The 56,127-nt window shown below is 67.7% G+C and carries 53 protein-coding genes, 1 tRNA gene, 1 pseudogene and 1 riboswitch (1 of these 56 only partly in view); of the genes and pseudogenes, 33 read left to right on the top strand and 22 right to left on the bottom strand.

All coding sequences use genetic code 11. From position 1 onward, the window contains the following. Together AC1DB1_RS00275 and AC1DB1_RS00270 are read left to right on the top strand one after the other, a co-directional pair. A protein-coding gene (locus tag AC1DB1_RS00275) for a P63C domain-containing protein (RefSeq protein WP_477199355.1) crosses the window boundary here: on the top strand, positions 1-989 show its 3' portion. The gene continues 28 nt to the left of window position 1, outside the view; the window shows 989 of its 1,017 coding nt (coding positions 29-1,017); its start codon lies off the left edge, out of view; its stop codon occupies positions 987-989. Positions 990-2,222: 1,233 nt separating this feature from the next. Then, positions 2,223-2,636 carry a hypothetical protein gene (locus AC1DB1_RS00270; protein WP_477199354.1) on the top strand — a complete coding sequence of 138 codons (414 nt, stop codon included), beginning with the start codon at positions 2,223-2,225 and terminating at the stop codon, positions 2,634-2,636. Between the two features lie 172 nt (positions 2,637-2,808). Here AC1DB1_RS00270 and AC1DB1_RS00265 read toward each other — a convergent pair whose 3' ends face one another. The 4 genes from AC1DB1_RS00265 to AC1DB1_RS00250 all read right to left on the bottom strand — a co-directional run bounded on the left by AC1DB1_RS00265 (position 2,809) and on the right by AC1DB1_RS00250 (position 6,433). After that, the gene (locus AC1DB1_RS00265) at positions 2,809-3,645 is read right to left on the bottom strand and encodes an HNH endonuclease (protein ID WP_477199353.1); all 837 of its coding nucleotides are present in this window, start codon (positions 3,643-3,645) and stop codon (positions 2,809-2,811) included. A gap of 550 nt (positions 3,646-4,195) precedes the next feature. Further along, positions 4,196-4,579 (bottom strand): hypothetical protein, encoded by a 384-nt coding sequence (locus AC1DB1_RS00260; protein ID WP_477199352.1) that lies wholly within the window; start codon positions 4,577-4,579, stop codon positions 4,196-4,198. A 52-nt stretch (positions 4,580-4,631) separates the two neighbouring features. Beyond that, on the bottom strand, positions 4,632-5,408 hold the full coding sequence (locus AC1DB1_RS00255) for an excisionase family DNA-binding protein (RefSeq protein WP_477199351.1): 777 nt from the start codon (positions 5,406-5,408) through the stop codon (positions 4,632-4,634). Further along, the gene (locus AC1DB1_RS00250) at positions 5,405-6,433 is read right to left on the bottom strand and encodes a hypothetical protein (protein WP_477199350.1); all 1,029 of its coding nucleotides are present in this window, start codon (positions 6,431-6,433) and stop codon (positions 5,405-5,407) included. Before AC1DB1_RS00250 ends, AC1DB1_RS00255 begins: the two co-directional genes overlap by 4 nt. Here AC1DB1_RS00250 and AC1DB1_RS00245 point away from each other — a divergent pair. Beyond that, positions 6,432-6,749, top strand: a complete 318-nt coding sequence (locus AC1DB1_RS00245) for a helix-turn-helix transcriptional regulator (RefSeq protein WP_477199349.1) — start codon at positions 6,432-6,434, stop codon at positions 6,747-6,749. The two genes, AC1DB1_RS00250 and AC1DB1_RS00245, sit on opposite strands and share 2 nt — an antisense overlap. A gap of 274 nt (positions 6,750-7,023) precedes the next feature. Here the strand turns inward: AC1DB1_RS00245 and AC1DB1_RS00240 are convergent, their stop codons facing one another. The 3 genes from AC1DB1_RS00240 to AC1DB1_RS00230 all read right to left on the bottom strand — a co-directional run bounded on the left by AC1DB1_RS00240 (position 7,024) and on the right by AC1DB1_RS00230 (position 10,971). After that, entirely contained in the window at positions 7,024-7,620 is a 597-nt protein-coding gene (locus AC1DB1_RS00240; protein WP_477199348.1) for a DUF6262 family protein, read from the bottom strand. Further along, positions 7,610-9,619, bottom strand: coding sequence for a tyrosine-type recombinase/integrase (locus AC1DB1_RS00235; protein WP_477199347.1), 2,010 nt, complete (start codon positions 9,617-9,619; stop codon positions 7,610-7,612). The genes AC1DB1_RS00240 and AC1DB1_RS00235 overlap by 11 nt, the downstream gene beginning before the upstream one ends. Positions 9,620-10,197: 578 nt before the next feature. Beyond that, complete coding sequence (locus AC1DB1_RS00230; RefSeq protein ID WP_477200060.1) at positions 10,198-10,971, bottom strand: tyrosine-type recombinase/integrase; 774 nt, start codon at positions 10,969-10,971, stop codon at positions 10,198-10,200. A gap of 476 nt (positions 10,972-11,447) precedes the next feature. Here AC1DB1_RS00230 and AC1DB1_RS00225 point away from each other — a divergent pair. From AC1DB1_RS00225 to AC1DB1_RS00205, 5 genes and pseudogenes are all read left to right on the top strand, one after another. After that, a pseudogene (locus tag AC1DB1_RS00225) lies at positions 11,448-11,867 on the top strand (ATPase, T2SS/T4P/T4SS family); the annotation flags it as partial. Then, positions 11,857-12,885 (top strand): hypothetical protein, encoded by a 1,029-nt coding sequence (locus AC1DB1_RS00220; protein ID WP_477199346.1) that lies wholly within the window; start codon positions 11,857-11,859, stop codon positions 12,883-12,885. The pseudogene AC1DB1_RS00225 and the gene AC1DB1_RS00220, both read left to right, overlap by 11 nt. A 105-nt stretch (positions 12,886-12,990) precedes the next feature. After that, a complete protein-coding gene (locus AC1DB1_RS00215; protein WP_477199345.1) occupies positions 12,991-13,242 on the top strand; it encodes a DUF4244 domain-containing protein in 252 nt (83 codons plus the stop codon). A gap of 40 nt (positions 13,243-13,282) precedes the next feature. Then, the gene (locus tag AC1DB1_RS00210; protein WP_477199344.1) at positions 13,283-13,573 is read left to right on the top strand and encodes a hypothetical protein; all 291 of its coding nucleotides are present in this window, start codon (positions 13,283-13,285) and stop codon (positions 13,571-13,573) included. Continuing rightward, positions 13,570-14,004, top strand: coding sequence for an Rv3654c family TadE-like protein (locus AC1DB1_RS00205; protein ID WP_477199343.1), 435 nt, complete (start codon positions 13,570-13,572; stop codon positions 14,002-14,004). Before AC1DB1_RS00210 ends, AC1DB1_RS00205 begins: the two co-directional genes overlap by 4 nt. A 66-nt stretch (positions 14,005-14,070) precedes the next feature. Here the strand turns inward: AC1DB1_RS00205 and AC1DB1_RS00200 are convergent, their stop codons facing one another. Next, positions 14,071-14,316, bottom strand: coding sequence for a hypothetical protein (locus tag AC1DB1_RS00200; protein ID WP_271177423.1), 246 nt, complete (start codon positions 14,314-14,316; stop codon positions 14,071-14,073). A 211-nt stretch (positions 14,317-14,527) separates the two neighbouring features. Between AC1DB1_RS00200 and topA the strand changes: the two genes are divergently transcribed. The 6 genes from topA (at position 14,528) to AC1DB1_RS00170 (ending at position 21,806) form a co-directional block, all read left to right on the top strand. Then, entirely contained in the window at positions 14,528-17,440 is a 2,913-nt protein-coding gene (gene topA / locus AC1DB1_RS00195; protein WP_477199342.1) for a type I DNA topoisomerase, read from the top strand. After that, positions 17,437-18,120 carry a dTMP kinase gene (gene tmk, locus AC1DB1_RS00190; protein WP_477199341.1) on the top strand — a complete coding sequence of 228 codons (684 nt, stop codon included), beginning with the start codon at positions 17,437-17,439 and terminating at the stop codon, positions 18,118-18,120. The genes topA and tmk overlap by 4 nt, the downstream gene beginning before the upstream one ends. 38 nt (positions 18,121-18,158) lie before the next feature. Beyond that, positions 18,159-19,352 carry a DNA polymerase III subunit delta' gene (locus AC1DB1_RS00185; protein WP_477199340.1) on the top strand — a complete coding sequence of 398 codons (1,194 nt, stop codon included), beginning with the start codon at positions 18,159-18,161 and terminating at the stop codon, positions 19,350-19,352. Continuing rightward, positions 19,349-20,908 (top strand): alpha/beta hydrolase, encoded by a 1,560-nt coding sequence (locus tag AC1DB1_RS00180; RefSeq protein ID WP_477199339.1) that lies wholly within the window; start codon positions 19,349-19,351, stop codon positions 20,906-20,908. Before AC1DB1_RS00185 ends, AC1DB1_RS00180 begins: the two co-directional genes overlap by 4 nt. Positions 20,909-20,991: 83 nt before the next feature. Next, a complete protein-coding gene (locus AC1DB1_RS00175; protein ID WP_271177418.1) occupies positions 20,992-21,666 on the top strand; it encodes a TetR family transcriptional regulator in 675 nt (224 codons plus the stop codon). Positions 21,667-21,733: 67 nt separating this feature from the next. Continuing rightward, positions 21,734-21,806 (top strand) — tRNA-Thr (locus tag AC1DB1_RS00170). 84 nt (positions 21,807-21,890) lie between these two features. Here the strand turns inward: AC1DB1_RS00170 and AC1DB1_RS00165 are convergent. Continuing rightward, positions 21,891-22,358 carry an iron chaperone gene (locus AC1DB1_RS00165; protein WP_477199338.1) on the bottom strand — a complete coding sequence of 156 codons (468 nt, stop codon included), beginning with the start codon at positions 22,356-22,358 and terminating at the stop codon, positions 21,891-21,893. Positions 22,359-22,412: 54 nt separating this feature from the next. After that, a complete protein-coding gene (locus AC1DB1_RS00160) occupies positions 22,413-22,808 on the bottom strand; it encodes a hypothetical protein (RefSeq protein ID WP_477199337.1) in 396 nt (131 codons plus the stop codon). A 430-nt stretch (positions 22,809-23,238) separates the two neighbouring features. Here AC1DB1_RS00160 and AC1DB1_RS00155 point away from each other — a divergent pair, with 430 nt between their 5' ends. From AC1DB1_RS00155 to AC1DB1_RS00100, 12 genes are all read left to right on the top strand, one after another. Further along, positions 23,239-25,785: a PKD domain-containing protein gene (locus AC1DB1_RS00155; RefSeq protein ID WP_477199336.1), complete on the top strand. Its 2,547-nt coding sequence runs from the start codon at positions 23,239-23,241 to the stop codon at positions 25,783-25,785. Positions 25,786-25,854: 69 nt separating this feature from the next. Then, positions 25,855-27,426 carry a D-alanyl-D-alanine carboxypeptidase/D-alanyl-D-alanine-endopeptidase gene (locus tag AC1DB1_RS00150; RefSeq protein ID WP_477199335.1) on the top strand — a complete coding sequence of 524 codons (1,572 nt, stop codon included), beginning with the start codon at positions 25,855-25,857 and terminating at the stop codon, positions 27,424-27,426. 11 nt (positions 27,427-27,437) lie between these two features. Further along, positions 27,438-28,022, top strand: coding sequence for an isochorismatase family protein (locus tag AC1DB1_RS00145; protein WP_477199334.1), 585 nt, complete (start codon positions 27,438-27,440; stop codon positions 28,020-28,022). A gap of 86 nt (positions 28,023-28,108) precedes the next feature. Beyond that, positions 28,109-30,310: an MMPL family transporter gene (locus AC1DB1_RS00140; protein WP_477199333.1), complete on the top strand. Its 2,202-nt coding sequence runs from the start codon at positions 28,109-28,111 to the stop codon at positions 30,308-30,310. 67 nt (positions 30,311-30,377) lie between these two features. After that, positions 30,378-31,412, top strand: coding sequence for a thiamine pyrophosphate-dependent enzyme (locus tag AC1DB1_RS00135; protein ID WP_477199332.1), 1,035 nt, complete (start codon positions 30,378-30,380; stop codon positions 31,410-31,412). A gap of 4 nt (positions 31,413-31,416) precedes the next feature. Then, on the top strand, positions 31,417-32,397 hold the full coding sequence (locus tag AC1DB1_RS00130; protein ID WP_477200059.1) for an alpha-ketoacid dehydrogenase subunit beta: 981 nt from the start codon (positions 31,417-31,419) through the stop codon (positions 32,395-32,397). Further along, the gene (locus AC1DB1_RS00125) at positions 32,390-32,713 is read left to right on the top strand and encodes a biotin/lipoyl-containing protein (protein ID WP_271177410.1); all 324 of its coding nucleotides are present in this window, start codon (positions 32,390-32,392) and stop codon (positions 32,711-32,713) included. Before AC1DB1_RS00130 ends, AC1DB1_RS00125 begins: the two co-directional genes overlap by 8 nt. A gap of 3 nt (positions 32,714-32,716) precedes the next feature. Continuing rightward, a complete protein-coding gene (locus AC1DB1_RS00120) occupies positions 32,717-33,469 on the top strand; it encodes an alpha/beta fold hydrolase (RefSeq protein WP_477199331.1) in 753 nt (250 codons plus the stop codon). Between the two features lie 49 nt (positions 33,470-33,518). Next, positions 33,519-33,989, top strand: a complete 471-nt coding sequence (locus AC1DB1_RS00115; RefSeq protein WP_271177408.1) for an Lrp/AsnC family transcriptional regulator — start codon at positions 33,519-33,521, stop codon at positions 33,987-33,989. 102 nt (positions 33,990-34,091) lie between these two features. Next, the gene (locus AC1DB1_RS00110) at positions 34,092-35,555 is read left to right on the top strand and encodes an NAD-dependent succinate-semialdehyde dehydrogenase (RefSeq protein ID WP_477199330.1); all 1,464 of its coding nucleotides are present in this window, start codon (positions 34,092-34,094) and stop codon (positions 35,553-35,555) included. An 11-nt stretch (positions 35,556-35,566) separates the two neighbouring features. Further along, entirely contained in the window at positions 35,567-36,781 is a 1,215-nt protein-coding gene (locus AC1DB1_RS00105; protein ID WP_477199329.1) for a thiolase family protein, read from the top strand. A gap of 51 nt (positions 36,782-36,832) precedes the next feature. Further along, the gene (locus AC1DB1_RS00100; protein WP_477199328.1) at positions 36,833-37,594 is read left to right on the top strand and encodes a 3-hydroxyacyl-CoA dehydrogenase; all 762 of its coding nucleotides are present in this window, start codon (positions 36,833-36,835) and stop codon (positions 37,592-37,594) included. A 24-nt stretch (positions 37,595-37,618) separates the two neighbouring features. Here AC1DB1_RS00100 and AC1DB1_RS00095 read toward each other — a convergent pair whose 3' ends face one another. Beyond that, the gene (locus AC1DB1_RS00095; RefSeq protein ID WP_477199327.1) at positions 37,619-39,061 is read right to left on the bottom strand and encodes a helix-turn-helix domain-containing protein; all 1,443 of its coding nucleotides are present in this window, start codon (positions 39,059-39,061) and stop codon (positions 37,619-37,621) included. Positions 39,062-39,174: 113 nt separating this feature from the next. On the opposite strand from AC1DB1_RS00095, the gene AC1DB1_RS00090 reads away from it, so the two are divergent. Next, on the top strand, positions 39,175-41,043 hold the full coding sequence (locus AC1DB1_RS00090; RefSeq protein ID WP_477199326.1) for a phosphoenolpyruvate carboxykinase (GTP): 1,869 nt from the start codon (positions 39,175-39,177) through the stop codon (positions 41,041-41,043). An 80-nt stretch (positions 41,044-41,123) separates the two neighbouring features. Here AC1DB1_RS00090 and AC1DB1_RS00085 read toward each other — a convergent pair whose 3' ends face one another. Both AC1DB1_RS00085 and AC1DB1_RS00080 read right to left on the bottom strand, forming a co-directional pair. Then, the gene (locus AC1DB1_RS00085; RefSeq protein ID WP_477199325.1) at positions 41,124-43,088 is read right to left on the bottom strand and encodes an ABC transporter ATP-binding protein; all 1,965 of its coding nucleotides are present in this window, start codon (positions 43,086-43,088) and stop codon (positions 41,124-41,126) included. Between the two features lie 62 nt (positions 43,089-43,150). Further along, a complete protein-coding gene (locus AC1DB1_RS00080; RefSeq protein ID WP_477199324.1) occupies positions 43,151-43,366 on the bottom strand; it encodes a hypothetical protein in 216 nt (71 codons plus the stop codon). A gap of 158 nt (positions 43,367-43,524) precedes the next feature. Here AC1DB1_RS00080 and AC1DB1_RS00075 point away from each other — a divergent pair, with 158 nt between their 5' ends. The 4 genes from AC1DB1_RS00075 to AC1DB1_RS00060 are packed head-to-tail and all read left to right on the top strand — an operon-like array spanning position 43,525 to position 46,841. Further along, complete coding sequence (locus tag AC1DB1_RS00075) at positions 43,525-44,196, top strand: GAP family protein (protein WP_271177400.1); 672 nt, start codon at positions 43,525-43,527, stop codon at positions 44,194-44,196. A 49-nt stretch (positions 44,197-44,245) separates the two neighbouring features. Next, on the top strand, positions 44,246-45,172 hold the full coding sequence (locus AC1DB1_RS00070; protein ID WP_477199323.1) for an ABC transporter ATP-binding protein: 927 nt from the start codon (positions 44,246-44,248) through the stop codon (positions 45,170-45,172). Next, positions 45,169-46,014, top strand: a complete 846-nt coding sequence (locus tag AC1DB1_RS00065; protein WP_477199322.1) for an ABC transporter permease — start codon at positions 45,169-45,171, stop codon at positions 46,012-46,014. Before AC1DB1_RS00070 ends, AC1DB1_RS00065 begins: the two co-directional genes overlap by 4 nt. After that, positions 46,011-46,841: an ABC transporter permease gene (locus tag AC1DB1_RS00060; RefSeq protein ID WP_477199321.1), complete on the top strand. Its 831-nt coding sequence runs from the start codon at positions 46,011-46,013 to the stop codon at positions 46,839-46,841. The genes AC1DB1_RS00065 and AC1DB1_RS00060 overlap by 4 nt, the downstream gene beginning before the upstream one ends. A 40-nt stretch (positions 46,842-46,881) precedes the next feature. Here AC1DB1_RS00060 and AC1DB1_RS00055 read toward each other — a convergent pair whose 3' ends face one another. From AC1DB1_RS00055 to AC1DB1_RS00040, 4 genes are all read right to left on the bottom strand, one after another. Next, positions 46,882-47,148, bottom strand: coding sequence for an antibiotic biosynthesis monooxygenase family protein (locus tag AC1DB1_RS00055; protein WP_271177396.1), 267 nt, complete (start codon positions 47,146-47,148; stop codon positions 46,882-46,884). A gap of 11 nt (positions 47,149-47,159) precedes the next feature. After that, positions 47,160-47,660, bottom strand: coding sequence for an SRPBCC domain-containing protein (locus AC1DB1_RS00050; RefSeq protein ID WP_477199320.1), 501 nt, complete (start codon positions 47,658-47,660; stop codon positions 47,160-47,162). 70 nt (positions 47,661-47,730) lie between these two features. After that, entirely contained in the window at positions 47,731-48,087 is a 357-nt protein-coding gene (locus tag AC1DB1_RS00045; protein WP_477199319.1) for an ArsR/SmtB family transcription factor, read from the bottom strand. Between the two features lie 133 nt (positions 48,088-48,220). Then, positions 48,221-49,558: an MFS transporter gene (locus AC1DB1_RS00040; RefSeq protein ID WP_477199318.1), complete on the bottom strand. Its 1,338-nt coding sequence runs from the start codon at positions 49,556-49,558 to the stop codon at positions 48,221-48,223. A 214-nt stretch (positions 49,559-49,772) separates the two neighbouring features. Between AC1DB1_RS00040 and AC1DB1_RS00035 the strand changes: the two genes are divergently transcribed. Beyond that, positions 49,773-50,273: a DUF2269 family protein gene (locus AC1DB1_RS00035; protein ID WP_477199317.1), complete on the top strand. Its 501-nt coding sequence runs from the start codon at positions 49,773-49,775 to the stop codon at positions 50,271-50,273. Positions 50,274-50,300: 27 nt separating this feature from the next. Here AC1DB1_RS00035 and ribH read toward each other — a convergent pair whose 3' ends face one another. The 5 genes from ribH to AC1DB1_RS00010 form a co-directional block, all read right to left on the bottom strand. Then, a complete protein-coding gene (gene ribH, locus AC1DB1_RS00030) occupies positions 50,301-50,771 on the bottom strand; it encodes a 6,7-dimethyl-8-ribityllumazine synthase (RefSeq protein ID WP_477199316.1) in 471 nt (156 codons plus the stop codon). Next, complete coding sequence (ribA, locus tag AC1DB1_RS00025) at positions 50,768-52,036, bottom strand: GTP cyclohydrolase II (protein ID WP_271177390.1); 1,269 nt, start codon at positions 52,034-52,036, stop codon at positions 50,768-50,770. Before ribA ends, ribH begins: the two co-directional genes overlap by 4 nt. After that, positions 52,033-52,695, bottom strand: a complete 663-nt coding sequence (locus AC1DB1_RS00020; protein WP_271177389.1) for a riboflavin synthase — start codon at positions 52,693-52,695, stop codon at positions 52,033-52,035. Before AC1DB1_RS00020 ends, ribA begins: the two co-directional genes overlap by 4 nt. 2 nt (positions 52,696-52,697) lie before the next feature. Next, positions 52,698-53,777 carry a bifunctional diaminohydroxyphosphoribosylaminopyrimidine deaminase/5-amino-6-(5-phosphoribosylamino)uracil reductase RibD gene (gene ribD / locus AC1DB1_RS00015; RefSeq protein WP_477199315.1) on the bottom strand — a complete coding sequence of 360 codons (1,080 nt, stop codon included), beginning with the start codon at positions 53,775-53,777 and terminating at the stop codon, positions 52,698-52,700. 84 nt (positions 53,778-53,861) lie between these two features. Continuing rightward, a riboswitch (FMN riboswitch) is annotated at positions 53,862-54,022 on the bottom strand. 97 nt (positions 54,023-54,119) lie between these two features. Beyond that, complete coding sequence (locus AC1DB1_RS00010) at positions 54,120-55,025, bottom strand: SDR family NAD(P)-dependent oxidoreductase (protein ID WP_477199314.1); 906 nt, start codon at positions 55,023-55,025, stop codon at positions 54,120-54,122. Positions 55,026-55,214: 189 nt separating this feature from the next. Here AC1DB1_RS00010 and AC1DB1_RS00005 point away from each other — a divergent pair. Continuing rightward, a partial coding sequence (locus tag AC1DB1_RS00005; RefSeq protein WP_477199313.1) for a DUF222 domain-containing protein occupies positions 55,215-56,127 on the top strand: 913 nt, incomplete at its 3' end.

Genomic DNA, 56,127 nt, shown 5'->3' with positions numbered 1-56,127 from the left:
GGAACGCCCGCGCCGAGAAATTGGACCCTGAAGCTCGCAAAGCCATCGCCAAAAAGGCGGCAGCTGCACGATGGAACGCTCCTACGCCGGTGGAAGTTCTATGCGGTTCGTCGGATAGGCCACTGGTGATTGGTGACATCGAGATCGAGTGTTACGTGCTCGCCGGCGACATCCGTGTGATCACCCAGGCGAGCCTTTTGGAAGCAATGGGGCGCCACCGCAAGGCAAACGTGCGCCGCGAGGACGGCGACGAGGGGCTTCCTCCGATCTTGCAAGGAAAAGCAATTCGCCCATTCATTCCCGCCTCGGTGATCGAGCAGGCGAAGCCGATCACCTTTTTCCTCCCAAATGGCTCGAAGGCTAGTGGCTACCGGGCTGAGATTTTGCCCGTCCTGTGCGAGATCTATCTCGCAGCAAGAGCGGAAGGCGTGTTGCCGCCGAATCAAAAGCACGTAGCCGTGCAAGCCGAGATTTTGGTTCGGGCCCTGGCGCACGTTGGGATCATTGCCCTCGTCGATGAGGCCACTGGTTATCAGGAGGTGCGTGCAAAGGATGCGCTTGCAGTCATTCTGGAGGCCTTTGTGGAGAAGGAGTTGCAGCCGTGGATCAAGACATTTCCGCCCGACTACTATCGGGAGATGTTCCGCCTGAGGGGTCTTAACTTCAAGACCGACACCGTTCAGCGACCTCAGTACTTTGGGCACCTAACGAACGACGTGGTGTACAAGCGCCTTGCGCCTGGCGTCCTCGAAGAGCTCAAGTCTGTCCAACAGGCGGACTCGACGAAAGCAAAGGGACGTCTCTTCCAGCATTTGACTACTAATGTCGGCTATCCAAAACTGCGCGAGCACCTTGGCTCCGTCGTCACCTTGATGAAGCTGAGCTCGAGCTGGCCAGAGTTCAAGTCCAAGCTCGACATGATTCACCCGCAACTCGGGAAGCAGCCGCTGGTTCCCCTTTGGACGGACGAGGACGAGATGGGTCTTTAGGTGACTCATGTTGTTCGGCGATCAGTCAATACGTCCCTGTTGTTCCCGGCGTGCTTGAAGGGGTGATTCCAAACTTTAGTCAGGGCGCTTGGGATGGTTCGGGGGTGGAGCTTCCCGAGCGTCTCGGGGACCAGATGGGGGTACAGCGACGCACTGTCTGTGGAGCCCGATAGCATCCTCGCAGGAGGCGCGATGGTGAAGTTGTTCGACCCGGCGGAGGCCGCGCGGATAATGCGTGCCGCCGGCGGGATCCCTCTCACCCCGTTTCCTGGCGTCGCCAAGCCGTGGCCGACGATTCACGAAGCGTGTGGACGTCAGGTGCAGCCAAACCTGAACACAGTCCGCAAGCACGGCTCCTGCTGCACCTACTGCTCGGCCGTCGCCCGAGGCGCCGCTCGCCGTGCCGGCCTTGAGGATGCGGCGGTCGCGACAATGCGCTCAGCCGGCTTCGAACCGCTCGAGCAATATCCCGGAGCGGACAAGCCGTGGCGGAGCACCCATCAGCAATGCGGTGAGGAAAGATCGCCGTCGTTGAATTCCGTCCGCGGCAGCCGGACCGGTACGGGTGGTTGTCAGTCGTGCTCGATGCGCGCTCTCGGATACCGAGTGTGGACGACAGAGTCCGCCCATGCACTGATAGCGGAAAAAGGGCTGGAGCCGCTCATTCCATACCCAGGCTCGTCGACTGTCCCTTGGCTAGCCCGTCACACAGCTTGCGGACGCGAGGTCAGCCCCAGATTGGGGAACCTTGCGGAGGGGCAGGGCGCATGTGTTCATTGCGGGCACGAGGCTACCCGCAACGCCTTGCGAAAAGATCATGATGTTGCCGCTCAGCTAGTGCGCGCTGCTGGCCTCGAACCTCTCGAACCGTTCCCGGGGGTGGACACGCCGTGGGCATGCATGCATGTGTCGTGCGGCAGAACCGTGTCCCCAACCTGGACGAACGTGAAGCGCGGACAGGGCGGTTGCAACCCGTGCGCATGGGAGGAAGCCAGCCGGCGCCTGATCATGCCGGAACCTCAAGCGCGGGCCGTCATGCTGGCCCAAGACCTGACGCCGTTGGACCCATACCCGGGAAGTGCAAGGCCGTGGCGATCGCGGCACAAGTGCGGACGAGAGGTCTCCCCAACCCTGTCGAACGCCCGGGTCGGCAAAGGTATCTGCCGTTACTGCTACTCGTCCTTCCCGTTCGCTGGGCCTGCGACTCTCTACCTAGTGGCTGATGTTCGCGCCGTGAAGATCGGAATCGCGGATCGCTCCGGTAAGCGGCTCGATGACCACCGCCGGTACGGATGGGAGACGGCATGGCGCATCGACGTGCCAACCGGAGACGATGCGTATTCGCTAGAGCAGTCAGTTCTTGCGTGGTGGAGAGACGAGCTCAAGCTTCCTACCGTGTACACGAAAGCAGAGATGCCCAAGTGGGGATCCACCGAGACCGCACCGCGCGCTCAGATGTCGCCCGAATCGGCCTTGGCCCGTGCTCTGCACCTGCTCAATGAGATGGGCATCGCCGACTGTGAGGTGACAGTCTCGCTGCCCGAAGATCAAGAGCCGACCTCTGAGGCGACACCCGTTGGCCCCCGGGCGAGGAAGAAGCTGTCGAGGCTGGGTCAGGTGACGCTGTTCGACTTGGAGGACGACTAATCGGGTTCGGCGTCTGCAGACTTCACCACTCCTGAGTTCCCGACAGACGCAGGCCTTTGTGCCCGTACCACAACGAGTCAGGCAAGCCGGTCCAGTTGACTACCTCGAGAGGCGCGATCGGTGTTACCGCGGCATGGCACTTACACTCGTGAAACGGGGCGAAAACTAGATCTCAATCGTCTCTCGCCATCGCGCGGGCAAAGTAGCTATCCGGACCGTAACCGCCGTCGAAGTCCTCCGGGCCGCCGTAGCCCTCGTCGCCAAAGTCGAACCAGTCGTCGCGCGCTTCGATCCACTCCGACCAAGTTCGCAGCCCCGACAGGTCCATGCCCCCCATTTCAAGTGAGTTCCGGAAGCGGTCGCGACGGGCCTTCTTCAGGCGACGCCATGAGGTGGCCCATTCCTCCTCGTCGTCGGCCAATAGGGCCGGTAGCTCAGGCTCCACGCGCGAGGCGAAGAACTCCTGCATCGTTTTCTGGAAGGCCGGAGACGCCTCGGTCATGTTGGCCATGGTCTTGCTCCGGTGGCAGCTGGCACACAGCACCTGCAGGTTCGACAAGTCGTTGGAACTGCCGGCGATATGGTCGATCTCGTTGCCTGACTTACCGCATGTCCGGCAGGTCCGATTGTCTCGCGACTTCACCGCTTCCCGGGTCGACGGGGTCAGCGTGCGTTCGAGCATCGAGTAACCGCCGATCGCCAGGAATGCCACTCTCGTCCGCACAGCCTCCTGGACATCAGGGTCGTCGATTCGCCCGTCTCTGAACACTCGACGGAAATAGCGGACATCCTTCGCGGTCTCCTTGCAGAATTCGCTGCAGAATAGCCCTTCGATGTGGTCAGGGATGGGGCGGAGACAGTTGGCGCACATGTCATCCATGAACATCCTGCTCACCACGCGGGTTGAGACCTGCGGGAGCAAGGTTGCGCGGCGAGACACCACGTACGAATTGCCTGTCTCGTCTTTCGCTGCTCTGGCGTCCTGCTTCGCGCGTCGGTTCTTCGTCATTGTCGGTCCAAATCCGGTCGGGCCCTACGCACCCGACCCGGTGAGGGAGTCGGAATGACGGTGATGCTTTGAGCGCGATTCGGGGAACCTTGTCCATCGTCGATCCACCGTCGTAGGTAGTGGGTCTCGGAGGCTGGCCGGCGCTGCAGCCAGCCTTAGATTAGAACGACATCGCGACAAAAGCGAGACCACGCGCGATTCCGTTCGCCATCCGTACGACAAGGTATTGGTCGCCTAACCAGACGCAGCTAACCGTCGACAGTGTGGTGCTAGCCCTCATCGCCTCGCAATGTGGCTATTGGTGGCGAGGAACGGACGGCGCTACTAACCCTGAGGTGGACGATCGTCGGTGTTGCGCTGGTGGTGATGGTCGCGGTTGCGGGCTGGGTCATTGCGTCCGGAAGTCAAAGCCAGCATGACTACGAGTCCGATCGACGCCACTGCCTGGATAGCCTGAGCAGCGGCACGATCGCGCCTTCTGAGCTGTCACAGCCCCCAGCGCTAGAAAACCGCGAGGCCGAGGGCACAGGGCCGTTCCGCGGGATCGGCGCTAGTTGATCAACATCGAACGCGCGGCTACAAGAACATCACTAGCCGCATGAGGTGCAGCGTTTCTGATGAAGCGAGCAGGCGACTCATCGCCCAGTATCGGATTCATCCCCTTGAACCACGTACCGATCGTTACCGGGTCAAGTCGCAGCTCGAGGATGCCCAGCGCGTAAACGGCCGTTCGGAGTCGGGTGTCGTTCTCAGCATCTGGGACGGCTTTCCCGTCGGCCCACTCTCGTACGACGCTCGTGGTCGTCACGTTCCCGATGTACGCAACCAGTCGCGCGCCCAACACGCCGCGAAGTCGCACGACGACCTCATCGATCGGTAGTCTGCGGGCTTCATCCTCAGCTCGAAGCCAGGGCCTCGCTCCGTCGTGGTTCATGAGTAGATCGTGGCAATAGAAGAAGTTGTCGCCAAGAGCAATCGCGATACCTTCATTCGGCGGGGCCCGAGTCCCTAGTTGTGCCGTCCTGTTCGCCGAGTCCCGCAGCCGTGTCACCGAGTTCTTGCCCGGCAAGGTGGGCTACTTCTGCACTGTCATCGACAATGTGGATGTCAGCGATTAGCTCGGCAATCCGCGACGGGTCCCCGCCGGACAGCAGCCACTTGACGGGAGATCGAGAGGTGCCACGAAGGCGAAGACGAGGATCTTTGTTCTCCATGAGTGCCTGCACTCGTTCGGGCGACCAATGGCGAGGTAGCGCCTGAGCGACAGTGGGGAGGCCGGGCAACAGGTAGCGGTCGTCAGCGAATTGCCAACGCGGGTACCTGCGCTTGCGCCCAACGCGGAAGAAATAGAGGCTGCCGTCCAGGGCGCGACGACGCACATGACGGACGCCAACTGATAAGTAGCGTGCCGCCTCGTCATCGCTGAGGGAGTCGATCACTGCGCTCAGAAGTGCCTTTAAAGCGGGCGATATCGTCAAGCTTCGGTTTGGGTCGACGATCGAGCTCGCCTGAGGGTCATCGCGATTCAGCTCCTCCGCCGCGCCCGCAGGTGGGTTCGATCTGGATACCGCGTCATGGCCGTCCGCTACAAACTCAGCCATGGTGCGAAGTAGTGCAATGACCAGTTTCATATCTCTGCCGCGCAACTGTGCCGCACGGATGAGGCTCTCGAGGGCCTTGGCCTCACTGTTCGAGATTTTGTCCTTGGTTCGGTGCAGGGGCCGCTCGGAAGCGCTTTGGTGGGGTGCTCTGTTTGTGGTCATTGCCAGCGCGCCTCGAGTATCGTCGCGACGGTGACCGGATCGCCACCCCGATCGAGCCACTGCACAGGGGTTTGGCGGTCGCCGTCGAGTTCTAAGTCTTCGAGCGGCGTGCGCATGAAAGCCTGTACGAGGGCGGGCTCCCAATCTCGCGGTATCGCCGTGGCGACAATGTCGATTCCTGGAAGAACCGGACGATTCAATTGGCTGGCGAACTGCCACATGGGGTACCGCACTTCACCGTCGTAGTCGATTGCGTGGAGGTAACCGGCCTCACGGAATCGCTTTAGGGCGGAAGGTGTGACGTGTAGTCGTGCGACTACCTCGTCGGCAGTCAGAGTAACTTCTCCTAATCCTTCGAGCGGGCCCGATGCATCAACTGCCAACCATGCGAAAGGCGTCGCTCTGGTGACTGGCTCGGATGCGATCGGAGAAACAACCTGTTCGTCAGAAACGCCTTCACGTTCGAGCCTTCGAGTCTTCTGGAGCTGGCGAGATCGTTCGCGAAAGCGCGGGCCTACTCGAAGACTACGGGTGACGTGTTTGTCGAATCCGATGTAGCCGCGCCGTCGCCAATCGAGCGTTACGTGTCCTCGAAACCCTCCGTTGGCGTGACGTCGCTCAAGCAGATCCCAGTCCCGCGGTAGACGTGCGGGAACTCCACCGGTGTCCTCCAGTAGGTGCTCAAAGAGCTCGCGGAAAGTCGGGCCGTAAGAGTGGCGTCGACGATACTGCGCGATGAAGATCGCGGCGGCAAGTCCCCATTCGTCAGCTGTGTCGTCCCCGGTGAACAGCTCGAAGGTGTACTTCCACGCGGCGGGTGGCGGGTGGGGGGCGCCGCGCCACCAAATCGGGAATGCCTTGTTCGGCACCTTCACCATCACAATCGCGGTCGCACGGGTCGGGTCCGCCCCGCGGTGCGACCGGCGTCCGTAAGGCGGGCAGCACACGTGCAGAGTGGAGGTGATCCGGCAGAAAGTCGATTGTTTCGTATGGCCTACGAAATTATGCCATACGGAATAGGCCATGCTCGAAGCCTGTCTTCGCGACGCTTTAGGGGTGGCACGACAACGCAAGGAACTTGGGGCGGACTGGGGCGAGTACGCTCAGCGGTTCGCTACCTCGCTTCGCGCCACTCGGGAGCGTTTGAACCTGAGCCAGGAAGACGTTGCGTACCGTGCGGGACTCACTCGCTTCACGTATCAGAAGTATGAGAAGGGGGAGTCGAGGCCGGGTGCTCCGGTCAACCCTTCCCTTCGATCGTTGCTTGGGATCGCTCAGGCACTTGAGGTTGATCTCAACGAGCTTCTACCTCGCCCAATTCCGGATTTGCGGCGGCGGTAGCGGTAGTCGGACTGAGTTGAGGGCCGCCCCGTATCGCGCTGTGCGTTGCGTGTTGGCGCGAACATCAGCCGATGCAATGTCTCTGTCTTGCCTTCCAGGATCGTCGTGACACTGGAAGATGAACCGTGCTTGAGCGTTTGAAGCTCAATGTGCCTCGCAACGCGGCGTGAGAGTCTCGGCCTGCGCGCGATGTGCATCTTCTCCGACCACCCGGTCAGTGCCAGTCGCGCCACCTGTTTCGAAGCCGCCTGGATCTCGATACGAGAAGCCCGGGCTAGTTCGACCCAGTGTTCCGAGCGAACATCATCGCTCGGAGAGCTTCAGTCTTAGCTTCGACTTCGTTTTCTAGGTCGCGCGTGCGCGCTTCTAGGTGGATGATTTGTTCGTCGCGGGTGGTCACCTGGCGACTTAGCTTGCTGTTAAGGATCTCAACTTCACGAATGCGTTCCATCATCTCTGGGATGGACGCGCTTTCGAGCTCCACGCCGAGTTGCTGTTCGAAGCGACGCTGAAGGCGCGCGAGTTCCGCCTTCAGTCGACCGTTCTCTTCCCGTGCCAGCGCGACGTCCGTGCGAAGCGAATCCGGCGAGACTGAAGACCGGACGGGGCTGCGTTGAGCAACGAAGCCCTCGCGTCGTTGCGTCTCCCTCGCCTCGTCTAGCGCCTGTCTGACATCGAGGGCGTTATACATGAGCCACGTCGACACGCCTGCATCTCGGGCGACTCGGGCCGCGGTGATTGGCGTGCCAGCATGAAGGAGCCGCTCACACGCTGTAATTGCGCGTCGGCGTTTGTCTGCCGAAACGTCCCTGCGGGACGTTAGAAGTCGCTCGACGCGTGCAGCTCGCGAATCGCTTTTATCAGGTTGCATCGGGTGTCCGTACGGTCAAGGGAATGAGGGGCCTTGAAGCGCGTAAGCGCCTCATCGCTACAGAAGCGTCGGCTAGCGCCTCGCGCGCTGTATCGTCCATAGACGCAACCCGCTGCTTCAGCCCAGCAAGAATCTGCTCGAAGCTGGCAATCTCGTCTCGCTGGTGCTGCAAGACCCACGGCGCGGCGGTGCCGGCGATCTCCACCATAAGAAGGGTGCCCCGCAGGCTGACTAGATGCTCCTCAATGGCCGGCAGATACGACGGATCCGGTCGGTAAAGGCTGCACCCCGCACATTGAAATCTGATGGGGCAAGCTCCACCGCCCGCTTTGACATTCGCTGGGTCGGTGCAACCACCGAATGGGACGGGAACCTGTGCAATTTCGTAAGCGGCTCCCGAAGCGAACGGCGCAGGGTTGCCGTGGTGATCTATGGCAGACGCAGCCAGTTTGTTGACCGCTTCGCGTTTACGCTTGGCACTTACGCGATAGTAGACCGCAGTAGTTTCTGGCGAGAGATGGTCCATCAGCTCTTGAAGGGTGTCCAATGGAACTCCGCTGTCTGCGTGCCGTTGAGCGTAGGAGTGGCGGAACGAGTACGCAATGATCGGTCCTTCGAATTGCACGTAGCCACCCGAAGTCCGATCGGGAATGTCCGTCTCAAGACCGGGCACGCTGGCTACAAGACGATCGAGCGCGCGGTCCAAGCCCGAGGTTGTTAGATGCTGTCCGGCGTCAGCACGTCCAACAGACGGTGAGGGGAATAGCCACCTCGCGTACGACTCAGGCAATCCGAGGCTCCTTCGATGTTTGTCCCATTTGCGGATCGCCATTGCGGTATCTACGCCGATCGGCAGCACGCGCCCCAGGCGTCCCGCCTTCGTGTTGTCGTACGTGAGCGTGTACTCCACGCCTCCCGGATTGTCGTGCCCGCTAGGGTGCGCGGTGACGCACCCTGCAGACAAGGAGCAAACTTCGTTAGGTCGTCGTCCCGTGTCTATGAGGACACGAAGGGCAGTCTGATGCATCATCAGCAACGTTTCCGCGGATATCAGACTGCCAGCCTGAGCCCTTCCTGCGGGAAGCGATCCAATACCGCGATGGAGTGCGTCGACTACGCGATTGGGAAGCGCTCGACCAGAGTCCTCTGTTCGCATCGCCGCGCGACCATTGATCCGATGCTCCGGCGTTACAACAAACCGCGGCGAAACGCTCCCCAGATGTTCTGTGCCATGCAGGTAGTGGAGGGCGCGTCGAATCGCTGTCAGATATTTGGACCTAGTAACGCCGGAGTACGGCTCTCCATCACTTTTCGCCAGCCGATTCAGGCGTTCGACGGTCTTCTGGATGTCGCGCGCACCAGCGGTTGAAGCATCATCCCCGCCCTGTCTCATCGAAAGGACGTCGCTCATAACTGCAAACGCACGGATGGCGCAGCCTACGGCTTGCGTGGTAGGCGTTGTTTCCCGCGCCCATGCTTTCACCAATTCGCGCAGCCACTGCTGACGGATCGGGGTGAAGTCAAGAGGGCCGCGTTGGACGAGGTACTTTGTCCCATTTCTCTCGTCAGCACGCCCGCTGCGCTCATTTTCCGTCTTGAGTCCGACCAGGTAGCTGTCCCACAGATCACCAGCGGTGGGGTCCCCGCCGTCGAAGGCGGCATGCAGGTTTCGAATGGCGGTGACAGCGCGGTTTTGAAACGCAGTTCGAATTGAACGCGCAGGTCTCGCATTGCTCATTAGTCGACTTAGGAAACCCTCGCTCAGGAACGAAGGTCCGGCCGCAGTAAGGGAAGTGACGGAGGCCTTTATCACCATCGGGTCGAGTGCGTATCCTGCCCGGTCTTCTGCCTGGATGGCCACGAGAAATTCCAGTCGGAGCTGCTCCGGCATGGATATGAGGGAGAAATCCGCGAGGGAGAGCACCGGCGGCATCGTTGTTGCCGCTTCCGCTTCCGACGGCCTTTGCGCTCCTGGGGCTAGTTGCTCAAGCGTTTTCACGTATCGATTTCGATGTGTGCCGCACAGCAATGTTCGTTGGCTATGGCGCTCTCTTTCGCAGGCGCCGACGAGGCATGGGCCGATGGCTGGCAGAGGCTTAGCGATTTTGGCCTCCAAATAAGCAACGCGCGTGATGCCGCGAGGCTCGTATGAATCAAGCCACAGGGTGTTGTGCGCTCCGCAAAGCCCGTGGGAGATTACTGAACGCTCGCATCGTAGGTCTCCCCGCTCCACCAAGCACTGGGCTTGGGGCGCGCCAGTTCGCACCGCATCTTTGTGGCGCTTGGCGAGCTTGCGCTCCAACGCCTCCTGGTCACCGCCGTTCTTCCGAAGAACCGCCCGGCAGCTCTGGCAGGGGCCACCGCGCGTATCGGTGAACAACGGACAGCCCTTTGACTTGCAGGTGTAAATCCGCGTGCGGGGGTCCGTGGGGTCGCCAAGGAAACACCAATGCTCGGGATGCCACTCGCCGGGGCGCCAGGTCTCATCAAGTTGGTCTCGGAGGAACGTTAGCCAGTCTGCGCGAGTTGGTTGTATAGACGGCGTTGACTGCTTTCTAGCGGCCCGTGCGTGAACGCTCATTCGGCTCTCCCCAGAAGGCCCCGCTCGACGGCCTCGCGGAGACGACGCGGTGATGGATGCATATAGATAGCGGTCGACTCAGCGACCGCATGACCAAGTAGCTGCTGGACGACATCCCGCTCTGAACCTTGCTCGATCCACATCGTGGCACGGGTGTGTCGGAACAAGTGAGGGTGAAGATTTGGGATGTCTGCGCGCTTGCGCAGTGCTCGAATCAAACTGGTTGCGGCGCTGTATGTGTAGGGCGCCCCGATGACACCCTTGTAAAGATTCACAAAGACGTGGTCCGATCCAAAGTCCCCGACAGCGCTACTCCGCTCAATCTGATAGTCCCGATAACTGAGCACAAGGTCAGCGTTCACTGGAATGTGGCGTTCTCGTCTGGACTTTGCAACCGCACCATTCGGATTGTCGATTCGACGAATTACGTGCACATGTGGACCAGGCAGCTCGCACCCAAGGGCAGTCGACGAAGGCAGAAAGTGCATATCGGAGCGACGAAGGCCTAGAGCTTCACCAATTCTCATTCCGGTCGCAAAGAGGAGGTCGATCAAGAAGCGATCCCTCGCATTCAACGTCGCAGCCGCCGCCGCTTGAGGTTGGCCCGCCGTAAGCGTGCGAGGCGGCGACAAGAGTTCTCTCGCCCGAAGCTCGCTCACCCGTCGATATCGGTATTGACCGCTTTCGCCCGCGTCGAAGCTTGCGGGCAAATATGCGAGGAACCTGGGCTCTACCAGTCGATCCACTATCGATTGGTCAATTAGCTCCATGCGGGCGCAGTAGCGCAGGAACTCGACGACGGAGGTCAAATAGACGTTGACCGTGCGCGCCGACCTCGATCGCAGCGACGGGAAACTGGTGCTGCGTGTTGGCGCTGGTGCCTCCAAAAACCACTTGAATCTCGCGAGCTGCGGCATCGTAATCGACCGCCATTCACACATTGGAGTTTCAACGGTCCAGTTGAGGAACGTTGCGATCTTCGGGATGTACGAGTCAATGGTGTTGTCGGCTCGGCCAGCGCCACTCAAGTGAAGGGCGAAGTCCCGAACCTCCGGTACCGGGGACAACGTTTCGGAATCTACGACAACCTTAATTCGGCGACCTGACGATGGCAGGATGGCGCGCCTTACCTCATATCGACTCATCAGTCCCATCGTTCCTCACAGCTCCAGAATAATCGTGAGGGACAAGCCAGCAATTTGCCTGTGACCCATGTCCCTCCGAACGTGTGGCTACCTACATATAACTCCGCATCGATCATCCGCACGTCGTCGGCCTGCAGACGCGGCAGCCGAATCTCGAGGGCGCCGGTGGCGTCGACCTGCGGCGACTGGTGCGCGAAGCGCTCCGGATGCGCCCCGACCGTCTGATCCTGGGCGAGTGCCGGGGCGCTGAGGTGCAGGATCTGCTCGGCGCCCTCAACACGGGCCACGACGGCGGCGCTGGAACGCTGCACGCGAACTCCCTCGCGGACGTTCCGGCGCGGCTCGAGGCGCTGGGGGCGATGGCGGGAATGGGGGAACGTGCCCTCGTGCGCCAGGCGGTGAGCGCCGTCGGGCTGGTGGTGCACCTCGAACGTGTCGGTGCGCTGCGCCGTGTCGCCGGTTTTGCGCAGTTCGTGGTCGAGCGCGAGGGCCGCCTGGGGATCGTCGACCGTGGCGCCTGAGCGTCGCCGAGGAGTGCGCCCGGGACGCAGCTCCGACGAGGTGGCCACGACGGTCGATCGGCTCGCGACCCTGCTCGAGGCGGGCGTCGCACCCGAGTCCGCGTGGCAGTACGTGGGGGAGTTCACGCACAACGCGACCGTCTCGGCGATCGCTCGCACGATCGCGGCGGGCGTGCGGCCCGTCGATGCCCTCACGCGCATCCTCGGGGCGCGTTCGGAGCGTGTTACGACGGCGATGGCGATGCCGATGCCGCGGGGGTCACCGTCCCGCAGGCGACGAAGCGCGCCGACCAGTCCGGGGATGGCAGACGAGTCCATGCTGCCCTGGCGGACGGTCGGAGCGGCCTGGTTCGTGGCCGACGCGGCGGGAGCTTCGCTGGCGCCGAGCCTCCGTCAGCTCGCTGCCACGGCGCGGGATCGCGCGGAGACCGAGCGGGAGATCGCCCTCGGGCTCGCCGGCCCGCTTGCGACGGCGCGGCTCGTGGGCTGGCTCCCGCTGCTCGGCCTCGCGCTCGGCGTGCTCATGGGAGTCGATGTGATCGGAGCCCTTCTCGGCGGTCCGATCGGGTGGGGTCTGCTCATCGCAGGAGGAAGTCTCGCCCTCGCCGGACGCTTCTGGACCCGAGCCCTCCGTCGCCGTGCGCTGCCGACCGGCGAGGCTCCCGGGTGCGATCTCGACCTGGTGGCCGTCGCTCTGAGCGGTGGCGTCTCGGTCGCCCGCGCGATCGCGCTCGTCCGAGAGGGGTTCGCGCGGTACGAGGTGCCCGCCGGCGACTCGAGCGGGCTGAATGACACGCTCGCGCTGGCAGAGCGGGCGGGCGCGCCCGCCGTGGACCTGCTCCGCAGCTCGGCCCAGCAGGCACGCCGCGATGCGCGGGTCGACGGGATGCAGGTGGCGGCGGCCCTCGGGGTGCGGCTGATGCTGCCGCTCGGCGTCTGCGTGCTGCCGAGCTTCATGCTCATCGGGGTCGCGCCCATGGTGCTCAGCATCGTGTCCTCCACAGTCGGTGCGATGTGAGCCTGCGTCCACAGATCCCTCGGGAGCAGGGGCGCCCGAGGGGGAGCGGGCCACGATTGATTCATCGGCGGTGCGAACCGCGAACGCGAAACCAGGGGGAGAACCATGAGATCACCAGCCACCAGAGACACCGCCGTCCCACCGTGCGCGAGGGACGCCTTCCGGCCGTCGCCGAGCGCGGAGACCGGTTGGCGCGCCCTGCTTCAGGACGAGCGCGGCTCCGCGACCGCCGAGTATGCGGTCGCGACGATGGCGGCCGTCGGGTTCGCCGGACTGCTCGTCGTTCTTCTGCGTGGCGACGAGGTGCGCGGCATCCTGACCGATTTGGTCAAGCGTGCGCTGTCGGCCGCCGGCTGAGGCGTCGTCGGAGCGCGGAAGCGTCACCGCGGAATTCGCCGTGGCGATGCCCGCGGTCATCGTCTGCCTCGCACTGTGCGTGGCAGCCGTGCAGGCGGGAGGGCAGCAGGTGCGCCTTGCCGACGCCGCAGCAGTGGCGGCGCGCATGCTGGGTCGCGGCGACGACGCGAGCGGCGTCATCGCCCGCGCCGACGCGACCCTCGAGACGGAGCGGGCCGGAGGCATGGTCTGCGTGCGACTGACGGCGGCTTCGGCTGTGGCAGGTCTCGGACCCTTGGGCTCTGCAGCCTCGGCGCGGGCGTGCGCCCTCGACGATACGGCCGCGGAATGAGTGTGGGTCGTCGGGCTGTGCGGAGCGCGGCCGGCGTCGCGGGGTCGGAGCGCGGTGGGGTGTCGGAGCGCGGTCCTGCATCGGAGCACGGTCCGGCGTCGGAGAACGGGTCGGCGTCGGTGCTCGCCGTCGGGATCATCGGCGCTCTCGTTGGCCTGACCGCTGGCGGGGTCGCCGTCGCCGGAGCCTTCGTCGCCGGTCAACGGGCAGCGGGCGCGGCCGACACCGCCGCGCTCGCGGCCGCCGACATCGCCTCCGGCGCCGTTCCCGGTTATCCGTGCACGCAAGCGGCGACGGTCGCGGAGGCCAACGGTGCGTCGCTCGTCTCGTGCGATCTCGATGGACTCGTCGTCACGGTGACGGCGTCCGTTCCCTACCTCGGCCTCAGCGCCGAGGCTCGAGCGAGAGCCGGCCCGCCGGGGTCGGGGTGATCGGTCGGGGTCGTGGTGGGAGTCGGTGTCGTGGTCCTTGTCCTGGTCGGGTGACTCACCCTCGGATCAGTCGAAGACCGCCTCGAGGTAGCGGTACTCGACCGCGCTCGGCCGGTCGTCGAGGGCGTCGTCGGAGGCGAACTCGATGCTGGACGACCGTACATAGAGGTAGTGCTTCGAACCGGAAGCCGCGGAAATCTCGAGGCGGGGACGGGGGTCGCCGGAGTCGAGGAATTCGGTGCTGATCGTGGTGCCCTCGAGAGGGCCGTCGGTGAGTTTGGCGGTATACGTCGTCGTTGAAGTGATAGCCATGAACCTCATTTTCCTCGGGCTGCCGCCGATAGCAAGCGCTGTGCCCTGGGCGAACGAGTACGGATCGATTAGGCAGACAAGCGGCTCAGGTGTGTATGGTGTGCCTGTTGGGCGTGGAGCCCACGCTCGCCGCAGGGGTGCGGCGCCAGGGGGAGCGCGCTTACAGACGTCTAACTGTTTAACTGCAGTGCGTACATATAAGAGGAGTCAGGTGCCCGACACGAAGAAACTCGTCATCGTCGAGTCTCCGAACAAGGTGAAATCGATCGCCCAGTATCTGGGCGATGGGTACGAGGTCATGGCCTCGGTCGGACACATCCGCGACCTCATCGAGCCCAAGAACCTACCGCCCGAGCTCAAAAAGGGCTCGCTCGGAAAGTTCTCCGTCGACGTCGAGAACGACTTCGAGCCCTACTACGTTGTGTCCGACCAGAAGAAGAAGACGGTCGCCGACCTCAAGCGCGCGCTCAAGAACGCCGACGAACTCCTCCTGGCCACTGATGAAGACCGCGAAGGCGAGGCCATCGCGTGGCACCTGATCGAGGTGCTCAAGCCCAAGGTCCCCGTCAAGCGCATGGTCTTCCACGAAATCACCCGCGAGGCTATCGAAAAGGCCCGCGACAACACCCGCGAGATCGACACCGCTCTCGTCGACGCCCAGGAGACCCGGCGCATCCTCGACCGGCTCTACGGCTACGAGGTCTCGCCCGTCCTCTGGCGCAAGGTGGGCCCCGGGCTCTCCGCCGGCCGCGTCCAGTCAGCCGCCACCCGACTCGTGGTCGACCGCGAACGCGAGCGTCTCGCCTTCGTGCCGGCCGGCTACTGGGGCCTGACCGCGCGGTTCGCTCCCGAGGCCGATGCGTCGACAGGGGACGCCTCATCCGGTTTCGAGGCCAGGCTCGCCCGTTTGTCGGGGGAGCGTGTCGCCACCGGTCGTGATTTCGACGACCGGGGACAGCTCACATCGTCCGCCCGCACCCTCGACGAGGAAGCGGCCGGCGCGCTCGCCGCGGCCATCCGCTCCGACAGCACCGTCGTGACGGTGGGCAAGGTCGAGTCCAAGCCCTACTCCCGGCGCCCGGCTGCTCCCTTCACCACGTCCACGCTCCAGCAGGAGGCGGCACGTAAGCTCCGCTTCTCCGCACGTCAGACGATGAGCGTCGCCCAGTCTCTCTACGAGAACGGGTACATCACTTATATGCGTACCGACTCTGCGTCGCTTTCGCAGCAGGCGACCAACGCGGCACGCACGCAGGCCGCGAAGCTCTACGGTGCCGAGACGGTGCCGGACAAGCCGCGCACCTACGCCTCGAAGAGCAAGAACGCCCAGGAGGCGCACGAGGCCATCCGTCCGTCGGGCGAGACGTTCCGCACGCCGTCCGAGCTCTCGTCATCGCTTCACGGCAACGAGTTCCGGCTCTACGACCTGATCTGGAAGCGCACCGTCGCATCGCAGATGGCGGACGCCAAAGGTCAGACCGCGTCGGTGACCGTCGAGGCGGCCATCACCGAGGGTCCGAGCAACGGAACGATCGCGGAGTTCACCGCCAGCGGCACCGTCATCACCTTCCGCGGGTTCCTCAACGCCTACGAAGAGAGCAAAGACGAGGAGCGCAACGCCTCGGCCGAGCCCAGCGAGGCGAAGCTGCCGCCGCTCGAGCCCGGTCAGTCGCTCGACGTGCGCGAGGTCGAAGCAGACGGTCACGAGACCACGCCTCCTCCGCGCTACACCGAGGCGAGCCTCGTGAAGACCCTCGAAGAGCTGGGGGTCGGGCGCCCGTCGACGTTCGCGAGCATCATCTCGACCATCGTCGACCGCGGCTATGTGACCCCCCGCGGTCAAGCACTGGTGCCGAGCTGGGTCGCGTTCTCTGTCGTGCGTCTGCTCGAGGACTACTTCGGCGACCTCGTCCAGTACGACTTCACCGCCGAGATGGAAGACGATCTCGACCGGATCGCCGATGGCGAGGCCGAGCGCATCGACTGGCTGAACAGCTTCTACTTCGGCAGCGACAAGCACAAGGGCCTGCGCCGGGTCATCGACAACCTCGGCGAGATCGACGCCCGTTCGATCAACTCGATCACCATCGACGACGGCATCACACTCCGCATCGGCAAGTACGGTCCCTACCTGGAAGTGCCCGACGAAGACGCCCCGGAGGGCGCCACCCCCCGACGGGTCAACATCCCGCCGGAGCTGGCTCCCGACGAGCTGACCGCGGCCAAGGCACGCGAACTCATCGAGGCTCCGGTCCAGACCGACCGCGTACTCGGCGTCAACCCGGCGAACGGCAAGAACATCGTCGCCAAAGACGGTCGCTTCGGACCGTATGTGACCGAGCTCGACCCCGAGGAGCCCGAGACGGACAGCGCCACGGTCGACCAGGCCACCGGCGAAGTCGTCGACTCGCCGGCCAAGAAGGCGCCGGCCAAGAAGAAGGCCGCCGCCGTCAAGCCGCGCACCGCATCCCTGTTCAAGTCGATGGACCTCGGTTCGCTCGACCTGGGCACCGCGCTGCAGCTGCTCGACCTCCCGCGCACCGTCGGTGCCGACCCGGAGAGCGGCGAAGAGATCCAGGCGCAGAACGGCCGGTACGGTCCCTACCTCAAGAAGGGTGCCGACACGCGTTCCCTCCCGAGCGAAGACGACATCTTCGGCATCGATCTCGCCGGCGCCCTCGACCTGTTCGCTCAGCCGAAGTACGGCGCACGCCGTGCGTCGAGTGCGCTCAAGGAGTTCGACGCCGACCCCGTCAGCGGCAAGCCGATCCGGGTCAAAGACGGTCGGTTCGGGCCGTACGTGACCGACGGCGAGACGAACGCGACGATTCCGCGCGGCGAGACCGTCGACGAGGTCGACTTCGCCAGAGCCGTGCAGCTCCTCGCCGACAAGCGCGCGAAGGGTCCGGTCAAGAAGGCTCCGGCCAAGAAGGCGCCCGCCAAGAAGGCTCCGGCCAAGAAGCCGGCCGCGAAGACGACCGCCGCCAAGACGACCGCCGCCAAGACGACCGCCGCGAAGACGACAGCCGCCAAGACGACGACGGCCAAGGCGACCACGGCCAAGACGACGACGGCCAAGACGACGACGGCCAAGCGTCCGGCCGCGAAACCGTCGGCCGAGTGAGCGCGAGCGAGACCCCGGGCGCAGCGGGCCCAGCCGGCCCAGCCGTCGGGCAGCGGGGGCTGTTCATCACGCTGGAGGGCGGCGACGGGTCGGGCAAATCGACGCAGGCGGCGCTTCTCGAGAAATGGCTGACCGAGCAGGGTCGCACGGTGGTGCGCACCCGCGAGCCGGGCGGTACGGATGCGGGCGTCGAGATCCGCGAGATCGTGCTGCACCACCGCGGCGACATCTCACCCCGGGCCGAGGCGCTCCTCTACGCCGCCGATCGCGCGCACCACATCGAGACGCTGGTGCGTCCGGCGCTGGCTCGCGGTGAGGTCGTGCTGCAAGACCGGTACCTCGACTCGTCTGTCGCCTACCAGGGTGCCGGCCGCGTGCTCGACCCCCAGCAGATCCGCGACCTCTCGCTCTGGGCCGCAGAAGGTCTGCTGCCCGATCTCACGATTCTGCTCGACCTCGACGAGACGACCGCGCGGGCGCGGCTCGACACCTCCCGCACCCGCTACGACCGGCTCGAGGCCGAGAAGGCGGACTTCCACGCACGCGTGCGCGCGGCCTACCTGGGACTCGCGGCCGCGGAGCCCGAGCGATTCCTCGTCGTCGACGCATCGCGTCCGGCCGAGGAGATCGCCGCCGAGATCCAGTCCGAGCTCGGCCGCCGCCTCCCGGCGTCCCGCTGAGCCACGCAGTGTCCGCGGCGAACGCTAGCCTGGATCACATGGCAGTGTGGGACGACCTGACGGGTCAGGATGACGCCATCGCCATCTTCAAAGCGGCAGCGGCAGGCGGCAGCAGCATCGACCCGAATATTGCGCGCGCCGGCAACGCGATGACCCATTCGTGGCTGATCACCGGCCCTCCCGGGTCGGGGCGCTCCAACCTCGCCTTCGCCTTCGCCACCGCCTTGCTCAGCCCGGGAACCCCCGAGGGCGACCACGCCACGCAGCGCCAGGTCGAGGCGCGCACACACCCCGACCTCGCCGTGCTGAGCACCGAGCGCGTCATCATCTCGATCGAAGAGGTGCGCACCCTCGTCTCCAGCTCGCAGTTCTCCCCGTCGGTCGGCCGCTACCGCGTGATGATCATCGAAGACGCCGACCGGATGAGCGAGCGCACCTCCAACGTGCTGCTCAAGGCGCTCGAGGAGCCGCCCGAGCGCACCGTCTGGATCCTCTGCGCGCCCAGCGACGCCGACCTCATCCCGACCATCCGGTCCCGGGTGCGCACCGTGCGCCTGCGCGTGCCGAGCGTGTCCGACGTCGCTGCGCTGATCGAGCGTCGTGACGGCGTCGACGCCGTCACCGCCGAGCGGGCCGCACGTCACGCGCAGAGCCACATCGGCATGGCTCACCGCCTGGCCACCAACGACGAGGCTCAGCGCCGCCGCGACGAGACGCTGAAGCTCGCGCTCAGCATCCGGTCGGTGTCGGATGCCGTGCGCACCGCCGCGACGATGCTCGAGATCGCGAGCGCCGATGCGAAGGCGATCACAGAAGAGCGCGACGCCGAAGAGCGCGAGCACGCCCTGCGCTCGCTCGGCGTCGAACCGGGAGGCACCATCCCGCCCGCTCTCCGCTCGCAGCTGCGACAGCTCGAGGAGGACCAGAAGCGCCGCGCCACCCGCAGCCTGCGCGACGGCATCGACCGCATCATGGTGGACCTGCTGAGTCTGTACCGCGACGTCATGATGATCCAGCTCGGCAGTGCGAGCGAGCTCGTCAACGTCGAGCTGCGCGATCGGCTCGACCTTCTCAGCGCTCACACGACTCCCGCGGCTACGCTCGCTGCCATGGACGCCATCGCGACGGCCAGGGAGCGCATCGAGGGGAATGTCGCCCCGGCACTCGCTTTGGAGGCCATGCTCACGAGCATCCTGCGCGGAGGCGCGCTGCGAAAGGGGACCATTCAGTGACCACCCGACCGACCGGGCGCAGCCCGCGCCGGCGTTCTGTCCGCCTCGCCCTCGTCGCCTTCGCGGCGGTCACGGCGTTGACTCTCAGCGGCTGCGTCTCGATGTTCCTCCCCGGCGATACGGCCCACACGTCGACTCCGGTGAAGGAGACGGTCGCCACCGACCTGCAGCCCTTCTACGACCAAGTGCTCACCTGGACCTCCTGCTCCAGCGGCAAGCAGTGCGCGACAGCCAAAGTGCCGCTCGACTGGAACAACCCGTCGGCCGGCGACGTCAAGCTCGCCCTCATCCGGCAGCAGGCGAAGGGGACCAAGCAGGGGTCGCTGCTCGTCAACCCGGGCGGCCCCGGTGGCTCGGGCTACGACTTCGTCAAAGACTCCGTCGACTACGCCACCGACGCGTCCCTGCAGAACGCGTTCGACGTCGTCGGGTTCGACCCCCGCGGAGTCGGTCACTCGACCGCCGTCACCTGCTACGACGCGAAGCAGATGGACGACTATCTCTACGGCATCACCCCGGGAGTCCGGGGCTCCGACAGCTGGATCGCGGCCAACGCCACGACCTCCCGCGACTTCGGCGCCGCCTGCAAGCAGAACACCGGCGCGCTGCTGGAGCTCGTCGACACGGTCAGCGCCGCTCGTGATCTGGACGTGCTCCGCGCCGTCCTCGGCGACAAGAAGCTCAACTACCTCGGGTACTCGTACGGCACCTACCTCGGCGCGGTCTACGCCGACCTCTTCCCCGGCAAGACGGGCCGGCTCGTGCTCGACGGCGCCCTCGACCCGGCGGCGACCAACTTCGACGTCACCAAGGTGCAGGCGCAAGGCTTCGAGAGCGCCCTGCGGGCCTACCTCACCGACTGCCTGAGTCAGAAGGGCTGCCCGTTCTCCGGCACCGTCGATGAGGGCATGTCGACCATCTCCGACCTGCTCGCCTCCGTGGAGCAGAGCCCGATCCGCAACTCCGACGGCCGCGAGCTGGGCGCTAACACCCTGGTCACCGCCATCATCTATCCGCTCTACGACGCCACCGCGTGGTCGTACCTGAGCGACCTCTTCACCACGGTGATGAAGGGCGACGCCTCCTACGCCTTCACTCTCGCCGACGGCTACAACAACCGGCAGAGCGACGGGACCTACGGCGACAACTCGACCGAGGCCTTCATGGCGATCAACTGCCTCGACTACACGTACGATGACAACCCCGCCACGATGCGCCAGCAGGCGGCGGAACTCGCCAAGGCTGCGCCGGTCATCGGGCCGTACATGGCCTACGGCGACATCGGGTGCGGCAACTGGCCATACAAGACCACGTACAAGCGCGGCCCGATCGCGGCCGAGGGCTCCGCGCCCATCCTGGTCGTGGGTACGACCAACGACCCCGCGACCCCGTACGTCTGGGCGAAGAACCTCGCGGGGGAGCTGCAGAACGGCCACCTGCTCACCTACAAGGGCGAGGGCCACACGGCGTACAACAAGTCGAACTCGTGCGTGAACAACACGGTCGACGACTACCTGCTCAAGGGCACTCTGCCGGCCGACGGCAAGACCTGCTGACGACGGACGGAAATGCCGTCATACGGTGAAATTCGTTCGTGTTGTGAGTGGTGCAACTTTGCACAGAATGCAATAATTACCGCATGAGTGTGGCAGAGGAAGAACTGGGTCTCCGCGAGCGCAAAAGGCTGGCGACGCGGCGCGCCATCCAGCTGGCCGCGCTCGAACTGGCGAGCGAGCGCGGCTTCGACCGGGTGACCATCGACGAGATCAGCCACGTGGCCAACGTCTCGCCGCGCACCTTCTTCAACTACTTCCCGTCGAAGGAGTCCGCCATCATCGGCGAGCTCCCCGAGCTGCCGTCGGAGGAGCGCATCGAGCGGTTCATCGCCGCCGGCCCCGACGAGCCCATCCTCGACGGCATCAGCGAGCTGCTCATCGCCGCCATCGACACGGTCGAGCTCACCGGGGTCTCGACCGACGAGACGGACACCCGCAGCATGCACGAGCTGCACGGGTTGCGTCGCGCCCTGTTGAAGGACAACCCGGAACTGTTCGCCCAGCGCATGGCGAGCATGCACCAGTTCGAAGACGCCCTCTCCGCGATCGTGCAGCGACGCCTCGCACACGACGACCCGTCGCTCGCCGAAGACCCGGAGACCCTGCATCAGCGGGCCCGTCTGGTCACCTACGTGTCGTTCGCCGGCATGCGTCACGCCTGGTCGTGCTGGGCGGATCACGGCGGCGTCGAGCCGCTGGCCGACCGGCTCCGCAGCTCGTTCGCGCAGTTGCAGGCGCTCGGAACGCAGGTGCGCTGACCGGTGTCGGAACCGGTCGCGATGATCGGGTAAGCTATCTTCCTGTGTGCCGCTGAAGAGCGACCACGCCGCCCTAGCTCAGTCGGCAGAGCATCTCACTCGTAATGAGAAGGTCAAGGGTTCGATTCCCTTGGGCGGCTCCGAAAAACCCCCGGTCAGACACAGAGTCTGACCGGGGGTTTCGCTTCGGGCCGGCCGTTGCAGCCGGCTCGACAGCCGATCGGTCAGCCGACCGCCTTCTTCAGGAGCGCAGCGATCTGCTTCTCGTCTGCAGCTGTCAGGCCCTTCACGGCGAAGGCGACGGGCCACAGGGTGCCATCGTCGAGGGCCGCCGTTTCGTTGAAGCCGAGCGTGGCGTATCGCGTCTTGAACTTGGATGCGGCCTGGAAGAAGCACACCACCTTGCCGTCCTTGGCATAGGCGGGCTGCCCGTACCAGAGCTTCGCCCGGAGTTCCGGAGCGTTCTCGGTGACGAGCGCGTGGATCCGCTCGGCGATGGCGCGGTCGTCCTCGCTCATCTCGCCGATCTTCTCGAAAACGTCGGCCAGGTCGTCCGCCGGGGTCGCCCTTCCCCGGCGGGCGCTTGTCTTCGCTTCGTTCGCCCTGTCCTTCATGGCCGCGCGTTCCTCGGCGGTGAAGGTCTCCGGCGCGCTGGACGTCTTGGCCTTCGCTGACTCGTTCGTGGGGCTCATGACGGTGTCCTTTCTACGGGGTCTGCCGCTGCATCGGTGGGGCTGCTTTCAAGACTAGGGAATCGTGCCGGCGCCCGCTTCTCCGGAACTGCTCGATCGCCCGAAGGGCACGGGCGTGCCCGAGGGGAGATCCGTCACGCCCTGCGACGGCGTGAGCGTGACCGGGCCGTCGCCGTCTCTGTACGCATAGACGAGCACGCGCTGGTCGTTCGCGAGGAGGTCGCCGTTCGCGTACCCGCCTCCGCCGTCGCAGTTGTCCGAGCGTGAACCGATCCGGATGGTCGACGAGTCCTCGGCGCCCTTGTAGGCCCGCTCGACCGCGAACCGGTAGGCGCGGGCCGGTCCGAGGCTCGTCTCCATCGTCCCGTCGCGTCCGATGACGTGACCGACCACCACCGTGTCGGCCTGGCGGTAGGCGGCATCGGGGTCGCTGAAATCGGCCCAGCTCACGCACACCTGGCTGGTCGGCGCGCACCCGGAGAGTCCGGCGCTCGCGCACGCACCGAGGATCACGGCGATAGCGGCCACCCTTCTGGCCCGCCCCCTCACGGAAGTCCCCACCGTTCGATCTTCGCGTGTCGGAGATAACGAATCAACGCTCATCCGGGCCGGACGACCGGCCTGTTTTAGGCGAATCCCGGACTTCACAGGTTCAGCGCGGCGAAATCGCGGTACGCTCGATTACAAAGTTGAGAGAAATTCAGGTTTGGTGGGCACATGTCCATCGAACTCGACGCCCGCCGCCGCCACAGCTGATGGATGGCATCCCGGGGGTGAGCGGCGAACCGATCCATTGCAGACGGAGGCGTTCACCCCGCTCTGTGCGCGGCGATCGATCCTGGCGGATGTCGTCGCTCTGAGTTACCTGCCCGAGGTTCTCATGAACACCCACACCACTCGCCGTGCCATCGGCTTCTTCACCTCCCTGATCACCGCGGTCGGTTTGGTCGTCGCCGGCGCAGCGCTCGCCGCGCCCGCCTCTGCCGACACCATGCCGCCGGATCCCAACAATCCGGCGTCGCCGCCCACGGTCAGCGCTGATCCGCTTCCGACGACGCAGATCGATGGCGTCGCGTGGGCGCAGGTCGTGGTCGGCAACACCGTCTACGTCGCCGGCAAGTTCACCACCGCCCGCCCCGCAGGAGCCGCGGCCGGAGTGAACACCACCCCGCGCAGCAACCTCCTCGCCTACGACGTCACCACCGGCAACCTGATCTCCAGCTTCAACGTCCCCCTCAACGCGCAGGCCCTGGCGATCACCGCCTCACCCGACGGATCCCGCATCTACGTCGGCGGCGACTTCACCACCGCAGGCGGCAACCCCTACTACCGGATCGTCGCCATCAGCACCGCCACCGGCCAGGTCATCCCCTCCTTCCGCCCCATCATGGAGAGCCAGGTCCGCGCACTCGCCGCCACCAACACCGCCCTCTACGCCGGCGGCACCTTCTCCAGCGTCAACGGAACGCCGCGCGGCTACATCGCGAGAATCAATGCGGGCAATGGCTCGCTCGACACCTCATGGGGGGCGAGCGCGGACACCGTGGTCGACGCCATGGCCGTGAGCCCGGACGGCACCAAGGTCTACGCCGGTGGTCGCTTCAAGAACATGAACGGGGCGGCGCATTACGGTCTGGCGCTGCTCAACGGCTCAACCGGGGGCAATCTGCCGTTCGGTGCGAACTCGGTGATCCGCGACGCGGGCAACCAAGCCGGTATCACCGCCCTCGTCGCCACTGCCGACAGCGTCTACGGTTCGGGCTACGTTTTCGGTTCCGGTGGCAACTTCGAGGGCAGCTTCCGGGCGGACCCGAACGGCAACCTGATCTGGATGGAGGACTGCCACGGCGACACCTACTCGGTCTGGGCCCTCGGGAACGCCCTCTATGCGGCGGGCCACCCGCACTACTGCGGCAACGTCGGCGGATTCCCGCAGACCAACCCGTGGACCTACCACCACACGATCGCGTTCTCGAAGTCGCGAACGGGAACGCTCACCAACAACGGTGACCGCAGCTACGCGAACTTCTCCGGCCAGCCGGCGCCGAGCCCGCTGAACTGGTACCCGCAGTACGTGACCGGTTCGTACACCGGTCAGGGCCAGGCGGCCTGGAGCATCTCCGGCAACGGCAACTACCTCACCGTCGGCGGCGAGTTCCCGTACGTCAACAGCATCCCCCAGTACGGCCTCACCCGCTACGCGCTGGACAGCGTGGTCAGGAGCCGGGTCGGACCGAACAACAACACGGCCCTGACCCCCAACGCGACCTCGCCGGCGGCGGGTCAGGCGAGGGTGACCTGGACCTCGACCTTCGACCAGGACAACGTCAACCTCACCTACAAGCTGGTCCGGGATGGCGACACCGCGCATCCGGTCTCGCAGGTGAACCAGATCTCGACGTTCTGGAACCACCCGGCGATGAGCTTCCTCGACACGGGATTGGCGGGAGGCAGCTCTCACACGTACACGCTGTACGTGACCGATCCCGACGGCAATCAGATCTCGCGCGTGGGCAACGCGGTGACGATCGCGGGCGGCGGAGCGAACCAGAACCCGATCGCGTCGTTCACTGCCACACCCAATGGGCTGGCGGTGTCGGTGAACGGCAGCGCCTCGAGTGATCCGGACGGCACAGTGGCGTCGTACGCCTGGACCTTCGGCGACGGCGGCACGGCGACGGGGGTGACGGCCGGCCACACGTATGCGGCGGCGGGCACGTACACGATCACCCTCCGGGTGACGGACAACCGTGGCGGTCAGGGCACGACGACCAGGTCGGTGACGGTGTCGCCGAACGTCGGCAACACGTTGGCGACCGACGCCTTCGAGCGCGCGGTCACCGGCGGATGGGGCACTGCCGACGTCGGCGGCGCATGGACGGGTTCCGGGGCGGCGGGCGGCTACTCCGTCGCCGCCGGAACCGGCCAGATGAACACCCCGGCCGGGTCCACGAGGACGGAGACGCTGGGTTCGGCCTCGTCGAGCCGCACGGACACGACGGTCACCTTCACCACGGACGTACCACCGACGGGCGGCGGGATCTTCGTCTCGGCGCTCGGGCGGGTCGTCGGCACGGCCGCCTATGAGGGTCGCGTGTGGCTCGCGGCGAGCGGCGCCGTCCAGGTGCAGCTCCTGCAGGGAGGCACCGCGTTGCAGGCGGTGAGCGTTCCCGGTCTCACCTACACGGCGGGACAGCAGCTCACCCTGCGGGTGCAGGTGTTCGGCACGGCGCCGACCACTCTGCAGGCGAAAGTGTGGGCGACGGGACAGGCCGAGCCGGCTGCGTGGCAGGTGAGCACGACGGATGCGACGGCGGCCTTGCAGGCATCCGGAGCCGTCGGGCTGCGCGCCTACCTCTCGGCCAGTGCGACCAGCACCCCGGCCACGGTGCGCTTCGGCAACTACGGCGTGGCCGTGCTGCCGTAAGCGACCAGCGGAGCACGTGCGGGGGAGCCGGTGATCCCGGCTCCCAGCGAACGCGGGTACTATACCCGGATGCGCGAACCAGACCAGCCAGAGACTGGCCTGCCGAGAAGCAGCGACGCTGACTCGGCGAGCATCACCCCCTCACACACTCCGACGCCGGGTACGACGTCGGCCTCCGAGGCGACCCCGGGCAAGCCCGCGGCCCTCGGCGGACTGCTCACGGCCATCCGCACGCATCCGCGCGCCTGGATCATCGCCGGTGCCGCTGCCGCGTTCGTGATCCTCGGCGGCGGCAGCGTCGCGCTCGGCGCCACGGTGGCGACCCCGGCGACGGCCGAGGTCGCTCCGTCTCCGTCCGCCACCCGTACCCCCACCCCGACGCCGACCCCGGTGAAGACCGTCGCGAAGCCGGTCCGCGCCGTGCCGGCCGCCGTTCCCGGCGCCACCCGGGTGCGCACCTGCTCGGTCGCCGGCCTCTCGCAGGACGGCAGGCTCGGCAACCTCGAGGCGCAGGTCGTCAACGCCAAGACCGGCGAGGTGATGTTCGACCGCAACGGCGGCAAGCCCGGCCCGACGGCCAGCGTGCTCAAGACGCTCACCTCCGCCGCCGCACTCGCCGTGCTCGGCCCCGACTACCGGGTGTCGACGCGGGTGCTGAAGACGGCCACCCCCGGCCAGATCGTGCTCGTCGGAGGCGGTGACGTGACCCTGTCGCGCCTGCCGGGCGGTCAGGACTCGTTCTACACGGGTGCACCCAAGATGCAGGATCTGGCGAACCAGGCGAAGCAGGCTCTCGGCGGCCAGCCCGTCACCTCGATCATCGTCGACACGTCGCTGTTCGGCGGCCCGGTGTGGCAGCCGAGCTGGGACGAGCAGGAGGAGCGCGTCGTCGAGGGCTCGACCTCCTACATCACCGCACTGCAGGTGGATGGCGACCGCGACGACCCGACGGCGATCGAGTCCCCCCGCAGCACCGACCCCGTCGGCCGCGCCGTCGCGTCGTTCCAGCAGTACCTCGGCACGAACGCGCCGGTCACCCAGGGCACGGCCCCTGGCGGCGCGCAGCAGATCGGCATCGTCCAGTCGCAGCCCGTGACCACGCTGATCGATCAGGCCATGCGCGTCTCCGACAACACGATCATGGAAGAGCTCGCCCGCCTCGTCGCGATCAAGACCGGCGCCGGCAACACCTTCGACGCCGAGAACGCCGGTGTGATCGCCGGGCTCAAGCACTACGGCATCGACACCACGGGCATCCACATCGCCGACGGCTCCGGCCTCAGCGGCGACAACGCCGTTCCGCCGTCGTATCTCACCCGCCTCTTCATCAAGGTGCTCAATCGTGAGAACGGCCTGGGCGTCGTCTACGACGGGCTGCCGGTCTCCGGGGAGTCCGGCACGCTGGCGTCGGGTTACAACCGGTTCACCGGCGACAACGCCGCCGCCCGCGGCGCTGTTCACGCCAAGACCGGCTGGATCGACAACGGCTACACGCTGTCCGGCATCGTGGATGCGGCCGACGGCACCAAGCTGACGTTCGCCGTGTTCGCGCTCGGCCCGGTGAGCGACAATGCCAAGCAGGCCATCGACACCCTCGTCACCGGCTTCTACCATTGCGGAGACAATCTCTCCAACAACTGACGGAGGCGGCCATGAGCAGGGCCCTGTTCATCATCGACGTGCAGAACGACTTCACGGAGGGCGGGGCGCTCGGCGTCGACGGCGGGACCGCGGTGGCGCAGGCGATCACGCGGTACCTCGCCGACCATGCGGGCGAGTACAAGGTGATCTTCGCGAGCCGGGACTGGCACGACGTCGGCAACGACAACGGCGGCCACTTCGCTGCGGGTGCCGAACCGGACTTCGTGACGACCTGGCCGGTTCACTGCGTGGCCGGTACGAACGGCGCCGCCTATCATCCGGATCTCAAGACCGACAAGGTGACCTACCACATCCGCAAGGGTCAGGGTGTTCCCGCCTACTCGATCTTCGAAGGGCACACCGAGGCGGGCTCGAGCGTGCACAACCTGCTCGACGAACACGGCGTCGACGTGATCGATGTCGCAGGCATCGCCACCGACTACTGCGTCCGCGCCTCGGCGCTGGATGCGCTGTCCCACGGTCAGCGCGTGCGAGTCCTCACCGACCTGGTCGCTGGTGTCGCGCCCCGCTCGTCGGAGGCGGCGCTGGCCGAGCTCGCGCATGCCGGCGCCGAGCTCGTCGACACGGGCGCCTGACGACCGGATGCGGCGACCGGCTGGCATGGTTCGAATTTGCACACTAGGCTGATTGCTTACCTAGCTAGATAAATTCGGGAGCCGGCATGAAACCTCGTCACGACTGGACTCCGCCGCGGTGGCTGCGAGTGGTTCTGCCCTCGGTGCTCATCCTGCTGTGGCTGGTGGCCGCCGGCATCGGCGGACCGACGTTCGGCAAGCTCAGCTCCGTCTCGAGCAACGACCAGGCGTCGTTCCTGCCGGCCAGCGCCGAGTCCACCGAGGTGCAGGACTGGCAGAAGAAGTTCACCGACTCGTCGGCGATCCCCGCGATCGTGGTCGTCGAGTCGACGACCGGCGCGAAGCTCGACCAGCAGCAGCTCGCAGCGCTCGGCTCGCTCGGTGAGCAGCTCGGCGACGTGGCGGGCGTGCAGGAGCCGAGCGGTGACGCGACGACGAGCGTGGCCGGGCCGATCCCGTCGTCCGACGGGCAGGCGGCCGAATTCGTGGTGCCGGTCGCCGACACCGACAACGTGAAGACGGTCGTCGCCGACCTCCGATCGGTGGTCGACGACAACCTGCCGTCCGGAACGAAGGCGTGGGTGACGGGCCCCGCCGGTCTCACCGCCGACCTGGTGAGCGCGTTCGGCGGCATCGACGGCATTCTGCTCCTCGTCGCGGTCGGTGCGGTCTTCGTCATCCTCCTGCTCGTCTACCGCTCGATCGTGCTGCCGTTCCTCGTGCTCTTCACGTCGATCTTCGCGCTGTGCGCGGCCATCCTGATCGTGTACCTGTTCGCCCTGTGGGGATGGATCAAGCTCAGCGGGCAGAGCCAGGGCATCCTGTCGATCCTGGTGATCGGCGCGGCGACGGACTATTCGCTGCTGCTGGTCGCGCGGTTCCGCGAGTCGCTGGAGCACGTCGAATCGCGGTGGGCGGCGATCGGCCGCGCCTGGCGTGCGGCCCTCGAGCCGATCACCGCGTCGGGCGCCACGGTCATCCTGGCGCTGTTGTGCCTGCTGTTCTCCGATCTGAACTCCAACAAGAGCCTCGGGCCGATCGCCGCGATCGGCATCGTCTTCTCACTCCTGTCGGCGCTGACGCTGCTGCCGGCGCTGCTCGCGGTGTTCGGCCGGGCGGCGTTCTGGCCCTTCCGGCCGAAGTTCGTGGGCGAGCACCCGCACGAGCACAAGCACGTCGACTCGGAGCAGATCGCCGGCCTCGAGGGCATCGGCGGCCTCTGGCGGCGGGTCGGCACCCTCATCGCGCGGCGCCCGCGCGTCACCTGGATCGTCGCGCTCGTCGTGCTCGGCGCCTGCGCCCTCGGCCTGACCCAGCTCAAGGCGAACGGCGTCCAGCAGACGGATGTGGTGCTCACGCAGTCCGACGCCGTCGACGGCCAGAAAGTGCTCGCGAAGCACTTCGATGCCGGCTCCGGCAGCCCCGTCGTCATCGTGACGAAGGAGGCGGACGCCGATGCGATGCTCTCCGCCGTGAAGTCGAGCGACGGGATCGCGACAGCGACGCTGTACGCCGGCAACGTTCGGCCGTCGGCGACCGGTCAGGCGGCGCCGCCCGTGGTGGAGGACGGCCGGGTGCTGATCAACGCGACGCTCGACTCGGAGGCCGACTCCGCGGCGGCCGAACACGTGGTGCGCGACCTGCGCACGACCCTGCCGGCCACTGATCCGTCGGTGCTGGTCGGCGGCGTCACGGCGATCGCACTCGACACCAACGACACGGCCCAGAGCGACCTGCTGAAGATCATCCCGATCGTGCTGGCCGTGATCCTGGTCATCCTGATGCTGCTCCTGCGGTCGATCCTGGCTCCGGTGCTGCTGATCGCGAGCGTCGTCGTCTCGTACGCGGCTGCGCTCGGCGTCTCCGCGCTGGTGTTCGACCACGTCTTCGGTTTCCCTGGCGCCGACGCGTCGGTGCCGTTGTTCGGGTTCGTCTTCCTCGTGGCGCTCGGAGTGGATTACAACATCTTCCTCATGACGCGGGTGCGGGAGGAGTCGCTGCGGATCGGCACCCGGCCGGGCATCCTGCGGGGGCTCGGGATGACCGGCAGTGTGATCACGTCGGCCGGAGTTGTGCTCGCCGCGACGTTCGCAGCGCTCGCCGTCATCCCGATCCTGTTCCTGGTGCAGATCGCCTTCATCGTCGCGTTCGGTGTGCTCCTCGACACGGTCGTGGTGCGCTCGCTGCTGGTGCCGGCGGCGTCGTACGACATCGGCTCGGCGATCTGGTGGCCCTCGGCGCTGCGAAAGGGCAATCTGCACAAGGAGAGTGGCCGCTCCGCCCTCTAAATGGACAGGATGAGCAGCCCGCGCTGTGCGTGTTGCTCGGTGCTGCTCATCCTGCGACAGTGACGGAATGACCATCACAGCTCCCGGTGCCGCCCTGCGGCCGGCCGGTGACGAGGACTCCGCCCTGCTGCGCCGGTTGTACCGCACCATGGTCACCGTGCGCAGGCTCGATCTCGACGGGGTCGCGATGCAGCGCCAGGGGATCGTTCCCGGCTACGCGCCGATGCGCGGGCAGGAGGCGGCACAGGTCGGCAGCGCCGCGGCCCTCGACCTGCGCCTCGACTTCGCGTTCCCCACCTACCGCGAGCTCGGCGTCGCGGTGACGATGGGCGTCGACCCTGTCGCGTACCTCGCATCGCACCAGGGCGCTTGGCACGGCGGGCTCTGGGATGCCGCGGCCGCACGCCTCGCGCCGATCAACGCCGTCGTCGGCGGGGCCGTCACGCACGCGGTCGGCTGGGCTCTCGGGGCCAAGCTCGACCGCAACGGCGGATGCGCGATCGCTTACTTCGGCGATGGCGCCAGCTCGCAGGGCGACATCCACGAGGCGATGAACACCGCAGGCGTCTCGCAGCTGCCGGTGGTGTTCTTCTGCCAGAACAACGGCTGGGCGATCTCTGTACCGACGTCGAAGCAGGTCGCGGGCGGCTCCGTCGCCGCGCGCGCAGCGGGGTACGGGATGCCGGGCGTGCGCGTCGACGGCAACGATGTGCTCGCCGTGCACGAGGCCACGAGTGAGGCGCTGGAGCGTGCCCGCACCGGCGGCGGGCCGACGGTGATCGAGGCGATGACCTACCGGTCGGGCCCGCACTCGACCTCCGACGACCCCGGCCGCTATCGCACCCTCGACGAGGAGCAGAGCTGGCTCGCCCGCGATCCCCTCGCGCTGTGCGAAGAGCGCCTGCGAGCCACCGGCACGGTCGACGACGACTTCTTCGCCGAGGTGTCCGACACGGCGAACGCCCTCACCGAGCGGGTGCGCGCGGACGTCGCGGCGCTGGGCGGCCGCCCGGGCGAGGAGATGTTCGACTTCGTGTTCTCCGATCCGCCGGCCGCGCTTCTCGGGCAGCGCCGGGCCTGGGAGGAGTCCCGCCGTGGCTGAGGTGATGACGATGCAGCGCGCACTCAACCGCGCGCTCGACGACGCGCTCGCCGCCGACGAGCGCACCCTGGTGTTCGGCGAGGACGTGGGGACGCTCGGCGGGGTGTTCCGCGTGACGGACGGGCTGCACGCCAAGTACGGCGAGGAGCGGGTGTTCGACACGACGCTCGCCGAATCCGGGATCATGGGCATGGCGGTCGGCCTGGCGATGGCCGGCTGGCGTCCGGTTCCGGAGATCCAGTTCGACGGCTTCTCGTACCCGGCGATCGACCAGATCGTGAACCAGGTCGCGCGCATGCACTATCGCAGTCGCGGCGCCTTCGAGATGCCGATCACGCTGCGCCTGCCGAGTTTCGGCGGCATCCGGGCTCCCGAGCATCACGGGGAGAGCCTCGAGGCCCTGTTCGCGCACGTTCCTGGCCTCAAGGTGGTCGCGCCCTCGTCGCCCGCCGAGGCCTACACGCTGCTGCGGCAGGCGATCGAGGATCCCGATCCGGTCATCTTCATGGAGCCGAAATCCCGGTACTGGCACAAGGCGACGGTCGAGCCCGAGGAGTGGGACGAGCGGCTGCCCGTCGGGACGTCCCGCGTGGTCCGGCCGGGCAAGCACGTCACGCTCGTGGCGTGGGGCGCGATGGTCTCGCGCTGCTTGCAGGCAGCGGAACTGGGCGCGGAGGACGGTGTCGAGATCGAGGTGGTCGACCTGCGCTGGCTGAAGCCGATCGACGCGGACGGTCTCGCCGCATCCGTGTCGCGCACCCGGCGGGCCGTCGTGGTGCACGAGGCGCCGCTCACGGCCGGCCTCGGAGGCGAGGTGAGCGCGCTCATCACCGAACGCTGCTTCGACGACCTGCGGGCGCCGGTGCAGCGGGTGACCGGCTGGGACGTGCCGTATCCCTCCCCGGTGCTCGAAGACGAGTACCTGCCGACCATCGACCGGATCCTCGACGCCGTGCAGAAGACTCTGGAGTACCGCCGTGGCTGAGATCACATTCGCCCTGCCCGACCTGGGCGAAGGGCTGCAGGAGGCGACCGTGCTGGAATGGCTCGTCGCCGAAGGGGACTTCGTCGAGCGCAACGCGCCGCTCGTCGAGGTGGAGACGACCAAGTCGGCCGTCGAGCTTCCGTCGCCGCAGTCGGGCACGATCAGCCGGTTCCACGCCGACGAGGGCGCGACGCTCGAGGTCGGGGCCCCGCTCATCACGTTCACGGTGAGCGACGACCAGGCCGGCATCGTCGGAACGGTTCCCGTCGAGGAGGCCCCAGCGCGTCGTGTCCGGCTGCGTTTGCCGGAGGATTGAGTCGTGAGCTTCGCAGAGACCCCCGCCGGACGGATCGCGTACGAGCGGCACCCGGGTGAGCATCCGGTGCTGCTGGTGCACGGCTTTGCGACGAACGGCGCCTTGACCTGGGAGTCGACCGGCTGGGTGCGGGCGCTCGCCGAGGCAGGGCGGGGTGCCATCGTTCCCGACCTGCGGGGACACGGTGCGAGCTCTGCTCCGCACGACCCGAGCGCATACTCGCCCGAGCTGCTCGCCGGCGACCTGCTCGCCGTGCTCGACGCCGAGGGCCTCGACCGCGTCGACGTGATCGGCTACTCGATGGGCAGCTGGGTCGCCCTCGCGCTGGTGGGCCTTGCGCCCTCGCGCGTGCGGCGTCTCGTCGTCGGGGGAGTGGGCACGGTGGAGCAGTTCGCGCGCTGGGGGGTCGAGGCCGTGCGGTCGTCGCTGCTCGACGGCGTCGATCCGGTCTCGCTCGCGGAGTCGCCGCTCGCGCCGCTGCTGGCGTCGCTGCGCCAGGCGCCGGGCGTGGACCGCGATGCGCTCGCAGCCTGCGTGTCCGGCATGGCCGAGCATCCGCTGCCGCTGGCCTCCACGGTTCCGACCATGCTGGTGGTCGGCGACGCGGATCCGGTGACCGAGGGACGCGACGAAGCGGCCGCTGCGCTCGGCGCCGAACTCGTCGTGCTGCCCAAACGCAACCACGTCACCACCCTGAGCGCGCGCGGATTCAAGCAGGCTGCGCTGCCCTTCTTGGAGTCCGCTGGCAGCCTGTAGCCGATCGCCGTCAGCGGACGTAACATGTGCGAGGACCGAAGGAGGCCGCATGGCGATCGACAAGCTGGATGCCGACCTGATCGCATTGCTCACCGACGAGCCGCGCCTCGGGGTCTTCGAGGCCTCCCGTCGGCTCGGTGTCGCCCGCGGCACGGTCCAGGCTCGGCTCGACCGGCTGATGCGCTCGGGGGTCATCCGGGATTTCGCCCCGACCGTCGACAGCGTTGCGCTCGGCTATCCGGTCACTGCGTTCGTCACCGCGGAGATCGCGCAGGGAGACACGGACGCGAAGGTCGTCGAGCATCTGCGCGGCATCCCGGAGGTGCTCGAGGTGCACACGATCACGGGCGCCGGCGACCTGATGATCAGGGCCGTCGCCCGGTCGAACGCCGACCTGCAACGCGTGATCGACCGGATCGTCAGCGATCCGAACATCGCACGCACATCGACCGTGATCGCACTGGCGACCAAGATCGACCACCGGTCGGTGCCGTTGGTGTCGGCCTCGGCCGAGGCCTGACGGCGACTCGGCGGCCGCTGACGACCGACCACCCACGACCGACGAGCGCCTGGCGGCCACGGACCCGGGCCTCATGGACACGATAGGAATCGAGGACGACGCATGGACGAGAACACGCTGCTCGAGCAGGTGCCCGACCGCCTCTTCATCGGGGGCGACTGGGTCGAGGGGAGCGCCGGACGCTTCGACGTGACAGACCCGGCGACGGGGCGCACGATCAAGACCATCGCCGATGCCTCCGTCGACGACGGGCGCCGCGCGCTCGACGCCGCCGTCGCCGCCGCCGACGACTGGGCCGCCACGGCACCGCGCGCCCGCGGAGAGATCCTGCGCCGTGCTTTCGACCTGCTGCAGGAGCGGCGCGACGAGTTCGCGCTGCTGATGACGCTCGAGATGGGCAAGCCGCTCGCCGAGTCGAACGGCGAGGTGACCTACGGCGGTGAATTCCTCCGCTGGTTCAGCGAGGAGGCCGTGCGCATCGCCGGCCGCTACGGCACGAATCCCGAGGGTACCGGGCGCATAATCGTCTCCCAGCATCCCGTTGGGCCGTGCTACCTGATCACCCCGTGGAACTTCCCGCTGGCGATGGCCACCCGCAAGATCGCCCCGGCGCTCGCCGCGGGCTGCACGGTGGTCGTGAAGCCCGCGGAGCTCACCCCGCTGACAACCCTGTACGTCGCGAAGCTCTTCGCCGACGCCGGCCTCCCCGCCGGGGTGCTCAACGTGATCACTACGACGACCTCCGGAAAGGTGTCCGGCCCGATCATCGCCGACCCGCGTCTGCGCAAGCTCTCGTTCACAGGCTCGACCGAGGTCGGCCGCGCGCTGCTGAAACAGGCCGCCGACAACGTTCTGCGCACGTCGATGGAGCTTGGCGGCAACGCGCCGTTCGTCGTGTTCGACGACGCCGACCTCGACAGGGCGGTCGAGGGCGCGATGCTGGCGAAGTTCCGCAACATCGGTGAAGCGTGCACCGCGGCCAACCGGTTCATCGTGCACGAGTCGGTCGCCGACGAGTTCGCCACGCGGGTGACTGAGCGCGTGAAGGCGATGCGCGTCGGCCGCGGCACGGAGCCCGGCGTGACCATCGGTCCGCTGATCAACGAGGACGCGGTCGAGAAGGCGGCCGGCCTGCTCGACGACGCGGTGCGTCGCGGCGCGCGAGTGCTCGCCGGCGGTTCCCGGGTCGAGGGCGCCGGAACGTTCTTCGAGCCGACCGTGGTGACGGATGTGCCGCCGGGCAGCGAGATCCTGCGCGAGGAGATCTTCGGCCCCGTGCTCTCGATCGTGCGGTTCTCCGACGAGGACGAGGCCGTGCGGATCGCGAACGACACCGAGTTCGGGCTGGTCGGATACGTGTTCACCCGCGATCTCGCCCGTGGGCAGCGGATGATCGACCGGCTGCAGACCGGCATGATGGGCCTCAACGTCGGGGTCGTGTCGAACGCGGCCGCTCCGTTCGGCGGTGTCAAACAGTCCGGACTCGGACGCGAAGGCGGCCTCGAGGGCATCCACGAATACCTCTCGACGAAGTACACCCTCACGCCCGACCCGTTCGGAGCCTGACGATGGCGAGCATGGCGGCGCAGGCCGCAGTGAACCGCGACACGACGGATGCCGTGATCGTGGATGTCGTGCGCACCCCGTCCGGACGCGGCAAGCCGGGCGGAGCGCTGTCCGACATCCACCCGGCCGACCTGCTCGCGGGCGTGCTCGTCGAACTGCTGCGCCGCAACGACCTCGATCCGGCGCTGGTCGACGACGTGATCGGCGGGTGCGTCACCCAGTCGGGCGAGCAGGCGGGCAACATCACGCGCACGGCGGTGCTCAGCGCCGGTTTCCCTGAGAGCGTGCCCGCCGTGACCGTCGACCGGCAGTGCGGGTCGAGCCAGCAGGCGGCGGCGTTCGCGGCGCAGGGGGTGCGGGCCGGCGCCTACGACATCGTGATCGCCTGCGGTGTCGAATCGATGAGCCGCGCACCTCTCGGCTCGAACGTCGGTGGCGCCTCGCTCGGCGGTGCGCTGCTCGCGCAGCGGTATCCCGACGGGCTCGTGAACCAGGGCGTGGCCGCCGAGCTGATCGCTCAGCAGTGGGGGATCGAGCGGGATGCGCTGGACGCGTTCGCGGCACGCTCCCACCAGCGAGCGGCGACCGCCGTGGCATCCGGGGCCTTCGAGAACGAGCTCATCCCGGTGCCGACGCCCGACAGCGGAAGTGTGACGGCCGACGAGACGATCCGCCCGTCGACCTCCCCCGAGGCTCTGGCCGCGCTCTCCCCGTCGTTCCGCACGGACCGGCTCGCCGAGCGGTTCCCGCACCTCGACTGGCGGATCACCCCGGGCAACTCCTCTCCGCTCACGGACGGGGCGTCGGCGGCGCTCATCATGAGCGCCGGCGCGGCCGAGCGACTCGGCCTGCGCCCGCGCGCGCGGTTCCACTCGTTCGCCGTCGCCGGCAGCGATCCGCTGCTCATGCTGACGGGCATCCTGCCCGCGACGCGCAACCTGCTCGACCGCAGCGGTGTGCGGATCGATGAGATCGACGCGTACGAGGTGAACGAGGCGTTCGCGCCCATCCCGCTGTTGTGGCTGCGCGAATTCGACGCGGATCCGGCGCTCCTGAACCCGCGCGGCGGGGCGATCGCGCTCGGTCACGCGCTCGGCTCGTCGGGCACCCGTCTGCTCGGCACGCTCGTCAACGAGCTCGAGGCGACCGGCGGCCGCTACGGGCTGCAGACGATGTGCGAGGGCGGCGGAACCGCGAACGCCACCCTCATCGAGATCCTCCGCTGACTACCGACCCCGATCCGACCACCGACCACCAACCCCGAAGGGACCCACTCCATGAACATCGACGGATGCTCCGCCATCGTCACCGGCGCGGCGAGCGGACTCGGCAATGCCACCGCCCGCGCCCTCACCGAGGCGGGAGCGCACGTCGTCGTGCTCGACCTGCCCCGCTCGGAGGGGGAGAAGGCGGCGACGGCGCTCGGCCCGACCGCTCGCTTCGTCGCGGCCGACGTCGCCGACGAGGAGCAGGTGCAGGCCGCGGTGGACGTCGCGACGTCGCTCGCGCCGCTGCGCGTCGTCGTGAACTGCGCGGGCATCGCGACCGCGACCAAGGTGCTGGGACGCGACGGCCTGCATCCGCTCGACCTCTTCGAGCGCGTGCTCAGGGTCAACGTGGTCGGAACGTTCAACGTGGTGCGGCTCGCGGCGGCGGCGATGGCGCAGACCGAGCCCGTGGGGGAGGAGCGCGGCGTGATCGTGAACACGGCGTCCGTCGCCGCGTTCGACGGGCAGATCGGCCAGGCCGCGTACTCGGCCTCCAAGGGCGGGGTGGCATCGATGACGCTTCCGCTCGCCCGCGAGTTCGCGCGGAGCCTCATCCGGGTCGTCACGATCGCCCCCGGCATCTTCGAGACGCCCATGATGGCCGGGCTCCCGCAGGCCGCTCAGGACTCGCTGGCGGCGCAGGTGCCGCATCCGTCGCGACTCGGCAAGCCGTCGGAGTACGCGTCGCTGGTGCGTCACATCGTCGGCAACCCGATGCTGAACGGCGAGGTCATCCGGCTCGACGGCGCCATCCGGATGCAGCCCAAATAGGCCCGTCCTCCGGGGCGGCTCGGCTCACGACGCCGAGTGCGCCTCCAGGAACGAGTAGACCTCGGTGTCGTCGACGCCGGGGAACGAACCGGACGGCAGCGGCGAGAGGATGTGCGCGTGCAGCCGCGCGCTGGGCCACGCCTGACCGGCCCAGCGGCTGGCGAGCCCCGCAGCCGGTCGCTTGCAGCACGACTCGTCCGGGCAGCGCGACTCTGCCCGTACCGTCGTCTCGCGGCCGCGGAACCACTTCGCCTGCGCGAACGGCACGCCGACGCTGATCGAGAAGCCTCCGGCCGAGGTGCTGCCCGTCTGCGTCGCGCACCAGTAGGTGCCCGCCGGTGTGTCCGTGTACTGGTAGAGCTCCGTCGTGCGGTTCGTGTGGGTGAACGCGGTGCGCGCGCCCCACTTGCGGCAGACCACCTGGCCCTCGATCGAGCCGGTCACGTCCGTCGGCAGAGGCAGCCCGTCGTTCTCGTAGCCCTTGTAGAGGGCGCCGTCGTCGCCGACGCGCAGAAAGTGCAGCGTCATGTCGAGGTGGCTGGTGGCGAGGTTGGTCAGGCGCAGCGCCGCCGCCTCATGCGTGACGCCGAACGCATCACGGAAGTCCTCGACGGCGAGATCGCGCTCCTGCTTCGCCTGCTGCAGGAAGGCGACCGCGGCCTCCCGCGGCATCAGGCAGCACGCGGCGAAGTAGTTGATCTCGAGGCGCTGACGCAGGAAGTCGGCGTAGCTGTCCGGCCGCTCGTGTCCGAGCAGGCGGTGCGCCATCGCCTGCAACGCCATCGACCGCAGGCCGTGGCCGCCCGGGATGCTCGCCGGTGGCAGGTAGATGCGCCCGCTGGCGAGGTCGGTGATCGACCGCGCCGAGTGCGGCAGGTCATTGACGTAGATGAGGTCGAAGCCGAGCTGTTCGGCCATCACGCTCACCTCGCGGTGGGTCAGTGCTCCGCGCGTGTGACCGGAGGCCCGCACCCGCTCCTCGGCGAGCTCCTCGATCTCGGGGATGTAATTGTTCTGCGCCCGCATCCGCTCGCGCAGTTCGGTGTTGGCCCGCCGGGCCTCCTCGGGGGTGGCGATCGCCTCGGTCGCCCGCCGGCTCAGCTCGCGGTGCAGGCCGACGATGGCCTCGAGCGTCTCGGTCGGGGTGCCCTTCGTCGGCTTGACCGGCGGGAGGCCGAGCGACGCGTACAGGGAGCCGCGCTGCAGGCGGGTGAGCTCGATCTCGAGGGCCGAGCGCGCATCCGGTGGCTCGGGCGAGAGCAGATCGGCCAGCTGCACGCCGAGTGAGGTCGCGATGGTGGTGAGCATGCTGATGCGCGGTTCGCGGCGCCCGTTCTCGATGAGGGAGAGCTGGCTGGCGGCGACGCCCGCCCGCGCGCCGAGCTCGTCGAGTGTGAGGCCGGCGGCCGTGCGGAAGTGACGGATGCGATGACCGAGCGTCGCGACATCGGTGGCTGACGAGTCCATGCCTTCACGATAGCGAAAGAATCGCGATTCTTTCCAGGGTCCGGATGCTCTCAATGATCGATTTCTCTCGCAAGCTGGATTCAGAGCCGATCTTTCGACCGAGAGGAACCCGAATGTCCATCGCGGAGCTGCCCTTCACCGACACGGAACGCGGCGCTGACCCCGTCCCGGAGTCCGCCGCCGATCGCCCGGCTCACGGTCTCGACGACCTGCGGGCGTGGGTCGATGAGATCGCCGCGCTCACCGAGCCCGACGCCGTGGTCTGGTACGACGGGTCGCTGCGCGAGGCCGACCGGCTCACCAAGCTGCTGGTGGCCGAGGGCAAGCTGATCCGGCTCAACCCCGAATGGCGGCCGAACAGCTTCCTCGCCCGCACCGATCCCGGCGACGTCGCGCGCGTCGAGGACCGTACCTTCATCTGCTCCGACGACGAGCAGGATGCCGGCCCCACCAACAACTGGCGCGAGCCGTCCACGATGCGCGCCGAGCTCCGCGAGGTCTTCGCCGGCAGCATGCGCGGGCGCACGATGTACGTCGTCCCGTTCTCGATGGGTCCCGTCGGCGGGCCGATCTCGCAGCTCGGCGTGCAGCTCACCGACTCCGCGTACGTCGCGGTCAGCCTGGGCACGATGACGCGCGTGACCGACGACGTGCTCGCCCTCATCGACGCCGGTGCGCCCTGGGTCGCGACGGTGCACAGCGTCGGCTACCCGCTCGTCGACGATCACGACCACCGCCGCGACGACGTCGCCTGGCCGTGCAACGAGACCAAGTACATCGTGCAGTTCCCGGAGACCCGCGAGATCTGGTCGTACGGATCGGGCTACGGCGGCAACGCCATCCTGGCCAAGAAGTGCTTCGCCCTGCGCATCGCTTCGGTGATGGCCCGCGACGAGGGCTGGCTCGCCGAGCACATGCTCATCGTCAAGGTCACCTCGCCGGAGGGCCGTGCGTACCACCTGGCGGCCGCCTTCCCGTCTGCGTGCGGCAAGACCAACCTCGCGATGCTGCGGCCGAGCATCCCGGGCTGGACTGTGGAGACGATCGGCGACGACATCGCCTGGCTGCGTCAGGGTCCGGATGGCCGGCTGCGCGCGATCAACCCGGAGGCGGGCTTCTTCGGGGTGGCCCCCGGCACCGGTCCGTCGACCAACGCGACCGCAGTGGACACGCTCTGGGGCAACACGATCTTCACGAACGTCGCCCTGCGCGACGACGGCGACGTCTGGTGGGAGGGGCTCACGGAGCAGCCGCCGGCGCACCTGATCGACTGGCGCGGCGAGGACTGGACGCCGGACTCGGGTCGCCCGGCCGCGCATCCGAACTCGCGGTTCACGGTGTCGGCGGCGCAATGCCCGGCCATCGCCGACGACTGGGACGCCTTCGACGGCGTGCCGATCGACGCCATCCTGTTCGGCGGGCGCCGTGCGACCAACGTGCCGCTCGTCTCCCAGGCCCGCGACTGGAGGCACGGGGTGTTCCTCGGGGCGACCATCTCGTCGGAGCAGACCGCGGCGGCGGAGGGTACGGTCGGCGAGCTGCGCCGCGACCCGTTCGCGATGCTGCCGTTCTGCGGGTACAACATGGCCGATCACTGGGGGCACTGGCTGGCAGTGGGGGAGAAGCTGGGTGGCGACGCACCCGCGGTGTTCCAGGTGAACTGGTTCCGCAAGGGCGACGACGGGTCGTACCTGTGGCCGGGGTTCGCGGAGAACGCGCGGGTGATCGAATGGATCGTGCGCCGGATCGAGGGTGAGGCGGGCGCGGTCGAGACGCCGATCGGACGCCTCCCGATCGCCGACGAACTCGACCTCGACGGCCTGGACCTCGCTTCGGATGCCGTCGAAGCGCTCTTCCGCGTCGACCAGGATTCGTGGCTCGCGGAGTGCGATCTCACCGAGGCGTTCTTCGACCGCTTCGGCGGCCGCGTGCCGCCTGCTCTCCGCGCCGAGCTCGCCTCGCTCCGCTACCACCTCCGCTGAGCCCACCGCGATCGAGTCCGGGAGAAATCGCACTCCTCATCCCGAGGACCGCGATTTCTCCCGGACTCGATCGCGTCGGTCTAGACGAGCAGCTGGTGCTTGGCGAGGTCGCGGTAGAGCGGCGTCGTCTCGACGAGCTCGGAGTGCGTGCCGGTGCCGATGACGCGGCCGTGGTCGAGCACGACGATCTGGTCGGAGTCGACGACGGTCGACAGCCGGTGCGCGATCACGATCAGCGTGCGGTCGACGGCCACGGCGTCGATCGCCTCGCGCATCAGCTGCTCGTTGCGCCCGTCGAGGCTCGAGGTCGACTCGTCGAGAAGCAGCACGGGTGGCGCCGCGAGCAGAGCCCTGGCGATCGCGAGCCGTTGGCGCTCGCCACCGGAGAGCATGATCCCGTCTTCGCCGACCGGCGCGCTGAGCCCGAGGTCGTTGCGCTCGAGTACCTCGGTCAGGTTGACCGCGTGCAGCACGTCGATGCACTCGGCGTCCGTCGCATCCGGCGCTGACAGCGTGAGGTTGTCGCGCAGGGAGCCGGCGAGCACCGGGGCGTCCTGCTCCACGTAGCCGATCTGCGCGCGCAGCGCCGTGCGGTCGAGCGTCCGGATGTCCAGTCCGCCGAACTTCACGGCGCCCTCTGCAGGGTCGTAGAACCGCTCGATCAGCGACAGGATGGTCGACTTGCCCGCGCCGGACGGCCCGACGAGGGCCGTGCGCTTGCCGCGCGGGGCCGCGAAGTCGACGCCGTGCAGCACGCCGCCCTGCCGGTGCCGCGGAGCGTCGGCCGACCCGATGCCTGCCGCCGCCTCGGCCTCCGCCACGACGTCCTCGCCACTGAGTGCGCCGAGCACGGGCCGGTCGTCACCGAGCGCGACCCGGGTGGGGTCCGACGGCTCCTCTTTCACCGCAGAGTCCGGGTAGGCGAAGTGCACCCCGGCGAACTCGATCGCGGGTGCGTCGGGTGCGAGGCCCTCGTTGGCGGCGCCGACGGTCATCGCGAGCGGCGCGATCTCGCGGTCGAATTGGTCCTCCGTCGGCAGGTCGATGATCTCCTGGATGCGCCCCAGCGCCCCGAGCGCGGCGTTCACGGCGGTCACCGCGCCGAACGCCTGGCCGAGCGGCAGGATCATCATGAACAGGAACAGGATGAACGCCACGAGGTTCGCCACCGTGATGGCCCCGCTCGCCACGCGGAAGCCGCCGACGCCGAGCACCACCAGGAACGACACCTGCATCGCGATGCCGGCCACGGGAACCACGAGTGCCGAGATCTTGGCGACCGTGATCCCCATCTTCCAGGCGCCGGTGGCGTCGTTCTCGATGGAGGCGATCTCGCGATCGGTCGCGTTCGAGGCTCGGATCGTGCGCACCGAGCTGATCGCCCGCTCGACCGACGCGGCCAGATCGCCGACCTTGTTCTGCGCCTTCTGGCTCGCCACCCGGATGCGCCCCGACAGCAGGGTCACGACGACGATCGACACCGCGATGACGAGCACCGTGAGGCCGAGGAGCACCGGGTCGATGATCAGCATCGCGATGAGCGCGCCGACGAAGGTGAGCGCTCCGCCGATCGCTTCGACGAGTCCCTGGGTCAGAACCGCGCGGAGCAGCGTGGTGTCGGAGCCGACACGCGAGACGAGGTCTCCCGTGCGGCGGGTGTCGAACTCGCTGATCGGAAGGCGCAGCATCCGGCCGACCAGACGGCGCCGCGACGAGAGCACGACGCCCTCGCCCGTGCGCTGCAGCAGGTAGTGCTGGTAGCCGGAGATCAGGCCGGAGACGATGACCAGGATGACGAGGAGCCAGACCAGCCCGCCGAGGGGCTGCTGCTTGCCGACCACCTCGATGACCTGGCTGACGAGCAGTGGCTGCGCGAGGCTCGCGGCGGCGCCGAGGATGCTCAGCACGATCACGATCGAGAGCACGGCGCGGTGCTCGAGCAGGTAGGGGAGGAGCTGGCTGAAGCGGGCGCGGGGGCCCTCGTCGCCGTCTTTCGCCGGGCGGCCGAAGCGGCGGCGCGGAGTGGTGGTCTTTTCGGTGCTCATGTCGGTTTCGTTCGTTCCGTATCGGGATTCGGGGGTGCGCCGGTCGGGGAGGGGTGCAGACGCTACCTTCGACCGTACTTCTTGTGAACTGCTTGTTTGCTCACACCGAGGGCGAGCGCGATGAGCTGCCAGGTCGCGTTGGCGTTGCGCGCGCGCCGCACAGCAGCGGATTCGACGCGGTCGAGTTCGCTGCGGAGTCTCGCGATCGCGCGCAGGGCGACGATGGGGTCGTCGGATCCGGCATCGCCGGCGAGGGTGTGGATGGTGCTGACGTCCATGCGGTCAACGCTAGTTGACGAGGACCCCAGCGTCAACCTGGATTGACTTCGCTCGCCGCGAACGATCACGAGGCACTGGCCCGAGCTGCACCTGGCCCAGCAACCACCGGTGCGCTAGGTTCGGCACAAGTGATCCAGGCTGTCGAGAGGGGAACGACGTGAACGGTGTCATCGGGGAGATCCTGCCCAGCGCGCTCGGGGTGGCGATCAGTCCGATCCCCATCATCGCGGCGATCCTGATGCTTCTCTCGCCCAAGGCGCGCGGTACCAGCGTCGGCTTCATGATCGGCTGGCTCCTCGGCATCGTGGTCGCGGTCGTGGTGTTCACCCTGCTCTCCGCGGTGATCCCGGCGGCCGACCCGTCCGCCTCCAAGCCGATCGCCGGCGTGATCAAGATCATCCTCGGGCTCGCGCTGCTCCTGCTGGCCTGGAGCCAGTGGCGCAAGCGCCCGCACGCGGGGGAGACGGCGGCGACACCGAAGTGGATGTCCGCCATCGACTCCATGAAGCCGGCCGCCGCTCTCGGCCTCGGCTTCCTGCTTGCGGCCGTCAACCCCAAGAACCTGCTGATGGCCGTCGCCGGCGGCCTCGCGATCGGCGGTTCGGGCATCGCCGTCGGCCAGCAGGTGATCGCGATCGTGATCTTCGTCCTCATCGCGGCGTGCACCGTCGTGATCCCGGTCGTCGCCTACCTCCTGGCGTCGGCCAAGATGGCCGGCCCGCTCGACGCGCTGCGCGTCTGGCTCCTCGCGAACAACGCGACGATCATGACGGTTCTGCTGCTCGTGATCGGGGTCGTGCTGATCGGCAAGGGCATCGCCGACTTCTGACCTGCCGGGCCCCTGGCAATGTCGGCGCATCGGGCTAGTGTTCTGAACTATGCCGACGCCCGTCATCACCGCGAACAACCTCGTCAAGAAGTACAAGGAGTTCGCCGCTGTCAACGGAATCAGCTTCGAGGTCGATTCCGGGGAATCGTTCGGCCTGCTCGGGCCCAACGGCGCCGGTAAGTCCACCACGATGCGCATGGTGGGCGCGGTCTCCACCCGCACCGACGGCGAGCTGAGCATCCTGGGCCTCGACCCCGATCGCTACGGTCCCGAGATCCGGTCGCAGCTGGGCGTCGTGCCCCAGGCCGACAACCTCGACACCGAGCTGAGGGTGCGCGACAACCTCATCGTCTACGGCCGCTACTTCGGCCTGCCCGGCGCACGGGTGCGCAAGCGCGCCGACGAACTCCTCGAGTTCGCACAACTCCAAGACAAGGCCAAGGCGAAGGTCGACGACCTCTCCGGCGGCATGAAGCGGCGTCTCACAATCGCCAGGGCGCTCATCAACGACCCGCGCATCCTGCTGCTCGACGAACCGACGACCGGCCTCGACCCGCAGGCCAGGCACATCCTGTGGGACCGCCTGTTCCGGCTCAAGGAGCAGGGCACCACTCTCGTGCTCACGACGCACTACATGGACGAGGCGGAGCAGCTCTGCGATCGACTCGTCGTGGTCGACAAGGGCGCCATCATGGCCGAGGGCGCGCCCGCTGCGCTCATCCGGCAGTATTCGTCGCGCGAGGTGCTCGAGGTGCGGTTCGGCTCGGAACGCAACGCCGATGTGGCCGGCCAGCTCGGCGGCATCGGGGAGCGCATCGAAGTGCTGCCCGACCGCATCCTCGTCTACAGCGACGACGGCGAGGCGGAACTCACCCGCATCACCGAGCGCGGGCTGCATCCGATCACGAGCCTGGTGCGACGGTCGAGCCTCGAAGACGTGTTCCTGCGACTCACCGGCCGGAGTCTGATCGAATGACCGAGATCTCGACGGCCGCGCCGGATGCCCGCGTCGCCATCGCCGGCGCCGTCAAGCCGCGGCGGTTCGGCGCCTGGTACGTCGCGGAGCACCGCTTCCGGGTGATGCGCTCGTACCTGCAGACCGTGCTGATGACGGCCTTCGGGTACCCGCTGCTCTACCTCTTCGCCATGGGGATCGGACTGGGCAGTCTGGTCAGCCACAACCTCGGGGACGAGGGCGTCGACGGCGTGAGCTACCTCGCCTTCGTCGCGCCGGCGCTCCTCTGCACGGCCGCCGTCACGATCGCGAGCGAGGAGTTCACCTATCCGGTGATGCTCGGCTTCAAGTGGAACCCCACCTTCTACGGCATGAACGCGGCGCCGATCGCACCCGGGCAGATCATCGACGGCATCGTGATCTCCGTGGTCGCGCGCCTGCTCGCCGCCAGCATCATCTACTACGCGGTGATGCTGCTGTTCGGCGCGGTGCCGCTGCCCACCGGGTTCCTGGCCATCCCGGTCGCCGTACTCGGCGGCCTCGCCTTCGGCGTCCCCGTGATGGCGTACGTCGCCACGCTGGAGCAGGACACCGGCCAGCTCGCGATGCTGATGCGCTTCGTGCTGCTGCCGATGACGTTGTTCTCCGGCACGTTCTTCCCCCTGTCGTCGATGCCCTGGTTCCTGCAATGGATCGGCTGGATCTCACCGCTGTGGCACTCCACGGAGCTGGCGCGCGTCTTCACCTACGGGTCGCCGGAGCCGATCTGGCTCACGATCACCCACGTCCTCTATCTGAGTGCGCTGTTCGTCGGCTTCTGGATGTGGACCCGACGCATCGCCGCGAGGAGGTTGAACAAGTGACCGTCACCGACGACAAGTTGATCGCCTCCGTCTCGCACGCACGGCCGTTGCGCTCGCTGTACGCCGGCAACGCGTCGGCGGTCATGCAACGCGGGTGGCTGGCCACGCGCAGCACCAACTGGCTGGTCGTGGTCTCGGGCTTCTTCGAGCCGATCTTCTATCTGCTCTCGCTCGGCATCGGCCTCGGCGCGCTCGTCGGCGACGTGGTGACCTCGACCGGGCAGCCGGTCTCGTACGCCGCCTTCATCGCACCGGCCCTGCTGGCCACGGCGGCGATGAACGGCGCGGTCTACGACTCCACCTGGAACGTCTTCTTCAAGATGCACTTCGCGAAGCTCTACGAGGGGATGCTCGCCACCTCGCTCGGGCCGCTCGACGTCGCGCTGGGGGAGATCCTCCTCGCGCTCGCCCGGGGGGCGCTGTACGCGGTCGGCTTCATGTTGGTGATGCAGGTCCTCGGGCTGAACCTGTCGTGGTGGGCGATCCTCGCGCTGCCGGCGGTCCTGCTGATCGCGTTCGGCTTCGCCAGCTTCGGGATGGGCATCACCAGCTACATGAAGACGTTCCAGCAGATGGACTGGATCAACTTCATCATGTTGCCGATGTTCCTGCTGTCAGCCACCTTCTACCCGATCACGGTGTATCCGGAGGGCATCCAGTGGGTCATCCGGGCCATGCCGCTCTGGCAGGGCGTGGAGCTCGTGCGCGGGCTCACGACCGGGGCGGTGTCGTGGGGACTGCTCTGGCACGTGCTCTATTTCGCGGTGATGATCGCACTGGGGCTCATCCTGACCACGCGGCGGCTGCGCACGCTTTTCCTCGGCTGAGGAGCGGGAGGCGAGGAGCGCTGTGGCGCTCCGATCGGGCTCACGCCTCGAGGTAGAAGTTCTCTGCGGGCGCGGCCGACCAGACGTCGAACGGGTCGTCGGCGACCGCCCCGAACATGCGCGGAGCCGCGGCTTCGAACGCCTCGCGCGACTCCCACATCGCGATGCCCACGAGGCGGGGACCGTCGATCTCGCTCCAGGCGTTGATCCGGATCAGGCCGGGCGATCCGGTGGCGGCTGCGTCGACGCGCCCCATCGAGGCGCGCAGTGCGTCGCGGTGCTCCGGCTTCGGATGGTGGATCGCCATGTGCGTGAACATCACGCCCCCGCGCCGCCGGCCCGCGCGGCGCTCTCGCCGTCCTGCGCGGCGCGCTCGCCGAACCACTCGAGCAGCTCGACCCATCCCGAGCTGTAGCCGCCCAGGCTGTCGCGGTGCCCCGCCGTGTCCCAGCCGCCATGCCGCACGGTGACCAGGGTCGCGTCGTCGCCGTCGGCGTCGAACCGCACGTCGACGGTCGTGAACGCCTCCGGCTCCCAGCTCGCCTCACGCCAGGTGAAGCCAAGCAGCTCTGCCGGCTCCCACGCCGTCACCCGGCCGATCTCGTAGGCGCCGTCGTCGTACACCTCCAGCAGACGACCGCCGACGCCCGGCTCGAACTCGAGCCGCAGGCCGCGTGCCGCGTCGTTCCAGTAGTGCGTGCCACGGCGCCACCAGTTGCCGATCTGCTCGGTGAACACCCGGAACGCCACCGCAGGCGGCGCTGCGACCCGGATGCTCGTGGTCGCGACCGCCTCGTCGCTCTCCGCCGTCTCGCTCATGTCGTGCTCCTCTCACTGACTCCGTCGGACGTGCTGACTCCGACGGACGTGCCGACTCCGTCGGGCGTGCTCACTCCGTCGGGCGCGCTCCCGCGGCCCCCGGTCGCGCCATCTCGTCGTCGACCGCGGCGGCGAACGCACTCAGCCGGTCGCGCCAGAACGCCTGCACCTGGTCGATCCAGGCGCCGAGGTCGCCGAAAGGCTCCGGCCGCAGCCGGTACACCTTGACCCTGGCGTCGTCGGCGACGCGGGTCTCCTCGATGATGCCCGCCGTGCGCAGAACGCGCAGATGCCGGCTGATCGTGGGAGCGGCCACAGGGAACTCGTCCGCGATCGTGCCCGCCCGCAGCGGCTCCCGCACCAGGAGCTCGACGATCCGTCGCCGGGTCGGGTCGGCCAGCGCATCCCACACCACATCTGTAGCCACACGCACAATATATAGCCGTCCGGCTAACTAACACAACCGTTGAAGGGCGGCAAACGCATCCGACGCGAAGCGGTTGGATGCGTTCGCCGCCCTTCAACGAAAGACAGCGTCGAGCGGCCGGGCGCGGCCCGCGCTAGGAGACGTTGTCGGTGAAGTCGATGTCGCGCGTCTCCTTGCTGAGCAGCAGGGCGATCAGCGTGAGCACGCCCGCCACCGAGAGGTAGACGCCGACCCACACGGTGCTCCCGCCGGCCATGGTCCACAGCCAGACCGCGATGGTCGGAGCGACCGCGGCACCGAGCACGCTCGACAGGTTGTAGCTGATCGCCGACCCGGTGTAGCGCACGTTGGTCGGGAACAGCTCGGGCAGCTCGGCGCCCATCGGCCCGAAGGTGAGGCCCATGAGGGTGAATCCCACGATCAGCAACGCCATCGTGCCGACGGTGCCGCCGGCGAACAGCGGCACGAAGAGCAGGCCGAACACGATGATGCCGATGGTCACCCAGATCAGCGTCTTGCGGCGGCCGAAGCGCTCCGCGAGCGGTCCGGCGACCAGGGTGAACACGCCGAAGAAGACGACGCCGACGATCAGCATGATCAAGAACTCGTTGCGCGTGTAGCCCAGGCCGGCCGGCTTGGCCGTGGTGCCGTAGGTGAGCGTGAACGCGGTCATCAGATAGAACAGCACATAGGTCGCCAGCATGATGAACGTGCCGAGCACGATCTGCCGCCAACTGCTGCGGAACACGCGCGCCAGCGGCAGCTTCGCCACCTCGCCGGTGTCGACGACCTTCTGGAAGGCGGGCGTCTCGACCAGCTTGAGGCGCACGTAGAGCCCGACGATCACGAGCACGGCGCTCAGCAGGAACGGCAGCCGCCAGCCCCACGCCGCAAACGCCTCAGCGCTCATCGACAGGTTCAGGATGAGGAACAGGACGTTCGCGACGATGAAGCCGATGGGCGCGCCCAGCTGCGGGAAGGTGCCGTAGATCGCTCGCTTGCCCGCCGGTGCGTTCTCCGTGGCGAGGAGGGCCGCGCCACTCCACTCGCCGCCGAGACCCAGTCCCTGGCAGAACCGCATGACCACCAGCAGGAACGGCGCCCAGAACTCCCAGCCCGGCACCTGCGCCGTGGGGAGGCAGCCGATCAGCACCGTGGCGATGCCCATCGTCAGCAGCGAGCCGACCAGCGTGCCCTTGCGCCCGATCCGGTCGCCGAAGTGGCCGAACACGATCGAACCGATCGGCCGCGCGATGAACGCGACGCCGAAGACGGCGAATGACGCGAGCAGGGCGGTGGTCGGATCCTCGTTCGTGAAGAACAGCGACGGGAAGACCAGCACGGCGGCTGTCGCGTAGACGTAGAAGTCGTAGAACTCGATCGAGGTGCCGATGAGGCTGGCCAGGATGACACGACCGCGCGTGTTGGCCGGGGCGGGAGTGGACGGGGTGACGGAAACCGTCGAAGACATGAGAGAACTCCGGATGAGGAATGCCGCGTCAGGACGGACGCGACGGTGCGAGCCGCCTGAAGGCGCGGCAGGAGACGAGGGGACAACGCGGTGTGACGGGCGTCGGTCGGGCGTCTGCGAACACGTGAGCGGAACTGGATGCGCTTGTGGCGCCCTTCCACCCTATGTCGAGAGCGCGACGGCGCCGAATCGGGCGCCTCGTTAGGCTGGTCGCATGGATACCCTGTTCAACGTTCTGCACGTCGTGTCGGCCGTCTTCATCGTCGGCCCGATGGCGATCCTGCCCATGACGGCCATGCGCGCCGTCCGCGCCGGAAACGCCTCCCAGGTGAGGACATTGGCGAAGTCCACGAACATCTTCTCGCTGCTGTCGCTGCTCACGGTGCTGTTCGGGTTCGCCGTGATGGGAATGTCCGACCCGAAGTACAAGACGTCGATCACCACGCCGTGGATCCTGTGGTCGATCATCGCCTACGTCATCGCGCTCGGGCTCACGCTGTTCGTCGTCGTGCCGGCGATGCGGCGCGCGGCCGACGCCTTGGACGGGCTGACCGCCGCCACCGCCGCTCCGGCCGTGGCCGGCGGGTCGGTGCCGACGCCGGCCGCCGAAGCGGCCGATCTCGAGGCGCGCGGCTACCCGGCGATCGCTGCGGGCTCCGGCGTGGCGAGCATCCTGCTCGTCGTGGTCGTCGTCCTCATGGTCTGGAAGCCGTAGCCCGCAGCCGGGGCTAGCGAACGCGGGCTAGAGCCCGCGCAGCACGAGCGCCGTCGCGAGGGCGGCGTGGGCCGCCTCGGCGCCCTTGTCCTCGTGGGAGCCCTCGAGACCAGCGCGGTCGAGGCCCTGCGCCTCGTCGTCGAGCGTCAGCACGCCGAAGCCCACCGGCTTGCCCGTGTCGATGGCGACGCGGGTGAGGCCGTCGGTCGCCGCCGACGAGACGTACTCGAAGTGCGGGGTGCCGCCGCGGATGATCACGCCGAGCGCGACCACCGCATCCGCCCCGCCCTCGAGCGCCCGCTTGGAGGCGACCGGGAGTTCGAAGCTGCCCGGAACGCGCACGAGACTGTAGTCCGCACCGGCCTCGCGCAGCGTCCGTTCCGCGCCGGCGATCAGCCCGTCGGTGATCTGCTCGTGCCACGTGCCCGCGACGATGACGACCCGCAGGCCGCTCCCGTCGAGCTTCTCCGTCGCCTCCGGTGCTCCTGCTCCGCTCATCGTCCGGTCCTTTCCGCTGCGATCTCAGCCTGGGGGATGTCGTGACCCATCCGGTCACGCTTGGTCTCGAGGTAGCCCTCGTTGAAGGCGCCGACGCCCACGACGAGCGGGACGCGCTCGTCGACGGCGATCCCGTGCTCTTCGAGCTGGCGCACCTTCTCGGGGTTGTTGGTCAGCAGGCGCACCGACGAGATGCCGAGGTCCTGCAGGATGGCCGTCGCCGCGCGGTAGTCGCGGGCATCGATCGGCAGCCCCAGGGCGAGGTTGGCGTCGAGCGTGTCGAGCCCCTCCTCCTGCAGCTTGTAGGCACGGAGCTTGTTGATCAGGCCGATGCCCCGGCCCTCGTGGCCGCGCAGGTAGACGACGACGCCGCCGTCGCGCTGGATCGTGTCCAGGGCCGCGTCGAGCTGGGGTCCGCACTCGCACTTCAGCGAACCGAATGCTTCGCCCGTCAGGCACTCCGAGTGCACGCGGACCAGCGTGCCGTTCGCGGTGGGGTTGCCGGCGACGATCGCGACGTGATCGGCTCCGGTCATCCGGTCGCGGTACGCGCGCATCTTGAACGGCCCGTGCGTGGTGGGCACCGTGGTCTCGACCTCGAAGATCACCCGCGACGTCTCGGGGATCGGGGTGACCGATTCGAGCTGCTGGTCGCAGTGGAACTCCTGCAGGTAGGCGATCAGCGCCTCGATCGTGATGACGAGCACGTCTTCGCGCTCGCCCAATTCGATGAGGCCCGGCAGGCGCATCATCTCGCCGTCGTCGGCGACGATCTCGGCGATCGCCGCGACCGGGGTGAGACCGGCGAGCTTCATCAGGTCGACGGCGGCCTCGGTGTGGCCGTCGCGCTCGCGCACGCCTCCGTCGACGGCGCGCAGCGGCAGGATGTGGCCGGGGCGGTGCAGGCTGGCGGGTGTCGAGTCCAGGTCGGCGAGCACGCGCAGGGTGTGCGCGCGGTCCGCCGCGCTGATGCCGGTGCTGAGGCGGTCGGCCGCGTCGACGCTCACGGTGTAGTTCGTTCCGCGGGCATCCTCGTTGACGGCTACCATGACGGGGAGCTCGAGCCTGTCGGCGATCTCGTTCGTCATCGGAGCGCAGATGAAGCCGGAGGAGTTCTTGACCGTCCAGGCGATCCACTCCTGGCTGGCGAGTTCGGCGGCGATGATGACGTCGCCCTCGTTCTCACGGCTCTCGTTGTCCGCGACGATGACCGGTCGGCCCTCGCGCAATGCGCTGAGTGCCTGGGGGATGGTGGCGAGGCTCATGAAGCGCTCCGTTCCGGTTCGATGATGGACGAGGGGAGGACTTCTTCCCGTCCGAGGTAGCCCAGACCGAGCATCCGCTCGACGTGGCGGGCCAGGATGTCGGTCTCGATGTTGACGCGGTCGCCCACGACACGATCGCCGAGGGTGGTGGCCTCGAGGGTCTCCGGGATGAGGGACACCTCGAACCAGCCGTCGTCGAGGCCGCCGCCGACCTCGCTCACGGTGAGCGAGACGCCGTCGATCGCGATGGATCCCTTGCGCGCCACGAGCGGAGCGTGCTCCGGGTCGAGGCTGAGCCGCACGACGCGCCACGCGCTGCCCTCGGTGATCGCGAGGATCGTGGCTGTGCCGTCGATGTGGCCCTGCACGATGTGGCCGCCGAGGCGGTCTCCGACCTGTGCAGCGCGCTCGAGGTTCACCCGGCGACCGGGCTGGACACCGTCGAGGGTGCTCATCGCGAGCGTCTCGGCCATCACGTCCGCGGTGAAGCTCACGGCATCCTGGTCGATGACCGTCAGGCACACGCCGCTCACAGAGATGGAGTCGCCGTGTTTGGCGTCGCTGACCGCGACGGGTCCGCGCACCGTGACGCGCGCCGCGTCGTCCGCCCAGTCGACCGCCGTGATCTCTCCGAGCTCCTCGATGATTCCGGTGAACATCCTCAGTCTCCTTCTGTCTTCTGCGCTGTATCGCTTGGTCGCTGCGCCACGTCACCAGGGTGCTGCGCCGCTTCGCTTCTCAGGGGAACCGCCCGGATGAGCAGGTCGCTCCCCAGCTGATCGACCGACAGGATGCGCAGCTTCAGCTGCTCGTCGATCGTGCTGATCCCGATGTCGCCGAGCGCCAGGCGGTTTCCGCCCAGCAGGGTGGGCGCGAGGTAGATGGCGAACTCGTCCACCAGCCCGGCGGCCACGAACGCGCTGGCGAGCGTGGGGCCGCCCTCGACGTAGACCCGCCGGAAGCCGCGTGCTCGCAGATCCCGCACCACTTCGTGCACGTCGTGCGTGCCCTCGAAGATCACCGGATGCGGGTGCCGGAACACGGCGGCATCCTTCGGGATGGCGCGGGTGCCGACGACGACGGGTGCCGGCTGGCGGGCCATCAGCTCGCCGGCATCGCCGCGTGCGGTGAGGCTCGGGTCGTCGGCGAGCACGGTGCCCGTGCCGACGATGATCGCGTCGGAGGCCTCGCGCTGCTCGTGCACACGCTGCCGCGCGGCGGCACCGGTGATCCACGTGCTCGTGCCGTCCAGCGCCGCGATCCGCCCGTCCAGGCTGCTGGCCCACTTGACGGTCATGTACGGACGCCCGAGGCGTGCCGCTGTCAGCCAGTCGTCGAGGAACGCCTCCACCTCGGAGACGAGCACGCCGCCCGTCACATCGACGCCGGCCTCGCGCAGCCGCGCGGCTCCGCCACCCGACATGTGCCCGGGGTCGCTCGCCGCGTAGACGACCCGGCCGATACCCGCGGCGATCAGCGCCTCGGAGCAGGGCCCGGTGTGACCTGTGTGATTGCAGGGCTCGAGCGTGACGACGGCCGTGGCTCCGCGAGCGCCGCCTTCGGGCAGCTTGCTGAGGGCATCCACTTCTGCGTGCGCCGTTCCGACGCCGCGATGCCAGCCCTCGGCGATCGTCACGCCGTCGGCGTCGAGGATCACGCAGCCCACGCGGGGGTTCACACCTGTCGCCGGCCCGTTGTGCGCGAGCTCGATGGCGGTGCGCATGGCCGCTTCCCACGTCATCCGGTCTGTCCTGTCTCTCGGTCGAGACGCCATCCGGGGTCGCGTGACAGAAGTCACCCGTGCGGAGCGGTCGAGACGACCGTCCGCCGTGCTGCCTCCCATCCGGACTGAGCGGTCAGGCTGATGCCTGACCCCATTACCGTCGGTCCCGGAATTCCACCGGATCAGCAGGCTGCGTTCGCACGCAGTCCCGCTCGCGGACTGTCACCGCCGGTTCGGACTTTCACCGACCCCGGAGCACGTTTATCGTTCTGAGTCTAGATCAACGCGTTACAGCGCGGTCTATTCCCGAAGGATGCGACGGGCTGTTACGCACGCGTCAGTCGGTGTTCTGCGCTCACGTCAGGCGGTCGCGACCCAGCCGGCGGTGAGGCCCTGCACGGCGGAGCCGTCGAGGTCGGCGAGCTTGACGCCGACGAAGCGCTTCGCCGCCTCGGAGGTCTGCACGCGGGCGGGAGGTTCATCCGAGAGGAGCAGCTCGACCAGCACGTCGGCGACTCCCTCGGCCGTCTGCGCATTGGCAGGATCGAAGGCCGTCCGCGTCCGCTCGAGATACGCGGCGAAGGCCGGCTCGTACGGCGTGCCGTCCGTCGGCTGCGACCCATCGACGCCCACGTTCGCGACGAACTCGGTCGAAACGGCGCCCGGCTCGACCACCGTCACCCTGACCCCGACCGTCGCGGCGACGGGAGCGAGCGATTCGAGGAACCCCTCGACCGCGAACTTGGCCGCGCAGTAGGCCTCGTTGAACGGCTGCCCGACGACGCCCCCGACGCTCGAGACCGTCACCAGCCGTCCCCGGCTCTCGCGCAGCAGGGGCATCGCCGCCCGGCTGACGGCGACGACGCCGAAGAAGTTCACCTCCATCACTGCGCGCACCGCGTCGAGCGGCTCGGCTTCGATAGTTCCGACGTGACCGGCGCCGGCGTTGTTGAGCAGGGCATCCAGCCGGCCGTAGGTGGCGATGATGTGTCCGATGCCTGCCTCGATGGAGGCGGCGTCCGTCACGTCGAGCGGCTGCACGTCGACGGTCACGCCGGCCTCGAGCGCGGCGGCCCGGAGCGGGGCGGCCTTGGTCACATCGCGCATCGTGGCGACGACGGTGTATCCGGCCCGGGCGGCGGCGACGGCGGTCGCGCGGCCGATTCCGGATGAGGTGCCGGTGATGAGCAGGACGGGCGCAGGTGCGGGTGCGGGTGCGGGTGCTGGTGCTGATGCGGGTGCTGGTTCAGGTGCTGATGCGGTCATGCGGCCAGTTTCGCATCGGCGGGTGAACGGGGGCCGGGAGGGGGCGCTTGCACGTCGGCACCTTCGGCGGCGCGTGGTTGCACCCTCCTCCACAAGCCTGAAGTCCTGCGATCTATCCACAGGAAAAGTGCAGGTCAATGCTTGTTTTTACGCCTCTCTAATGTCGGTGGCTCGTGATGAAATGGTGTCATGACCGCAACACCAGCCGACGCTCTGCGCAACTCCCTCCGGAGCATGGCAGCGCCGTCGGGACTGTCGCGCGACGGGTTGCTGGCGGCCCTCGATGTGCTGGCCGATGCGCAGGCGGTCCTCGACGCCGTCAAGGTTGGTCTCGCCGGCGAGCTGGCGCGCCGGTCGCTGCTCCTCGGCGAAGAGAACCCCGTTCGCCGCGCAGGTCACTCCCGGCCCGCGGCGTTGCTCGCGGAGAGGTGGCGGATCGCGCTCCCGACGGCGCGCCAGTTCTGCAGCGTGGGGGAGGCGACAACACCACGTGTCTCGCTCGCGGGCGAGCCCCTGCCGGCGACGCATCCCGCGCTCGCCGCAACGGTCACCCGCGAGCTCGATCCGGTCGGTAGCGACGCAGGCGTCGACGGTGCCGGTGCGGCACGCGTCAGTGTCGAGCAGGCGGCGGTGATCGTGCGGGAGCTGTCTTTGGCGGCGCCGGCGTGTTCGCCGGATGCGCTGGCGCTGGGTGAGCGGCTGCTGGTCGAGAATGCTCCCGATCTGACGGTGGCGCAGTTGCGGGCGTTGGCGGTCCAGGTGCGGGACCGTCTCGACGATGATGGCATCCTGTCGCGGGAGAAGCGTCGCCGCCAGCGACGCTCGTTGACGATCTCGACCACCGCCGACGGCATGACCCACGTCGACTGGTATCTCGATCCGGAGTCCGCCGGGTATGTGGTCACCGCCATCGACGCAGCCGTCGGACACGACCTGCGCACGGTCCGCTTCCACGACCCCGACGCCGCCACCAACGTCGCCAACGGTGCCGCACACCCGGATGGTTCGCACGCTTCAAGTGCACCGAGTGAGCCGGTGGAGTCTCGGAGCATGGCGCAACTGCGGTCGGATGCAGCCACCGACATCTTCCGGCACCGCATCA

It is taken from the genome of Leifsonia sp. 10N434, assembly GCF_056394405.1.
The sequence above is the reverse complement of the archived record's forward strand: the minus strand, read 5'-3'. Positions and strand labels throughout refer to the sequence as shown.

Excerpts from the sequence above, each read along its gene's own strand:
- AC1DB1_RS00035 (WP_477199317.1), top strand. The coding sequence starts at position 49,773 with ATGGATACCCTGTTCAACGTTCTGCACGTCGTGTCGGCCGTCTTCATC.
- AC1DB1_RS00095 (WP_477199327.1), bottom strand. The coding sequence starts at position 39,061 with ATGGACTCGTCAGCCACCGATGTCGCGACGCTCGGTCATCGCATCCGT.
- ribA (WP_271177390.1), bottom strand. The coding sequence starts at position 52,036 with ATGAGCCTCGCCACCATCCCCCAGGCACTCAGCGCATTGCGCGAGGGC.
- AC1DB1_RS00110 (WP_477199330.1), top strand. The coding sequence starts at position 34,092 with ATGGACGAGAACACGCTGCTCGAGCAGGTGCCCGACCGCCTCTTCATC.
- AC1DB1_RS00165 (WP_477199338.1), bottom strand. The coding sequence starts at position 22,358 with ATGAGCCCCACGAACGAGTCAGCGAAGGCCAAGACGTCCAGCGCGCCG.
- AC1DB1_RS00215 (WP_477199345.1), top strand. The coding sequence starts at position 12,991 with ATGAGATCACCAGCCACCAGAGACACCGCCGTCCCACCGTGCGCGAGG.
- AC1DB1_RS00205 (WP_477199343.1), top strand. The coding sequence starts at position 13,570 with ATGAGTGTGGGTCGTCGGGCTGTGCGGAGCGCGGCCGGCGTCGCGGGG.
- AC1DB1_RS00240 (WP_477199348.1), bottom strand. The coding sequence starts at position 7,620 with ATGCAACCTGATAAAAGCGATTCGCGAGCTGCACGCGTCGAGCGACTT.
- AC1DB1_RS00185 (WP_477199340.1), top strand. The coding sequence starts at position 18,159 with ATGGCAGTGTGGGACGACCTGACGGGTCAGGATGACGCCATCGCCATC.
- AC1DB1_RS00260 (WP_477199352.1), bottom strand. The coding sequence starts at position 4,579 with ATGAACCACGACGGAGCGAGGCCCTGGCTTCGAGCTGAGGATGAAGCC.
- AC1DB1_RS00200 (WP_271177423.1), bottom strand. The coding sequence starts at position 14,316 with ATGGCTATCACTTCAACGACGACGTATACCGCCAAACTCACCGACGGC.
- AC1DB1_RS00265 (WP_477199353.1), bottom strand. The coding sequence starts at position 3,645 with ATGACGAAGAACCGACGCGCGAAGCAGGACGCCAGAGCAGCGAAAGAC.
- AC1DB1_RS00130 (WP_477200059.1), top strand. The coding sequence starts at position 31,417 with ATGACGATGCAGCGCGCACTCAACCGCGCGCTCGACGACGCGCTCGCC.
- AC1DB1_RS00105 (WP_477199329.1), top strand. The coding sequence starts at position 35,567 with ATGGCGGCGCAGGCCGCAGTGAACCGCGACACGACGGATGCCGTGATC.
- AC1DB1_RS00040 (WP_477199318.1), bottom strand. The coding sequence starts at position 49,558 with ATGTCTTCGACGGTTTCCGTCACCCCGTCCACTCCCGCCCCGGCCAAC.
- AC1DB1_RS00245 (WP_477199349.1), top strand. The coding sequence starts at position 6,432 with ATGCTCGAAGCCTGTCTTCGCGACGCTTTAGGGGTGGCACGACAACGC.
- AC1DB1_RS00100 (WP_477199328.1), top strand. The coding sequence starts at position 36,833 with ATGAACATCGACGGATGCTCCGCCATCGTCACCGGCGCGGCGAGCGGA.
- AC1DB1_RS00255 (WP_477199351.1), bottom strand. The coding sequence starts at position 5,408 with ATGACCACAAACAGAGCACCCCACCAAAGCGCTTCCGAGCGGCCCCTG.
- AC1DB1_RS00070 (WP_477199323.1), top strand. The coding sequence starts at position 44,246 with ATGCCGACGCCCGTCATCACCGCGAACAACCTCGTCAAGAAGTACAAG.
- AC1DB1_RS00250 (WP_477199350.1), bottom strand. The coding sequence starts at position 6,433 with ATGGCCTATTCCGTATGGCATAATTTCGTAGGCCATACGAAACAATCG.
- AC1DB1_RS00090 (WP_477199326.1), top strand. The coding sequence starts at position 39,175 with ATGTCCATCGCGGAGCTGCCCTTCACCGACACGGAACGCGGCGCTGAC.
- AC1DB1_RS00140 (WP_477199333.1), top strand. The coding sequence starts at position 28,109 with ATGAAACCTCGTCACGACTGGACTCCGCCGCGGTGGCTGCGAGTGGTT.
- AC1DB1_RS00230 (WP_477200060.1), bottom strand. The coding sequence starts at position 10,971 with ATGGAGCTAATTGACCAATCGATAGTGGATCGACTGGTAGAGCCCAGG.
- AC1DB1_RS00145 (WP_477199334.1), top strand. The coding sequence starts at position 27,438 with ATGAGCAGGGCCCTGTTCATCATCGACGTGCAGAACGACTTCACGGAG.
- AC1DB1_RS00080 (WP_477199324.1), bottom strand. The coding sequence starts at position 43,366 with ATGGACGTCAGCACCATCCACACCCTCGCCGGCGATGCCGGATCCGAC.
- AC1DB1_RS00085 (WP_477199325.1), bottom strand. The coding sequence starts at position 43,088 with ATGAGCACCGAAAAGACCACCACTCCGCGCCGCCGCTTCGGCCGCCCG.
- AC1DB1_RS00050 (WP_477199320.1), bottom strand. The coding sequence starts at position 47,660 with ATGAGCGAGACGGCGGAGAGCGACGAGGCGGTCGCGACCACGAGCATC.
- AC1DB1_RS00010 (WP_477199314.1), bottom strand. The coding sequence starts at position 55,025 with ATGACCGCATCAGCACCTGAACCAGCACCCGCATCAGCACCAGCACCC.
- ribH (WP_477199316.1), bottom strand. The coding sequence starts at position 50,771 with ATGAGCGGAGCAGGAGCACCGGAGGCGACGGAGAAGCTCGACGGGAGC.
- AC1DB1_RS00020 (WP_271177389.1), bottom strand. The coding sequence starts at position 52,695 with ATGTTCACCGGAATCATCGAGGAGCTCGGAGAGATCACGGCGGTCGAC.
- AC1DB1_RS00150 (WP_477199335.1), top strand. The coding sequence starts at position 25,855 with ATGCGCGAACCAGACCAGCCAGAGACTGGCCTGCCGAGAAGCAGCGAC.
- ribD (WP_477199315.1), bottom strand. The coding sequence starts at position 53,777 with ATGACGTGGGAAGCGGCCATGCGCACCGCCATCGAGCTCGCGCACAAC.
- AC1DB1_RS00135 (WP_477199332.1), top strand. The coding sequence starts at position 30,378 with ATGACCATCACAGCTCCCGGTGCCGCCCTGCGGCCGGCCGGTGACGAG.
- AC1DB1_RS00055 (WP_271177396.1), bottom strand. The coding sequence starts at position 47,148 with ATGGCGATCCACCATCCGAAGCCGGAGCACCGCGACGCACTGCGCGCC.
- AC1DB1_RS00155 (WP_477199336.1), top strand. The coding sequence starts at position 23,239 with ATGAACACCCACACCACTCGCCGTGCCATCGGCTTCTTCACCTCCCTG.
- AC1DB1_RS00065 (WP_477199322.1), top strand. The coding sequence starts at position 45,169 with ATGACCGAGATCTCGACGGCCGCGCCGGATGCCCGCGTCGCCATCGCC.
- AC1DB1_RS00175 (WP_271177418.1), top strand. The coding sequence starts at position 20,992 with ATGAGTGTGGCAGAGGAAGAACTGGGTCTCCGCGAGCGCAAAAGGCTG.
- AC1DB1_RS00115 (WP_271177408.1), top strand. The coding sequence starts at position 33,519 with ATGGCGATCGACAAGCTGGATGCCGACCTGATCGCATTGCTCACCGAC.